52 protein-coding genes and 1 pseudogene (2 of these 53 running past the window's edge) are annotated in these 56102 nt (G+C 71.7%); 26 read left to right on the top strand and 27 right to left on the bottom strand.

Annotated elements, in window-relative coordinates; all coding sequences use genetic code 11:
* The 5 genes from B072_RS0138150 to B072_RS0138130 all read left to right on the top strand — a co-directional run.
* A protein-coding gene (locus B072_RS0138150; RefSeq protein ID WP_018535255.1) for a sugar phosphate nucleotidyltransferase crosses the window boundary here: on the top strand, positions 1–732 show its 3' portion. 609 nt of this gene lie to the left of the window's left edge; 732 of the gene's 1341 nt are visible here — the last part of the coding sequence; its start codon lies off the left edge, out of view; it ends in the stop codon at positions 730–732.
* A 34-nt stretch (positions 733–766) separates the two neighbouring features.
* Positions 767–1483 (top strand): SDR family oxidoreductase, encoded by a 717-nt coding sequence (locus tag B072_RS0138145; RefSeq protein ID WP_018535254.1) that lies wholly within the window; start codon positions 767–769, stop codon positions 1481–1483.
* 89 nt (positions 1484–1572) lie between these two features.
* The gene (glgX, locus tag B072_RS0138140) at positions 1573–3678 is read left to right on the top strand and encodes a glycogen debranching protein GlgX (protein WP_018535253.1); all 2106 of its coding nucleotides are present in this window, start codon (positions 1573–1575) and stop codon (positions 3676–3678) included.
* On the top strand, positions 3675–5837 hold the full coding sequence (locus B072_RS0138135) for an AGE family epimerase/isomerase (protein WP_018535252.1): 2163 nt from the start codon (positions 3675–3677) through the stop codon (positions 5835–5837). The genes glgX and B072_RS0138135 overlap by 4 nt, the downstream gene beginning before the upstream one ends.
* Before the next feature lie 43 nt (positions 5838–5880).
* On the top strand, positions 5881–7140 hold the full coding sequence (locus B072_RS0138130) for an IS701 family transposase (protein WP_051127388.1): 1260 nt from the start codon (positions 5881–5883) through the stop codon (positions 7138–7140).
* A 41-nt stretch (positions 7141–7181) separates the two neighbouring features.
* Here the strand turns inward: B072_RS0138130 and B072_RS0138125 are convergent, their stop codons facing one another.
* On the bottom strand, positions 7182–8873 hold the full coding sequence (locus tag B072_RS0138125) for an ABC transporter family substrate-binding protein (protein ID WP_043245480.1): 1692 nt from the start codon (positions 8871–8873) through the stop codon (positions 7182–7184).
* A 131-nt stretch (positions 8874–9004) separates the two neighbouring features.
* On the opposite strand from B072_RS0138125, the gene B072_RS0138120 reads away from it, so the two are divergent.
* The 3 genes from B072_RS0138120 to B072_RS0138110 are packed head-to-tail and all read left to right on the top strand — an operon-like array spanning position 9005 to position 12752.
* Positions 9005–9985: an ABC transporter permease gene (locus B072_RS0138120; RefSeq protein ID WP_018535249.1), complete on the top strand. Its 981-nt coding sequence runs from the start codon at positions 9005–9007 to the stop codon at positions 9983–9985.
* Positions 9982–10827 carry an ABC transporter permease gene (locus tag B072_RS0138115; RefSeq protein ID WP_018535248.1) on the top strand — a complete coding sequence of 282 codons (846 nt, stop codon included), beginning with the start codon at positions 9982–9984 and terminating at the stop codon, positions 10825–10827. The genes B072_RS0138120 and B072_RS0138115 overlap by 4 nt, the downstream gene beginning before the upstream one ends.
* Positions 10824–12752 carry a dipeptide ABC transporter ATP-binding protein gene (locus tag B072_RS0138110; protein ID WP_018535247.1) on the top strand — a complete coding sequence of 643 codons (1929 nt, stop codon included), beginning with the start codon at positions 10824–10826 and terminating at the stop codon, positions 12750–12752. The genes B072_RS0138115 and B072_RS0138110 overlap by 4 nt, the downstream gene beginning before the upstream one ends.
* Before the next feature lie 12 nt (positions 12753–12764).
* Here the strand turns inward: B072_RS0138110 and glgA are convergent, their stop codons facing one another.
* Positions 12765–13949: a glycogen synthase gene (gene glgA, locus B072_RS0138105; protein WP_199791138.1), complete on the bottom strand. Its 1185-nt coding sequence runs from the start codon at positions 13947–13949 to the stop codon at positions 12765–12767.
* A gap of 389 nt (positions 13950–14338) precedes the next feature.
* Here glgA and B072_RS0138095 point away from each other — a divergent pair, with 389 nt between their 5' ends.
* Positions 14339–15688 (top strand): helix-turn-helix domain-containing protein, encoded by a 1350-nt coding sequence (locus tag B072_RS0138095; RefSeq protein ID WP_018535244.1) that lies wholly within the window; start codon positions 14339–14341, stop codon positions 15686–15688.
* Here B072_RS0138095 and manB read toward each other — a convergent pair.
* The 7 genes from manB to B072_RS0138060 form a co-directional block, all read right to left on the bottom strand.
* On the bottom strand, positions 15672–17048 hold the full coding sequence (gene manB / locus B072_RS0138090) for a hypothetical protein (protein WP_018535243.1): 1377 nt from the start codon (positions 17046–17048) through the stop codon (positions 15672–15674). The genes B072_RS0138095 and manB overlap by 17 nt on opposite strands.
* The gene (gene glgB / locus B072_RS44980) at positions 17038–19263 is read right to left on the bottom strand and encodes a 1,4-alpha-glucan branching protein GlgB (protein ID WP_018535242.1); all 2226 of its coding nucleotides are present in this window, start codon (positions 19261–19263) and stop codon (positions 17038–17040) included. Before glgB ends, manB begins: the two co-directional genes overlap by 11 nt.
* An 86-nt stretch (positions 19264–19349) precedes the next feature.
* Positions 19350–20768 (bottom strand): maltokinase N-terminal cap-like domain-containing protein, encoded by a 1419-nt coding sequence (locus tag B072_RS0138080; RefSeq protein ID WP_018535241.1) that lies wholly within the window; start codon positions 20766–20768, stop codon positions 19350–19352.
* Complete coding sequence (locus tag B072_RS0138075; RefSeq protein ID WP_018535240.1) at positions 20765–22774, bottom strand: maltotransferase domain-containing protein; 2010 nt, start codon at positions 22772–22774, stop codon at positions 20765–20767. The genes B072_RS0138080 and B072_RS0138075 overlap by 4 nt, the downstream gene beginning before the upstream one ends.
* A complete protein-coding gene (locus tag B072_RS0138070; protein WP_018535239.1) occupies positions 22771–23379 on the bottom strand; it encodes a DJ-1/PfpI family protein in 609 nt (202 codons plus the stop codon). Before B072_RS0138070 ends, B072_RS0138075 begins: the two co-directional genes overlap by 4 nt.
* A 4-nt stretch (positions 23380–23383) precedes the next feature.
* Entirely contained in the window at positions 23384–25063 is a 1680-nt protein-coding gene (locus B072_RS0138065; protein WP_018535238.1) for a thiamine pyrophosphate-binding protein, read from the bottom strand.
* A gap of 41 nt (positions 25064–25104) precedes the next feature.
* Positions 25105–25944 carry a type 1 glutamine amidotransferase domain-containing protein gene (locus B072_RS0138060; protein WP_018535237.1) on the bottom strand — a complete coding sequence of 280 codons (840 nt, stop codon included), beginning with the start codon at positions 25942–25944 and terminating at the stop codon, positions 25105–25107.
* A gap of 312 nt (positions 25945–26256) precedes the next feature.
* Between B072_RS0138060 and B072_RS0138055 the strand changes: the two genes are divergently transcribed.
* The 6 genes from B072_RS0138055 to B072_RS0138030 all read left to right on the top strand — a co-directional run bounded on the left by B072_RS0138055 (position 26257) and on the right by B072_RS0138030 (position 30901).
* A complete protein-coding gene (locus tag B072_RS0138055) occupies positions 26257–26679 on the top strand; it encodes a nuclear transport factor 2 family protein (protein ID WP_018535236.1) in 423 nt (140 codons plus the stop codon).
* A gap of 22 nt (positions 26680–26701) precedes the next feature.
* Positions 26702–28303, top strand: a complete 1602-nt coding sequence (locus B072_RS0138050; RefSeq protein ID WP_106433017.1) for a GMC family oxidoreductase — start codon at positions 26702–26704, stop codon at positions 28301–28303.
* Positions 28290–29096: an ester cyclase gene (locus tag B072_RS0138045; protein WP_018535234.1), complete on the top strand. Its 807-nt coding sequence runs from the start codon at positions 28290–28292 to the stop codon at positions 29094–29096. Before B072_RS0138050 ends, B072_RS0138045 begins: the two co-directional genes overlap by 14 nt.
* Positions 29097–29127: 31 nt before the next feature.
* Complete coding sequence (locus B072_RS0138040) at positions 29128–29502, top strand: nuclear transport factor 2 family protein (protein WP_018535233.1); 375 nt, start codon at positions 29128–29130, stop codon at positions 29500–29502.
* A gap of 5 nt (positions 29503–29507) precedes the next feature.
* Entirely contained in the window at positions 29508–29951 is a 444-nt protein-coding gene (locus B072_RS0138035; RefSeq protein ID WP_018535232.1) for a VOC family protein, read from the top strand.
* Positions 29952–30070: 119 nt separating this feature from the next.
* Positions 30071–30901, top strand: a complete 831-nt coding sequence (locus tag B072_RS0138030) for an SDR family NAD(P)-dependent oxidoreductase (protein ID WP_018535231.1) — start codon at positions 30071–30073, stop codon at positions 30899–30901.
* Between the two features lie 59 nt (positions 30902–30960).
* Here the strand turns inward: B072_RS0138030 and B072_RS0138025 are convergent, their stop codons facing one another.
* The 4 genes from B072_RS0138025 to B072_RS0138010 form a co-directional block, all read right to left on the bottom strand.
* Positions 30961–32559 (bottom strand): FAD-binding oxidoreductase, encoded by a 1599-nt coding sequence (locus B072_RS0138025; protein ID WP_018535230.1) that lies wholly within the window; start codon positions 32557–32559, stop codon positions 30961–30963.
* 91 nt (positions 32560–32650) lie between these two features.
* Complete coding sequence (locus tag B072_RS0138020; RefSeq protein WP_018535229.1) at positions 32651–33025, bottom strand: nuclear transport factor 2 family protein; 375 nt, start codon at positions 33023–33025, stop codon at positions 32651–32653.
* 43 nt (positions 33026–33068) lie between these two features.
* Positions 33069–34262, bottom strand: coding sequence for an MFS transporter (locus tag B072_RS0138015; RefSeq protein WP_018535228.1), 1194 nt, complete (start codon positions 34260–34262; stop codon positions 33069–33071).
* A 157-nt stretch (positions 34263–34419) separates the two neighbouring features.
* Entirely contained in the window at positions 34420–35589 is a 1170-nt protein-coding gene (locus B072_RS0138010; RefSeq protein ID WP_018535227.1) for a low temperature requirement protein A, read from the bottom strand.
* 197 nt (positions 35590–35786) lie between these two features.
* Here B072_RS0138010 and B072_RS0138005 point away from each other — a divergent pair, with 197 nt between their 5' ends.
* Complete coding sequence (locus B072_RS0138005) at positions 35787–35969, top strand: DUF6104 family protein (protein WP_018535226.1); 183 nt, start codon at positions 35787–35789, stop codon at positions 35967–35969.
* A 21-nt stretch (positions 35970–35990) separates the two neighbouring features.
* Here the strand turns inward: B072_RS0138005 and B072_RS0138000 are convergent, their stop codons facing one another.
* The gene (locus B072_RS0138000) at positions 35991–36803 is read right to left on the bottom strand and encodes a hypothetical protein (RefSeq protein ID WP_018535225.1); all 813 of its coding nucleotides are present in this window, start codon (positions 36801–36803) and stop codon (positions 35991–35993) included.
* Between the two features lie 166 nt (positions 36804–36969).
* On the opposite strand from B072_RS0138000, the gene B072_RS0137995 reads away from it, so the two are divergent.
* Both B072_RS0137995 and B072_RS0137990 read left to right on the top strand, forming a co-directional pair.
* A complete protein-coding gene (locus B072_RS0137995) occupies positions 36970–37833 on the top strand; it encodes a DUF4097 family beta strand repeat-containing protein (RefSeq protein WP_018535224.1) in 864 nt (287 codons plus the stop codon).
* A gap of 1 nt (position 37834) precedes the next feature.
* Positions 37835–38896 carry a PadR family transcriptional regulator gene (locus B072_RS0137990; protein WP_018535223.1) on the top strand — a complete coding sequence of 354 codons (1062 nt, stop codon included), beginning with the start codon at positions 37835–37837 and terminating at the stop codon, positions 38894–38896.
* Between the two features lie 98 nt (positions 38897–38994).
* On the opposite strand, the gene B072_RS0137985 is transcribed toward B072_RS0137990, so the two are convergent.
* The 4 genes from B072_RS0137985 to B072_RS0137970 all read right to left on the bottom strand — a co-directional run bounded on the left by B072_RS0137985 (position 38995) and on the right by B072_RS0137970 (position 42284).
* Entirely contained in the window at positions 38995–39552 is a 558-nt protein-coding gene (locus B072_RS0137985) for a Clp protease N-terminal domain-containing protein (RefSeq protein WP_018535222.1), read from the bottom strand.
* Positions 39552–39761 (bottom strand): helix-turn-helix domain-containing protein, encoded by a 210-nt coding sequence (locus tag B072_RS0137980; RefSeq protein WP_026246734.1) that lies wholly within the window; start codon positions 39759–39761, stop codon positions 39552–39554. The genes B072_RS0137985 and B072_RS0137980 overlap by 1 nt, the downstream gene beginning before the upstream one ends.
* A 114-nt stretch (positions 39762–39875) precedes the next feature.
* A complete protein-coding gene (locus tag B072_RS0137975) occupies positions 39876–40838 on the bottom strand; it encodes a zinc-binding dehydrogenase (protein WP_018535220.1) in 963 nt (320 codons plus the stop codon).
* 222 nt (positions 40839–41060) lie between these two features.
* On the bottom strand, positions 41061–42284 hold the full coding sequence (locus B072_RS0137970) for an NAD(P)-dependent malic enzyme (RefSeq protein WP_018535219.1): 1224 nt from the start codon (positions 42282–42284) through the stop codon (positions 41061–41063).
* Positions 42285–42851: 567 nt separating this feature from the next.
* On the opposite strand from B072_RS0137970, the gene B072_RS0137965 reads away from it, so the two are divergent.
* From B072_RS0137965 to B072_RS0137955, 3 genes are read left to right on the top strand one after another with little or no spacing between them, the layout of a single operon-like run.
* Complete coding sequence (locus tag B072_RS0137965; protein WP_018535218.1) at positions 42852–43826, top strand: ABC transporter substrate-binding protein; 975 nt, start codon at positions 42852–42854, stop codon at positions 43824–43826.
* A gap of 42 nt (positions 43827–43868) precedes the next feature.
* Entirely contained in the window at positions 43869–44819 is a 951-nt protein-coding gene (locus B072_RS0137960) for an amino acid ABC transporter permease (protein ID WP_018535217.1), read from the top strand.
* A gap of 11 nt (positions 44820–44830) precedes the next feature.
* Entirely contained in the window at positions 44831–45583 is a 753-nt protein-coding gene (locus B072_RS0137955) for an amino acid ABC transporter ATP-binding protein (RefSeq protein ID WP_199791137.1), read from the top strand.
* A 214-nt stretch (positions 45584–45797) separates the two neighbouring features.
* On the opposite strand, the gene B072_RS0137950 is transcribed toward B072_RS0137955, so the two are convergent.
* The gene (locus B072_RS0137950) at positions 45798–46574 is read right to left on the bottom strand and encodes a class I SAM-dependent methyltransferase (protein ID WP_018535215.1); all 777 of its coding nucleotides are present in this window, start codon (positions 46572–46574) and stop codon (positions 45798–45800) included.
* 111 nt (positions 46575–46685) lie between these two features.
* Between B072_RS0137950 and B072_RS0137945 the strand changes: the two genes are divergently transcribed.
* Positions 46686–47333, top strand: a complete 648-nt coding sequence (locus B072_RS0137945; protein ID WP_018535214.1) for a CGNR zinc finger domain-containing protein — start codon at positions 46686–46688, stop codon at positions 47331–47333.
* Here B072_RS0137945 and sodX read toward each other — a convergent pair.
* Complete coding sequence (gene sodX / locus B072_RS47145) at positions 47219–47683, bottom strand: nickel-type superoxide dismutase maturation protease (protein ID WP_018535213.1); 465 nt, start codon at positions 47681–47683, stop codon at positions 47219–47221. The genes B072_RS0137945 and sodX overlap by 115 nt on opposite strands.
* A gap of 154 nt (positions 47684–47837) precedes the next feature.
* On the opposite strand from sodX, the gene sodN reads away from it, so the two are divergent.
* Positions 47838–48233 carry a superoxide dismutase, Ni gene (sodN, locus tag B072_RS0137935; protein WP_018535212.1) on the top strand — a complete coding sequence of 132 codons (396 nt, stop codon included), beginning with the start codon at positions 47838–47840 and terminating at the stop codon, positions 48231–48233.
* A 104-nt stretch (positions 48234–48337) separates the two neighbouring features.
* On the opposite strand, the gene B072_RS0137930 is transcribed toward sodN, so the two are convergent.
* On the bottom strand, positions 48338–49120 hold the full coding sequence (locus B072_RS0137930; protein WP_018535211.1) for an ATP-grasp domain-containing protein: 783 nt from the start codon (positions 49118–49120) through the stop codon (positions 48338–48340).
* 65 nt (positions 49121–49185) lie between these two features.
* Between B072_RS0137930 and B072_RS0137925 the strand changes: the two genes are divergently transcribed.
* Entirely contained in the window at positions 49186–50022 is an 837-nt protein-coding gene (locus tag B072_RS0137925) for a hypothetical protein (RefSeq protein ID WP_018535210.1), read from the top strand.
* Here B072_RS0137925 and B072_RS48900 read toward each other — a convergent pair.
* The 3 genes and pseudogenes from B072_RS48900 to B072_RS0137915 form a co-directional block, all read right to left on the bottom strand.
* Positions 50019–50561 carry a sugar O-acetyltransferase gene (locus B072_RS48900; protein ID WP_043245502.1) on the bottom strand — a complete coding sequence of 181 codons (543 nt, stop codon included), beginning with the start codon at positions 50559–50561 and terminating at the stop codon, positions 50019–50021. The two genes, B072_RS0137925 and B072_RS48900, sit on opposite strands and share 4 nt — an antisense overlap.
* Positions 50562–50615: 54 nt before the next feature.
* Positions 50616–50915, bottom strand: a pseudogene (locus B072_RS48895) (DUF952 domain-containing protein); the annotation flags it as partial.
* Positions 50916–50941: 26 nt separating this feature from the next.
* On the bottom strand, positions 50942–51529 hold the full coding sequence (locus B072_RS0137915; protein WP_018535208.1) for a dihydrofolate reductase family protein: 588 nt from the start codon (positions 51527–51529) through the stop codon (positions 50942–50944).
* A gap of 133 nt (positions 51530–51662) precedes the next feature.
* On the opposite strand from B072_RS0137915, the gene B072_RS0137910 reads away from it, so the two are divergent.
* The gene (locus tag B072_RS0137910) at positions 51663–52253 is read left to right on the top strand and encodes a TetR/AcrR family transcriptional regulator (protein ID WP_018535207.1); all 591 of its coding nucleotides are present in this window, start codon (positions 51663–51665) and stop codon (positions 52251–52253) included.
* Positions 52254–52257: 4 nt separating this feature from the next.
* On the opposite strand, the gene B072_RS0137905 is transcribed toward B072_RS0137910, so the two are convergent.
* From B072_RS0137905 to B072_RS0137895, 3 genes are all read right to left on the bottom strand, one after another.
* Positions 52258–52866, bottom strand: coding sequence for a GNAT family N-acetyltransferase (locus tag B072_RS0137905; protein WP_026246731.1), 609 nt, complete (start codon positions 52864–52866; stop codon positions 52258–52260).
* A gap of 219 nt (positions 52867–53085) precedes the next feature.
* The gene (locus B072_RS44975) at positions 53086–54165 is read right to left on the bottom strand and encodes a family 2 encapsulin nanocompartment cargo protein polyprenyl transferase (protein WP_018535205.1); all 1080 of its coding nucleotides are present in this window, start codon (positions 54163–54165) and stop codon (positions 53086–53088) included.
* A 100-nt stretch (positions 54166–54265) separates the two neighbouring features.
* The gene (locus tag B072_RS0137895; RefSeq protein ID WP_018535204.1) at positions 54266–55678 is read right to left on the bottom strand and encodes a family 2B encapsulin nanocompartment shell protein; all 1413 of its coding nucleotides are present in this window, start codon (positions 55676–55678) and stop codon (positions 54266–54268) included.
* A 231-nt stretch (positions 55679–55909) separates the two neighbouring features.
* On the opposite strand from B072_RS0137895, the gene B072_RS0137890 reads away from it, so the two are divergent.
* Positions 55910–56102 carry the 5' portion of a hypothetical protein gene (locus B072_RS0137890; protein ID WP_026246730.1) on the top strand. Its footprint extends 41 nt past the window's final position, so only the first 193 of its 234 coding nucleotides appear in the window; the start codon lies at positions 55910–55912; the stop codon falls past the right edge of the window.

The following is a 56102-nucleotide window of genomic DNA, read 5'->3' as shown; positions in this document are numbered from 1 at the left end:
GGGATGTACCTCATCGACTGCGCCCGCCTCCGGCTCGCCGCGCGCACCCCCGAACTGATCCGCCTCGCCCAGCAGCGCCTCGACTGGGGCAACGACCTGCTGCCCCGGCTCGTCGGGCTCGGCCACGCGGTGGCCGTCGAACCCATCGCGCGGCTGGGCGACCTCGGCAACATAGGCGACTACCTCGGCACGCTCGGCGACGCGCTCGGCGGCCTCTATCCGCAGCTGGACCGGGCGCTCGGCACACCGCTCAGCACCGACCCGCGGTACTGGATCCACGAGTCCAGCCTGCGCTCCAAGGACCACATCACCGGCACCACCCTCGCCCAGAAGATCGCCGAAGGCAGCGTCGTCATCGGCCCCGGGGTGCGCATCGGCCGGCACGTGGAGATCGGCACCGGCGTCCGGCTGCGCTCGACGGACGTCGGGGACGGCGTCGACCTGCACGAAGGCGTGCACGTCGAGGGCAGCGTGCTCGGCGACTCCGCCGTCATCGGCGCGTACGCGCACATCAGCGACTCCTACGTCGGCCCGATGGCGCAGGTGCGCTCCGACGCCCGGGCCCCGGTGCGCCTGGAGGCCCTGTCCGCCGTGGGGGACGGCGCCCAGCTGTGGTCCGGGACCCGGCTGTCCGGCGTCAGCGTCTATCCCCGGCTGCGCGTACCCGCCGTCTCCGGCGTGCCCAGCGGCACCCAACTCACCAGCTCCGACGACATCTTGCAGTGGGTGTGACCCGTCCGCCCCCGCGCCCCCTCTGGAGAGATCCGTGAACACTGCCATCGCCGTGATCGGCGGTACCGGCCGGGTCGGCCGGATCGTCACCCGCAAACTCCTGGACCGTGGGGAGACGGTCCGGGTCATCGGCCGCAGCGCCCAGCGCGCCCAGCGTCATCTGCCGCCCCGCGCCCAGTTCTTCCTCGGTGACGTCCGTGACGCCGACACCCTGCCCGTCCCACTGCACGGCTGCTCCGCCGTCGTGTACACGGTGGAGTCCGGCACCGACACCTCGGGGCCCGACAGCCCGCGGAGCACGCTGCACGCGGGCGTGCTCAACACCCTGGACGCGCTGCGCCGCCAGGAAGGCTTCGAGCCCGCCCAGTTCGTGCTGGTCAGCCAGCGGCACGTGACCCGCCCCGAGCACCCGATGAACGCGTACGGGCGGATGCTCGACTGGCGGCTCGCCGGGGAGAACGCGGTGCGCTCCTCGGGCCTCGCCTACACGATCGTCCGGCCCGGCTGGCTGACCGACCGCACGGTCTCCGCCGACGACGGCCGCATCCACCTCGAACAGGGCGACCGCAGGGACGGCTACGTCGCGCTGCAGGACGTGGCGGAGGCCTGCGTCCAGGCCCTGTACTGCCCGTCCGCGAAGGGGCTGACCTTCGAGATGCGCAACGGCGCGGGCAGCGCCCCCGGCGACTGGGAGGAACTGTTCGCCGGGCTCAGCACGGACGAGCCCGTACCGGTCCGCGCCGTCGCCTGAGGCGGCCCGCCACCCGACCGCACCCCGACCCGACCGCCGCTCGACGCGCCACCGCCCACCGCCCTTTCGCCGCGAGACCGGAGACCACCATGACCGAGGCGCCGCAGATCACGGCGGGACGCCCCCAGCCGCTGGGTTCCACCGTCGTCGACGGCGGAGTCAACTTCTCCGTCTTCTCGGAGCACGCCACCCACGTCGACCTGCTGCTCTTCGACCACTGCGACGATCCGCACCCCTCGCAGACCATCCACCTCCAGCGGGACAAGCACCGCAGTTTCCACTTCTGGCACTGCCATGTCGCCGGGATAGGCGCCGGGCAGGTCTACGCGTACCGGATGGACGGGCCGCGCGAGCCCAAGCGAGCCGGCACCCGCTTCGACCACCGCAAGGTGCTGCTCGACCCGTACGCCCGCGCCAACATCAACTCCCGCTGGAACCGCACCCTCGCGATCGGCGCGCAGGACAACGTCGAGACGTGCATGCGCAGCCTCGTCGTCGACCTGGGCGACTACGACTGGGAGGGCGACCAGCCGCTGCGCACGCCCATCGAGGACACGGTCATCTACGAGATGCACGTGCGCGGCATGACGGCCTCGCCGACCTCGCGGGCCGCGCACCCGGGCACCTTCTCCGCGGTCATCGAGAAGATCCCGCACCTGAAGCGGCTCGGCGTCACCGCCGTGGAGCTGCTGCCCGTCTTCGACTTCGACGAGACCCAGGTGCTGCGCGACAGCCCGGACGGCACCCCGCTGCACAACTACTGGGGCTACGACCCGTACGGCTTCTTCGCCCCGCACACCGGCTACTGCACCTCGCCCCATCTGAACACGCACATCGCGGAGTTCCGGGACATGGTGAAGGCGTTCCACCGGGCCGGTATCGAGGTGATCCTCGACGTCGTCTTCAACCACACCAGCGAGGGCAACGAGTTCGGGCCGACCATCAGCTTCCGCGGCCAGGCCAACGAGGCGTACTACCACCTGTGGCCGCAGGACCGCAGCCACTACATGGACTTCACCGGCTGCGGCAACGCGGTGAACGCCAACCACCCCTTCGTCGCCAAGTTCATCCAGGAGTCCCTGGAGTACTGGGTCACCGAGCACCACATCGACGGCTTCCGCTTCGACCTGGCCTCCGAGCTCGCGCGCGGCGACCAGGGCTACGAGATGGCGGTGCCGCCGGTGCTGTGGGCGATCGAGCTGTCCAAGGTGCTCGCCGAGACGAAGATCATCGCCGAGCCCTGGGACGGCGGCGGCCTCTATCAGGTGGGCCGTTTCCCGGGGAAACGCTGGGCGCAGTGGAACGGCCCGTTCCGCGACGAGGTGCGGCGCTTCGTGCGCGGTGACGCCGGCGTGGTCGGCGAGCTGGCCAAGCGGCTCGGCGGCTCCGAGGACCTGTTCGGGCCGCAGAACGAACCGCCCACCAACAGCGTCAACTTCATCACCTGCCACGACGGCTTCACCCTCAACGACCTGGTGAGCTACGACCACAAGCGCAACCACGCCAACGGCGAGGCCGACACCGACGGCGCGGGCGAGAACTTCAGCTGGAACTGCGGCGCCGAGGGCCCGAGCGACGACCCCGAGGTGGAACGCCTGCGGGTACGGCAGATCAAGAACCTGCTGAGCGTCCTGATGCTGAGCAGGGGCGTGCCGATGCTGCTCGCGGGCGACGAGTTCCGCAACTCCCAGAACGGCAACAACAACGCGTACTGCCAGGACAACCCGACGTCCTGGCTGGACTGGGACCAGGCCGCGAAGGAGGAGGAGACCTTCGAGTTCACCCGGCGCGTGATCGAGCTGCGCCGCCGCTACCGCACCTTCCGCGCACCCCACTTCTACAACGGACGCCTCAACTCCCGGCAGCTGCCGGACATCGTCTGGCACGGCACACGCCTGGAGCAGCCCGGCTGGGAGGACACCAACGCCCGGGTCCTGGCCTGCACGCTCGGCGGGTTCGACGGCGATCCCGACCTGCACCTGATCCTCAACATGTACCACCTGGGCCTCGACTTCGAGCTGCCGCACATCCGCGGCCACAGCTGGCACCGCGTCCTGGACACCTCGCGCGCGGGCCCGCACGACATCCTTCCGGCCGGTCAAGAGGAGCGCCACGACGACCACACCTTCCACGCCCCCGGCCGCAGCATCGTTGTGCTGGCGGCCCTGCCTGATGCGAAGGACAGCCCCCGATGAGTGCTTACGCCGCACGTCGCCGCACGTTCTCCGACACTCTCGCCGGTTACGTCACCTACTTCAGCCCCACCGGACGCCGGTTCGGTCTGCGCACCTCCGACGACCGTGAGTTCACGGTCCACCTGCCCCGCAACGTCTCCTCGCGCATCGTCCGCAACCTCGGCGACGGCTACCGCGACACCACCGACGCCACCATGGACATGCTCGCCGAGGGCCGCTACCTCTACGCGTACGGAGTCGCCTACGAGTGGGAGGACGGCGAGCGCTTCGAGGCGAAGGAGATCACCTTCCCCGAGGAGCACCGCGGCTCCTACGTCTTCGAGCACCCGGCGTGGTGGGTCCAGCAGGCGGCCGCCGTCGCCGACTTCTATCTGCGCGGCCACTTCCCCGACGGGAAGTACGACTGGCGCAACTTCCGCACCCAGCTGACCCTGCACGGCACGCACCTGCCCGACTTCGACGGCGAGGACGTGCGCCAGGAGACCGACACCATCTCCCGGCTCGTGTACGGCCTGTCGACCGCGTACCTGCTGACCGGCGAGGACCGGTTCCTGGACGCCGCCGAGTCGGGCACGGAGTATCTGCGCGAGCACATGCGGGTCGCGGACGACCAGGACGGGATCGTCTACTGGTACCACGGCATGGACGTCACCCCGACCGGCCAGCGCAAGGTCTACGCCTCGGTGTTCGGCGACGACGTCGACGCGATCCCGATGTACGAGCAGATCTACGCGCTCGCCGGGCCCACCCAGACCTACCGGGTCACCGGCGACCCGCGCATCCTCGACGACATCGACCGCACGGTGGCCCTGTTCGAGCAGTACTTCAGGGACCGTGAGCAGGGCGGGTTCTTCTCGCACATCGACCCGATCACGCTCGACCCGCACGCCGACTCGCTCGGCCCCAACCGGTCCCGCAAGAACTGGAACTCGATCGGTGACCACGCACCGGCCTATCTGATCAACGCGTATCTGGCCACGGGGCGCGAGGACTTCGCCGCGCTCCTCGAAGAGACCGCGGACACGATCGTCGAGCGGTTCCCCGACGAGCCGAACAGCCCCTTCGTGCAGGAGCGGTTCCACGCCGACTGGTCGCCCGACCGCACGTGGGGCTGGCAGCAGGACCGGGCCGTGGTCGGCCACAACCTGAAGATCGCCTGGAACCTGACCCGCATCAAGTCCCTGGTGGACAAGGACAGTTACGGCACGCTCGCCGAGCGGATCGCGGAGATCATGCCGGCCGTCGGCAGCGACCAGCTGCGCGGCGGCTGGTACGACGTGGTGGAGCGCAGGGCCGATCCGGACAGCGGCATGCACCGCATGGTGTGGCACGACCGCAAGGCGTGGTGGCAGCAGGAGCAGGCGATCCTCGCCTATCTGATCCTGGCGGGCACCACGAACGACCCGGAGCAGCTGCGGCTCGCGCGTGAGGCGGCCTCCTTCCACAACGCCTTCTTCCTCGACTACGACGACGGCGGCGTCTACTTCAACGTGCAGGCCAACGGCATCCCGTTCCTGCTGGGCACCGAGCGGCTCAAGGGCAGCCACTCCATGGCGGGCTACCACTCCCTCGAGCTGTGCTACCTGGCCGCGACCTACACCGGCCTGCTGATCAGCAACGACCCGCTCACCCTGCACTTCAGGCCGCGCCCCGGCGACCTGCCCGACCGCACGCTGCGGGTGGCGCCCGATCTGCTGCCGGCCGGCTCGGTGGAGCTGACCCGGGTGTGGGTGGACGGCCGGCCGCACCACCACTTCGACGCGAAGGAGCTCACGGTCCGGCTGCCCGTCGGCGACGAACCGCTGCGCGTACGCGTCGAGTTGGAGCCCGCGCAGATGCGGCTGCGGATGCGGACGGAGTTCGACGGCGGCACGGCGCACGTGCGCTGCGACGGCGTCATCGACACCACCGAGCTGGAGAAGTTCCGGCGGATCCTGAGCGAGGTGATGGCGGCCGAGCCGCTGCGCGTGGAGTTCCATCTGTGCGAGGTCACGTCGATGTGCCGCCCGGCCATCAACGAGCTCCTCTTCCAGCGGACCAAGGCCGGGCTCGACGTGGACTTCGTGATCGTCGGCTGCGCGCTGCCCGACGTCGCCGACGCGCTGCTGTCCACCGACGCCTTCCTGCTGGAGGGCGGGGACGCGTGCGCCCATGACTGAATCCCCGCTCCGCTCACCCGTTCCGCACCGTCCTGGGGGCCCTGTGTCTTCTCCGTCTCCTCCCTCCCGTCCCTCTCGTCCCTCTCGTCCCTCTCCTGTCTCTCCTCCCACTCGCCCGTCTTCACCGGCGCCCCTCTCCTTCCAGGCGTACTGCCGGGACCTGTTCCGGGAGCTCGCGCGGTCCGACCAGCGGCGCTGGGGCGAGGTCTATCTGCGCGGCCTGCTGTCCGTTCCGGGCCGCAAGACGCCCACCCGGATCTCCGAGCACGTGCTCGGGCGGCCCGCCGTGCAGCAGCTCCAGCAGTTCGTGCACCAGAGCCCGTGGGACTGCGGGCCCGTGCGCCGGCGTACGGCGCTGCGGCTCGCGGACGCCTTCGAGACCGAGGCCTGGTCGGTGGACGAGGTCGTCTTCGTCAAGAACGGCGACCGCTCGGTGGGCGTGGCCCGTCAGTACGCTCCCTCCCAGGAACGCACCGTCAACTGCCAACTCGCCTGCGCCGTCTCCCTGGTGGGCGCCGGCGGCGGCCTCCCGGTGAACTGGCGGCTGCTGCTGCCACCCCGCTGGGACCGCGACGAGCGGCTGCGGGAGGCCGCGCACGTGCCCGCGCACGAGCAGTCCAGACCGCGCTGGCAGTCCGTGCTCGAAGCCGTCGACGAGATGACCGAGGAGTGGCTGCTCGACCCGCGGCCCGTGCTCGCCGACTGGCGCCACGAGACCGAGACCGAGCCGCTCCTGCACGGCCTGGAGGCGCGCGGCCTCGGCTATCTCGTGCAGGTGTCGCCGCGCACCGCCGTCACCATGCCCCGGCCGCACTCGGCGCTGCCCGCGGTGCGCGGCACGGTCACCGACCTGGCCGCCCACGTGGCCCGGCGGTCCGAGCGCACCCCGGTCAGCTGGCAGGACCGGGTGACCGAGCGCCGGTACCGCTCGCAGTTCCTGTCCACGCCCGCGCTGCTGTGCGCGGCACCGACGGGCGGCCGGGCCGTGCCGGCCCACCGCCAGAGCCCGCGGCACCTGGTCACGGACTGGCCGTTCGGGCGGCCCGAGCCGCGGGCGTACTGGCTGACGAACCTGCCCGCGCGCAGGCTCGCCGAGGCGCTGCCCCTGGCCCAGCTGCGGTCCCTGGCGGACACGGGCCTGCGCCGGCTGCACGAGGACTTCGGGCTCGGTGACTTCGAGGGCCGTTCGTTCCGCGGCTGGCACCACCACGTCACGCTGGCGTCGGCGGCGCTCGGGTACGCGACGCTCCGCCAGGCCGCCGTGCGCAGGCCGGAGCGGGTGCTCAGCGGATCGGCGGTCTGAACCACCCGGCCGTGGCCGCCCCGCCCCGGGGGCGGCCACGGCTATGTCCCGGCCCAGCCGACCTTCGTCCAGTCGATGTCGCCGAGCCCCGGGATGCCGTAGTTGGCGAGCCCTGCGCGGACCGCCATCATCTGCGGTCGCTGGTACAGCTCGATGTCGTGACCCAGGCGCCAGATCTCCGCGTCCGCCCGGTTGTAGAGGGTGGTGGCTCGTTTCTTGTCGAGGGTGCTCGCGGCCCGGCGCAGCAGCTTGTCGACGGTGGCGTCGCCGACCCGCCCGTAGTTGAGGAACGACTGTGCGCCGTGCGGCCGTTCGTAGATCGAGACGGCTTGACCGGGGTAGCTGAGGCCGGTGAAGCGAAAGATGACGAGGTCGAAGTTGCCCTGGTTCAGATACTTCGCCGAGTAGTCGTTCGCGGGCACCTTCACGATGTCGACCTGGACACCGGCGCGGGCGAGCATCGACTGGATCAGCTGCGACAGGTCGAGCCCGAGCCGGTTGGTGTAGGTGCTGATGACGAACCGCAGCCGCAGTTCCTTGCCGTCCTTCGTGCGCGGCTCGCCCTCGCCCTGCTCCTTCCAGCCCGCCTTGTCGAGGAGGCGGCGCGCCTCGGCGAGGTCGTACGTGCCCCAGGGGTCGGAGTGATCGGCGTACCCGGGCTGGTTCGTCATGAAGATGTGGTTGCCGAGCAGCGGTACGCCGACGGGCAGCCCCTTGGCCGCGACGTCCGCCAGCGCCTGCCGGTCGACGGCCCGCTGGACGGCATGTCTGACATCGATGTCCTCCAGCGGGCCGCGCGCGCCGTTGAGGGCGACGTGCACCTCGTCCCAGGCGGAGCCGGTGCGTATCTCGCTCCGCTCCGCGTTCTTCAGCTGGGCGTAGTCCTCGGTGGTGGCGGCGTTCGTGGTGTCGATCTCGCCGTTCCGGTAGGCCTGGAGCGCGGCGTCGGGGAGCAGGGTGCGCAGCACGATCCGGTCGAGCCGGGGGCGGGTGCCCCACCAGTCGGGGTCGCGGACGACGGTGGCGGTCTCGGTGGTGCGGTCGAGCTTCCCTACCTTGAACGGGCCCGCGGTGACCGGGACTTGATCGATCCAGCCCTTGTTGAACCGCTCGGGGGTGGAGATCGCGGAGGCGGGATACAGCGGCGTGAACAGGCGCTGCCAGTCGGCGTACGGGGCGCGGAAGACGACCTTCACCTCGTGGGCGTCGCCGCCTTCGGTGACCGAGGCGATCTGGTCGTAGCCCGTCGGGTCGGCGATGTGAAAGCGGTCGTCGCCCCGTCCCAGGGCCTGCCACTGCGCGGCGAAGTCCGCGGCGCCGACGGGCTTCCCGTCGGACCAGCGGGCCTTGGGGTTGAGCCGGTAGATCACGGTCTGCGGCGCGGTGCCGGTGACCTTCGCCGAGACGAGGTAGTCGGGGTCGGGGCGCGGCACGCCCTTGGCGTCGCGCAGGAAGAGGCTGGGCTCGACCAGGCTCGCGAGTTCCGCCACGGTGTCGGTGCCGCCGTCGACCTGGTGGAAGTTGAACTGGGTGGCCCAGGCCGTGGTGGAGAGGGTGAGCGTGCCGCCGTCGCGGAGCCGGTCGACGGGCATCGCCCCCATGTCCTGGGCGCCGAACTCGGCGGCCGCGGTGGACCGTTGCGGTTCAGACGAGCCGCCGGAGCCGGTACATCCCGCGAGTGCCGTCGCCGCGGCCAGCCCGACGACGGCGCCGAGTCGACGTAACCGGCTCACGGAAGCCTCCAAGTGAATGCAAAGGATCACCAAATGCCCACAACTAACCAACAAATGGCCGCAGTTGAACGTAACATCATCATGTATCGCGCTCATGAACATCGCCTGCCGCACGACCGACAAGGAGGCGCATGGCCGGCCGCGTGCTCCGGCGCATCATCCGCAGCGTCGCCCTCCTTCTCGCCTCCGTCCTCGTCTCGTACGTCGTCGCGTCCGCGGCGCTGAGTCCGCGCGCCTACTTCGAGGACCGCACGCCCCGCCCGCCCGCGTCGGCGGTCGACCACGAGCTGTCCGCGCTCGGCCTCGACGACTCCGCCCCGGTGCTCGACCGGTTCGGCCACTGGTCGTGGCGGGCGCTCCACGGGGACCTCGGCCGCACGCTCGACGGGGCTTCGGTGAACGCCGAGTTCGGGCGGCGCGTCGGGGTGTCGGTGCGGCTGCTGCTCGTCGGCACCGTGGCGGGGGCGGGCATCGGGGTGCTCGCGGGCGTGTGGGCGGCGGTGCGCAGGGGCCGGCTGCCGGACCGCGCGATGACGGTCCTCTCCTTCCTGGTGCTGTCGGTCCCGACGTTCGTACTCGCCCTGCTGCTCAAGGACGGGGCGCTCTCCGTCAACGACGGCGTGGGGCACACGGTGATCCGCTACACGGGCGAGTCCACCCCGGGCGCCGCCCACGGCATTCTGCCCCAACTCCGGGACAGGGGCGCGCACTTGCTGCTCCCCGCCGCCACCGTCGCACTCGGCGCGATCGCCTCCTACAGCCGCTATCAGCGGGCCGCGACCCTGGACGTGCTGGCCGCCGACCATCTGCGCACGGCCCAGGCCAAGGGGCTGACCCCCGGCCGGGCGCTGTTGCGGCACGGTCTGCGGGTCTCGCTCATCCCCATGGCGACGTTCTTCTCCTTCGGCTTCCTCACCCTGTTCACCGGTTCCGTGTTCGCGGAGCAGATCTTCGGCTGGCCCGGCATGGGCAGCTGGTTCCTGGACGCGACACAGAAGGGTGACGTGAACTCGGTCGTCGCGGTCTGTCTGTTCGCGGCCGTGACGGTGCTGCTCGCGGGACTGCTCGCCGACGCGCTGCTGCTGGCCCTCGACCCGAGGGTGCGCCGGTGACGGGCGCCGCCCGGGTCCTGTCGCGCTCGCCGGGCGCGCTGACCGGCCTCGCGCTGATCGCGCTGCTGTTCCTGTACGCGTTCCTCGGCCCGTACGTGTCCCCGTACTCCCCCACGGACGTCGACTACGCGGCGCTGAGCGCACCGCCGGGCGGCGGGCACTGGTTCGGCACCAACCGGATCGGGCAGGACGTGTTCGCGCAGAGCGCGCGCGGGCTGCAGAAGTCGCTCCTGATCGGCCTGCTGGTCGCGCTCGCGGGCACGGCGTTCGCGGCGCTGGTCGGCACGTGCGCGGGCTGCTTCGGCGGCCGGCCGGACCGCGTGCTGACCTTCCTCACCGATCTGCTCCTGGTGGTGCCGGGGTTCCTGGTCCTGGTGGTCGTCGCGCCGTCGCTGCGGAACACGGGCTGGCTCGCGTACGCGGGGCTGCTGGCCGCGCTCGGCTGGATGCTCACGGCGCGGGCGGTGCGGGCGACGGCCCGGTCGCTGCGCGAGCGCCCGTACGTGGCGGCGGCCCGGTACATGGGTGTGCGTCCGCTGCGCATCGTGCGCCGGCACATCCTGCCGCACCTGGCCCCGTTCCTGATCACGCACGCGACGATCGCCACGGCCGGGGCGGTGATCAGCGAGGCGGGCCTGTCCTACCTCGGCTTCGGCATCCAGCCACCGGACGTGTCCCTCGGCACGCTCATCGCCGACAGCACGGAGGGGGCGCTCACGTACCCGTGGATGTTCTTCTTCCCGACCGGCCTGCTGCTCTGCTTCGTGCTCGCGGTCAACCTGGTCGGGGAGGCGCTGCGGTCGGCGCTCGATCCGACGGCGGCACGGGCGGTACCGGCATGAGCTCACCGGAGCCGGTCCTCGAACTGCGGGACGTGCACGTGGAGTTCGGCGCCGACCGGGCGGCCGTGCGGGGCGTCGACCTCACGCTGCACCGGGGTGAGGTGCTCGGCCTGGTCGGCGAGTCCGGCGCGGGCAAGACGCTCACCGCGCTCGCCGCGCTCGGTCTGCCGCCGCACGGCGCGACGGTACGCGGTTCGGTGCGGCTGCTCGGCACGGAGCTGGTCGGCCTGCCCGCACGCGACCTGGCCCGGCTGCGCGGCAGCCGCGTCGCCATGGTCTTCCAGGACCCGCTGGCCGCGTTCACGCCGGTGCACCGGATCGGGGACCAGATCGGCGAGGTGCTGCGCATCCACGAACGGCCGCGCCCCGGACGGCGGTCGGCGCGGCACCGGGCGGTCGAGCTGCTCGCGGAGCTCGGGGTGCCCGACCCTCTGCGGGTGTCCCGCGCCCACCCCCACGAGCTCTCGGGCGGACTTCGCCAGCGCGCGATGATCGCGATGGCGGTCGCCGGCCGCCCCGACGTCATCGTCGCCGACGAGCCGACGAGCGCGCTGGACGCCGGCGTGCGGGCCGGGGTGCTGGCCGCCCTGCGGGACGCGCGGGCGGCGACCGGGGCGGCGCTGCTCCTGGTCAGCCACGACCTGGGGGTGGTGGCGGACACCGCGGACCGGGTGGCGGTGATGTACGCGGGCCGGGTCGTGGAGAGCGCCCCGACGGACGCGCTCTTCACCCGCCCCCGGATGCCGTACACGGTGGGCCTGCTGGCCGCGACCCCGCGCCTCGACGAGGTCCACGCGCTGGCCCAGATGCCGGGGACGCCCCCGTCGCCGGGCGAGGCGAACGAGGGCTGCGCGTTCGCACCGAGGTGCCCGGTGGCAGGTCCGGAGTGCGCCACCACGATCCCCGAGCTGAGGGAGCGCCCCGCAGGGGCGCGGGGCAGTACCGATCAGCGGCTCCGCCGCAGGGCGCGCGCAACCACAACGACGCGCAAGCCGCCGACGATCGAGAAACCCCCCACGGCGACTGGGCGCATCCACCAAACAGCCTGCCACCACCCCGACCGCACCCCCCACTACCGCACCTCACCCCCGCCAAAACCGCGCCCCGCCAGCCCGGTTGAGGCCCTGAGAGTCACCGCCCTCACCGCCACCTACCGCACCCACCGAGCCGTCCACCACGCCGACCTCACCGTCCGGCGAAGCGAAACCGTTGCGCTGGTGGGCGAATCGGGCGCGGGCAAATCCACCACCCTGGCCCGGATCATCGCCCTGACCGCACCGGAGTCGGGCCGCGTCAAGATCCTCGGCCAGGACACGGCCACGCTCACCCGGGCGGAGCGGCACCGCCTGCGCGGCCGCGTCCAGATCCTGCTCCAGGACCCGGCGGCGAGCCTGGACCCTCGCATGACGATCGCCCGGATCCTGGCGGAACCGATGCAGGCCCAGCGCACACCGCGCCCCGAGATCGAGTCCCGTACAAGGCAGTTGCTGACCCAGGTGGACCTGGACCCGGAGACCGCCGGACGGCACCCGCACCAGCTCTCCGGCGGCCAGCGCCAGCGCGTCGCGCTCGCCCGCGCCCTCGCGGTCCGCCCGGACCTGCTCCTGCTCGACGAACCGGTCTCCGCGCTGGACGTCTCCGTGCAGGCGGGAATCATCGCTCTGCTGCGCGCGCTGAAGGCCCGGCCCGACGCGCCGGCCTGCCTGCTGGTCTCCCACGACCTCGCCGTCGTCCGGCAGCTCGCGGACCGGGTGGTGGTGATGTCCGAGGGGCGCACCGTGGAGTCCGGCACCGTCGACGAGGTGTTCACCCGCCCCCGGCACCCGTACACCCGCGCCCTGCTGGCCGCCGTCCCGGCGCCGCCACCACGGAGAATGCCCCTCGGGAGCCTTCCGGCTCCGAAGGGGCATCCCCGTGTGCACTGACCCCGGCGGCACTCAGCGTGCCGCCACGGCCTCCGCGTACACCTCCATGGTCCGCGCGGCGGCGCGGTCCCACGAGAAGTGCGTGACGGCCCGCTCGCGCCCGGCGGCGCCGAGTCGCCCGGCCCGTCCCGGGTCACCGAGCAACTCACCGATGGCCGCGGCGAGTTGTGCGGCGAACTTCTCCGGGTCGGACGGCTCGCCCGTGGCGTCGGGCGTCGCGTCGAACGGCACCAGCGTGCCCGTCTGCCCGTCGGCGACGACCTCGGGGATGCCCCCGACGGCCGACGCGACGACCGCCGTGCCGCACGCCATCGCCTCCAGGTTCACGATGCCCATCGGCTCGTACACCGAGGGACACACGAACACGCGCGCGTGGGTGAGCAGTTGACGTACGGACGTGGTGTCCAGCATTCCGTCGACGCGGAACACTCCGTCGCGTACGGCGCGCAGTTCCTCTACGAGCGCCGCCACCTCGGCGGCGATCTCCGGGGTGTCCGGCTGCCCGCAGCACAGCACGAGCTGCGCCTCGGGCGGCAGGGCGAACGCCGCGCGCAACAGGTGCGGCAACCCCTTCTGGCGGGTGACGCGGCCGACGAAGAGCGCGTACGGCCGGTCCGGGTCGATGCCGTACCGGTCGAGCGCGTCCGTGCCGTGGTCCGCCCGGTACGCGTCCGTGTCGATGCCGTTGTGGATCACCCGCACCCGTTCCGGCGGGACCTGCGGATAGACCCGCAGGACGTCCTCGCGCATCGCCGCGGAGACCGCGATGACACGGTCCGCCGCGCCGATGGCCGCGCGCTCCATCCAGCTCGACAGCGCATAGCCCCCTCCCAACTGCTCCGCCTTCCAGGGGCGGAGCGGTTCCAGGCTGTGCATCGTCATGACGTGGGCTGCGCCGTGCAGGGTGCGCGCGACGTGGCCGGCCATGTTCGCGTACCAGGTGTGACTGTGCACGACTCCCGCGCCGGCACAGTCGCGCGCCATGGCCAGGTCCGCTCCGAGGAACCCCAACGCGGCGTCCGCGTCGGTGAGTTCACGGTCGAGACCGTAGGCCGTGACGTTCTTCTCCTGCCTGGGCCCGCCCAGGCATCGCACTCGTACGTCCGTGAGCCGGCGCAGGCTGTGCGACAGCTCGGCCACGTGGACTCCCGCGCCGCCGTAGACCTCGGGCGGGTATTCACGGGTGAGGATGTCCACCCGGCGGCCCGCCGCCATGGTCAGCAGCACCCGCCGAATTCGGAGTTCTCCTTGCTCACCGGAACCGCTCTTCCCGCTCCGGCCGAATCGAGATGCCACGCGAACGTCGCGAATCCCCCCACCATCAGGACCATCAGGAACACGAGCACTCTTGCCTTCATTCTCCAGCCCCCAACTGTGCGAACAAGCAAGCGAGTTGACAGCAAGAGTCAATTCTTAATCACTCCGACAGTCAAGTAACGACTTGGCAAAGCACTCAAGTAGGCGGCGGGACATCCCAACTTGCCATAAAAGGCGGGCGATCCAGTCCGAGTCATTGGCCGCGCACAGTCATGCTGGTAACTTTGAGTTGTCAAACAGACTGTCATGAACTCCGGAAGGAGTCCTCCATGGATCACGCCAAGGCGGAGCAGGCAGAGGGCGTTGGAGGCCGCGTACGGACTCTTCGGACACAGCACGGCCTCAAGCAGCAGGACCTCGCCTCCCGGGACGCGTCGACCAGCTACATATCCCTCATCGAGTCGGGCAAGCGTCTGCCGTCCGCCCCGGTGCTGGCCACCCTCGCGGAGCGGCTCGGCACCACGCCCGAGTACCTGCTGACCGGGCGCGACGAGCACCGGGCCGAAGAGGCCCGGATGAAGCTGGCGTTCGCCGAGATGGCGCTGCGCAACGGGGACGACGGCGAGGCCATGCAGGCGTTCAGCGATCTCCTCGCGGACCGTTCGGCGCTGGACGAGTCGATGATCCGGCGTGCCCGCATCGGTCAGGCCACCGCGCTGGAGAAGACCGACCGCCTCGAAGCGGCCATCGCGCTCCTCGACGAGCTGCACCGTGATCCCGCGATCAGCGCGGGGTCCGACGACTGGTGCCGGATCACGGTGGCGCTGTGCCGCAGCTACCGCAACGCGGGGGACATCTCGCTCAGCATCGACGTCGGCGAGCGGGCGGTGGCGAAGCTGGACGCGCTCGGCCTCGACACGACCATGGACCACATTCAGGTCGGGTCCACGCTGATGAGCTCCTACCACATGCGGGGAGACCTGACGCGGGCCCAGCTGCTCGGCGAACGGCTGCTCCCCGCGGCCGAGGCCCAGGGGTCGTACGCCGCCCGGGGATCCGTCTACTGGAGCGCAGGACTGGTCGCCAGGTCGCAAGGGCGACTGCACGAGGCGATCTCCCTGACCGAGCGGGCGCTCGCCATGATGGCCGAGGGCGACAACGTACGCCACATCGCCATCCTCAGGATGAACTACGGCGTGATGCTGCTGCAGTCGGACCCGCCACGTCCCGAGCACGCCCTCGACCTCCTCCAGGCCGCCCAGGAGTCCCTGGCCGAGGTCGGCACCGCCAGCGAACTGATCCGCTGCGAGCTCAACCTCGCCGACACCCACAAGCGTCTCGGCCACCTGGACACGGCCGCCGCCCACGCGCAGCGCGCGCTCGGGCTGCTCGGCACGGACAACCGGATCCTGTCCGTCCGCGCACGCACCTACCTCGCGGAGATCTGCCTCCTGCGCGACGAGCGGGAGGACGCGGTGCAGCACCTGCACGCCGCCGACCGACAGCAGCAGCACTTCCCGGCGTCACGCGACTCCGCGCAGAACTGGCGGCGCATCGGCGATCTGTGGCAGCAGTACGGCGACACCACCGCGGCGCTCAAGGCGTACGACAAGGCCCTGTCGGCGGCCGGCCTGGCCAGGACCGGCGACGTGCAGGTCGCTCTCACCGACCAGCACTGACCACCACGTCCACCACCCGGTCCCGCAGCCGGCCCATCGCAGCGACCGTCCCCGCCTCCACGTTCACCCGGACGACGGGGCCGGTCCCGGGGACGCGTACGTTGAACCGAGCGCCGTCGGCCAACTCGCCGGTGACGCCGTCGAGATGGTCCAGGTCCGTGCCGTGCGCGGCGAAGTGGCGGACCACGCGCTGCAGCGCGGCCAGCGGGTCGGGCACCGGGACGTCGATCGCGCCGGAGCAGGCGTACCCGTCGTGCCGGGCGGCGAGTTCGGACAACTCGGCCCCCGATTCACCGAGTTCGGCCAGCAGGTGCAGCGCCGCCAGCATGCCCGTGTCGGCGTACCAGAGGTCGCGGAAGTAGTAGTGGCCGCAGTGCCCGCCGCCGAACGCCGCGTCCTGCTCGGCCATCAGCGCCTTGATGGCGGCCGGACCGACCCGGGAACGTACGGGAATGCCGCCGGCCTCCTTGATGGCCTCGACCGCGGAGGTGGCGGTGACCAGGTCGTGGACGACGGCGGCGCCGGGGCGGCGGGCCAGTTCGCGCCGGGCGACGAGGGCGATCACGGCGGCGGCCGGGACGGTCGCCCCGCGCTCGTCGACGGCCAGCAGCCGGTCGCCGTCCCCGTCGAAGGCGAGACCGAGGTCGGCCCCCGTCTCCCGCACGCGTTCCCGCAGCCCGCTCACGTCCTCCAGATCCGGGGCGCGGTGCGGGAACGTGCCGTCCAACTCGAAGTGCAGCGGCACCAGTTCGACCGCCGGATGGTCCAGGACGAGCGGCGCGGTCAGCCCGGCCACGCCGTTGCCCGCGTCGACGACGACCTTCAGGGGACGGATGTCCGCGAGGTCGACGAGGGCGCGCAGGTGCTCGGCGTAACCGGTCAGGTCGCGGCTGGGGACCACCGAGCCGGGGCACTCGGTGAGCGGCGGGCGCGGCTGGCGCAGCCGGCGCCTGAGCCGTTCCATGCCGGTGCTCTCGTCGACGGCGACGGCGCCCGCGTGGCACAGCCGGATCCCGTTGTACGGGGCCGGGGCGCGGCCCGCGGTGACCATGGCGCCCGGCACGTCGAGGCGGCCGGAGACGTAGTGCAGGTAGTCGGTGGAGCCGAGGCCCGCGTCGACGACGTCGGCGCCCTGGTCGAGGACGCCCTGGGCGAGGGCGTCGGCGAGGCAGGGCGAGGACTCCCGCGCGTCGTGCGCGACGGCGATCGCGCCCGCGCCGGTGAGCTCGGTGAACGCGGCGCCCACCCGGTAGGCGAGGCCGGGGTCGACCTCGGCGCGGAACAGGCCCCTGATGTCGTACGGGGTCACGATCAGGTCGTACAGGTCGTCGTCGTCCTGCGCCTGTGGGTCAGCGGTCATCGAGGGCGTCCTCCTCAGGGCGACCGGGGGCGGGTTCGAGCCACACCACCGCGAGCGGCGGCAGGGTGAGGGCGGCGCTCTCCGCGCGCCCGTGCCAGGGCGTCGGCTCGGGCCGTATCACCGCGTCGTTGCGTACATCGCTGCCGCCGTAACCGGCGGCGTCCGTGTTCAGCACCTCCCTCCAGGCGGGGGCGTCGGGCAGGCCGACGCGATAGCCGGCGCGCACGACGGGCGAGAGGTTGCAGACCACGACGAGGGGCCGGCCCGTCGCGTCGTACCGCACGAAGGACAGGACGTTGGCCTCGGCGTGCGAGGCGTCGATCCAGGAGAAGCCGGCCGGGTCCGCGTCCCGTTCCCACAGCGCCGGGGTGGCGGTGTAGCGGGTGTTGAGGTCGCGGACGAGCGCGCGGATGCCGTCGTGGTCGGCGTGCGCGGGCCAGGCCTCGTCGAGCACCCACCACTGCGGCCCGGCGTCGTGGTCGAACTCCGCCCCCTGGCCGAACTCCTGTCCCATGAAGAGGAGTTGCTTGCCCGGGTGGGCCCACATGAAGGCGAGCAGGGACCGCAGGTTCGCGCGCCGCTGCCACCAGTCGCCCGGCATCTTCGCGACCAGCGCGCCCTTGCCGTGCACGACTTCGTCGTGGGAGAGCGGCAGCAGGTAGCGCTCGCTGTACGCGTAGACCATGGAGAAGGTGATCTCGTCGTGGTGCCAGGAGCGGTGCACCGGGTCGCGGGCGAGGTGGCCGAGCGTGTCGTGCATCCAGCCCAGATTCCACTTGAGGTCGAAGCCGAGTCCGCCGAAGCCGTCGTCGCCGACCTCGTACGTGGGCCGGGTCACGCCGGGCCAGGCCGTGGACTCCTCGGCGATGGTGAGGGCGCCGGGCGCGGCGCGGCGGACGGTGTCGGTCAGCTCCTGGAGGAAGGCGACGGCGTCCAGGTTCTGGTGGCCGCCGTGCTCGTTGGGGCTCCACGCGCCGTCCGGGCGCGAGTAGTCGAGGTAGAGCATGGAGGCGACGGCATCGACGCGGAGCGCGTCCACGTGGAACTCCACGCACCAGTAAAGGGCGCTGGCGACAAGGAAGTTGCGGACCTCGCGGCGGCCGTGGTCGAACTCCAGCGTGCCCCAGTCCGGATGGTGGGCGCGGCGCGGGTCGGACGGCTCGTAGAGGGGTTCGCCGTCGAAGCGGGCGAGCGCGAAGTCGTCCTTCGGGAAGTGGGCCGGAACCCAGTCGAGGATGACGCCGATGCCGGCCGCGTGCAGGGAGTCGATCAGGTGGCGCAGGTCGTCGGGGTCGCCCATGCGGGACGTGGGGGCGAAGAACCCGGTCACCTGGTAGCCCCAGGAGCCGCCGAACGGGTGCTCCATGACCGGCATCAACTCGACGTGCGTGAAGCCGAGTCCGGTGACGTACTTGGGCAGTTCCTCGGCCAGTTCGCGGTAGGTGAGTCCGGGGCGCCAGGACGGCAGGTGCACCTCGTACACCGACATCGGGCGGGCGTGGCAGTCCGCGCCGCCGCGCGTCGCCATCCACGCGGCGTCGCTCCAGGCGTACGCGGAGGTGTGCACGACGGAGGCGGTGGCGGGCGGGACCTCGGTGGCGCGGGCCAGCGGATCGGCCTTGTGCAGGAGGCGGCCGTCGCGGGTGTGGATCTCGTACTTGTAGCGGGTGCCCGCGCCGACGCCCGGCACGAACAGTTCCCACACGCCGCTGGAGCCGAGCGAGCGCATGGGGTGGGCGACGCCGTTCCAGCCGTTGAAGTCGCCCATGACGCGTACGCCTTGGGCGTTCGGGGCCCAGACCGCGAAGGAGGTGCCGATGACGTCGTCGAGCGTGCGCGGGTGGGCGCCGAGGACCTGCCAGAGGAGTTCGTGGCGGCCTTCGGAGATCAGGTGCAGGTCGAGGTCGCCGAGGGTGGGCGGGAAGCGGTAGCCGTCGTGGTGGAGCTGCTCGGTGCCGTCGTCCCCGTAGCCGACCAGGAGGTGGTGGTCCCGCGTGTCCTCGCCCGGGAGGGTGCCGGTGAAGAGGCCGTCGCGCTGGTGGGTGAGTTCGGTCCGCTCGCCGGTGGTGCGTTGCGCCGCGACCGTGCGGGCCAGGGGTTTCAGTGCGCGCACGACAGTGTCCCCGGTGCCGGTGGGGTGGGCGCCGAGGTAGGAGTGGGGGTCGTGGTGGGCGCCGGCGAGGATTCTGTCCAGGTCGGCGTCCTGCGGGGTCACGGGCAAGGTGCGGGTCCTCTCGAATCAAGCCCCTCCGGCGATTGAGGAGCGGGGTCCGGGGCGGAGCCCCGGGGTGCGGGCGCCGGTCAAGCTCGCGCCAGCCGGTGCACCGCCCCCAGCGGAATCGGCAGCCACCCGGGACGGTGCCGAGCCTCGTACACCGCCTCGTAGACCGCCTTGTCCGCCTCGAAGGCGCGCAGCGGCAGCGGATGGCAGTGCGGGTCCGTGCCGCCCGCGTCGGCGTAGCCGGCGATGAAGGCGCGTCGATTGCGGGCCGCCCACGCGTGCGCGCGGCGGGCGCGGCGCAGGCGCGGGCCCGGGGCGTCCTCCGGGTGGCGCTCGTGGAGGGTGCGCAGGCCCGCCTGGGCCGCGTACTCGAAGGAGCGGAGCATGCCGGCCACGTCCCGGAGCACCGGTTGCGGCGCGGCGCGTTCGGCCGCGGGGCGGTCCGGTTCGCCCTCGAAGTCGATGAGGTGCCAGCCGTCGGGCGTGGGCAGCGCCTGGCCGAGGTGCAGATCACCGTGGACGCGCTGCGCGAAGACGGGGCAGCCGCGGGCGCCCGCCCGCGCGTAGTCGTCGTAGAGCCGGGCGATCCGGGAGCTGTGGCGGGCGAGCGCCGGCACCTCCTCGGCCGCGAGTTTCAGGCGCTCGGTCATCAGCGCGGCGTCCTGCGCGATGTCGTCGGGGGTGACGCGGACGCGCGGGAAGGCGTCGGCGAGCGCCGTGTGCACCTCGGCGACGGCGGTGCCGAGGGCGCGGGCGTGCGCGGTGAAGCCGCCGGTGGCGGGGACGGTGGGGCAGGTGCCGTCGACGCAGTCGGCGACCTGGCGCACGGCGTTCTGCCAGCCGTCGCCCTCCGCGGGGAGGAGGTCCTCCATGAGGCCGAGGACCAGGCCGGTGTCGCCGCTGAGCAGGGTGCCGTGCAGCCGCGGGGTGCGGGGGCAGCGGGCCTGCGTGAGGGCGTGCAGCGTCTCGACCTCCAGGTGCGGGCCAGGCTCGGGCCGCCGGTAGATCTTGAGCAGCAGTCGGTCGCCGTAGACGACGGCGCTGTTGCTCTGGTCGGCGTGCAGCGGCCGGGGCACGAGGCCGACCGGCAGCGGCAGCCGCGTGGCGCGCTCCATCCGGAGCCCGTGGGGTGCCGTCCTCTGGGCGAGGTGGCGCAGGAGCACGCCCATCAGCGCGGCGTCCTCCGTGGCCTCGTACAGCGTCCAGCCGTGCCACCTCCCCTCCGCCACCGCCCCGATGGCCGCGTCCGCGAGCCGCCGGGGCAGTTCGGGGCGCAGGCCGAGCAGGACCTGGTACAGCTGCCCGTCCCCGGTGCGCAGGACCGCGTGCAGCAGGGCCGGTGCCTCCTCGCGGACGACGCTCACCACGACGGGGGTGAGCCCCGGTCCCCGGCCCGCCCCGGCCGCGTACCAGCGGCGGGTGCGCAGCCAGGGTTCGAGCAGCGGCAGCAGGGGGGCGGTGAGGCGCCGCCGCTCGGCGTCCATCGGGGCGACGGTCATGCCCCCTCCCCCACCGGGACGAGGAGGTGGGCCGGGGCGTGGCCCGGCTCCAGGCGCACATATGTCTCGGCGTGCCAGGCGTGGATCTCGCCGGTCAGTTCGTCGCGCATCTTGAGGGAGCCGTCGTCGGGCAGGCCGAGCGCGGCCAGATCGAGGGTGACGGTGCCCTCGGCCGGGTGGTGCGGGTCGAGGTTGACGACGGCGAGGACGGTGTCGACGGAGCCGTCGGGCAGCGCCAACTGCTTGCTGTACACGAGGAGTTGCGGGTGCTCGACAGGATGGATCCGCAGGTTGCGCAGTTCCTGGAGGGCCGGGTGGGCGCGGCGCAGCTCGTTGAGGCGGGTGATCAGCGGGGCGATGGAGCGTCCCTCGGCCTCGGCGGCCGCCCAGTCGCGCGGTCGCAGTTCGTACTTCTCGGAGTTCTTGTAGTCCTCGGTGCCCGGCTCCAGGACCTCGTTCTCGCACAGCTCGTAGCCCGCGTACATCCCCCAGGTCGGGGCGAGCGTCGCGGCGAGCACGGCGCGGGACTCGAAGGCGGGGCGGCCGCCGTTCTGGAGGTGGGCGTGCAGGATGTCCGGGGTGTTCACGAAGAGGTTGGGGCGCAGGAAGTCGGCGCTCTCGTCGGCGAGTTCGGCCGCGTACTCGGTCAGCTCGGCCTTCTCGTTCTTCCAGGTGAAGTACGTGTACGACTGCTGGAAGCCGGCCTGCGCGAGGGCGTGCACCATGGCGCGCCGGGTGAACGCCTCGGCGAGGAAGACGACGTCCGGGTCGCGTTCGCCGATCTCGGCGATGACCCGCTGCCAGAAGCCGACGGGCTTGGTGTGCGGGTTGTCGACGCGGAAGATCCGCACCCCCTGCGCCATCCAGAAGCGCAGCAACCGCACGCTCTCGGCGACCAGGCCCTCGAAGTCCCGCTCGAAGGAGAGGGGGTGGATGTCCTCGTACTTCTTGGGCGGGTTCTCGGCGGGCGCGACGGAACCGTCGAGCCGCTGCGTGAACCACTCGGGGTGCTCGGTGAGCCAGGGATGGTCGGGCGAGCACTGCAGCGCGAAGTCCAGCGCCACCTCAAGTCCCAACTCCGCTGCCCTGGAGACGAATTGCCGGAAGTCGTCGAGGGTGCCGAGGTCCGGGTGGACGGCGTCGTGACCGCCCTCGGCGGACCCGATCGCCCACGGAGAGCCCACGTCGTGCTCGCCCGCCACGAGCGCGTTGTCCCTGCCCTTGCGGTGAGTGCGCCCGATGGGGTGGATCGGCGGCAGGTACACCACGTCGAAGCCCATCGCGGCGATGGCGGGCAGCCGCCGCGCCGCCGTCACGAACGTCCCGCCGGCCGGCGGGTCCAGTCGGGCGCCCTCCGAGCGCGGGAACATCTCGTACCAGGCGCCGACCAGGGCCCGGCGCCGCTCGACGAGCAGGGGCAGCGGCCAGGAGGCGGTGACCAGTTCGCGCAGCGGGTGCCGATGCAGCGCGGCGGCCACCTCAGGGGTGGTGGTCGCGGCGAGCCGCCGGGGGAACGGGCTCGCGTCGTCACGCAGGGCTCGCGCCACCGCGCTCACCGCCTCCTGGCGGTCCGGGTCCGGGATCCCGAAGGCGGCCCGCTCGTGGAGCAGCGCGCCCTCGGCGAGCGTCAGATCGACGTCGACCCCGGCGGGAATCTTCAGTTCGGCGTCGCGGCGCCAGGTGCCGACGGGGTCGGCCCACGCCTCGACGGTGTACGTCCACCGTCCGGGTTCCCCGGCCACGACGGTGGCCTCCCACCGGTCGGCGTCCGGGTCGACGAGCGTCATCGGGGTCCACGGCCCCGGCCGCCCCCGCGGATCGCGCAGGACGACATTGGCGCCGATCTCCCCCGCGCCCTCGCGGAACACGGTGGCGCTGACGGTGAGGGTCTCCCCGGTCACGGCCTTCACCGGTACGGCGCCGCCGCGCACCTGGGGCCGGATGTCGCGGATCGGTATGCGGTCGCCGAGGGGCACGCGGGCGCCCGGGTCCATGACGGCGGTCACCGGACGCCTCCCGCGGCCACCCGGCGCGTGCCCCGGTCGCGCTGTGCCATCTGCTCGATGAGGGTCCGCGCGAAGACGTGGCAGTGCGCGCCGGTGCGCGCGGTGACCAGGTCGCCGTCGACGACGACGTCCTCGTCGACGTACAGACCGCCCATGTTGCGCAGGTCGCCGAGCAGGTTGTTGTGGACGACGGCGCGCCGGCCGCGGATCAGGTGGGGCAGCGGCGCCGTCAGCCACATGCCGTGGCAGATGATGCCCTTGACGATCGCCGGGTCCTGGAAGGCGCGCCTCAAGAAGCGGGCGGCTGGCGGGAGTTCGGCCGGGTCCTCGGTGTAGCGCAGCCGGTCGGAGACCATCCCGGAGGGGACGATCACCGCGGAGAACTCCTTGAGCGCGAACTCGTCGACGTCCTCGAAGGACTCGGTGACAACGAACGGCATCCGGTGCTCGTGCCCCTGGAAGGTGATCTCGTCCTGCCCCCACATCCGGGACAGGAAGTGCACCTCGGCGCCCTCCTCGGGGAAGCGGTGCTGGTAGTAGAGGATCTCGGGTTCGTAGAAGTCGCTCTCCATCAGGATCGCGATCTTGTGGCCCGCGAGTCGCATGGCGTCAGTCCTCCCTTCCCCGGCCGGTGACCAGGTCGATCAGGAACGGGCCCGGGGTGCCCAGCGCCTGCTCGACGGCGGCCTTCGCCTGGTCGGGCTTCTCGACGCGGACGGCCGGCACGCCGAGCGAGCGGGACAGCGCCACGAAGTCGATGGCGGGGCGCGCGAGATCGAACATCTCCGGCTGCTCGTGCGCGGCGACGTCCACGCTCTTCCAGTACTCCTCGATGTTCAGCTCCAGGAGCTTGTAGCTGCTGTTGTTGCAGATGACGAACGTGGCGCCGATGTCGTAGCGGGCCGCCGTCCACAGCGCCTGGATGGTGTACAGGGAGCCGCCGTCGCCGGTGAACCCGACGACCGTCCGGTCGGGGTGGGCGAGCTGGGCGGCGATGGCGCCCGGGATGCCGACGCCGAGGGAGCCGCCGCGGGTCTGGTGCCAGTGCCCGGGGCGGGTCGGCGGCAGGTGCCGGGTCACGTCGGGGGAGGCGGTGAGCGCCTCGTCGAACACCACGGCGTCCTCGGGGAGTTGGCGGGCCAGCTCCTGGAGGAAGGCGGTGACGGGCAGGGCGTCCGGGGCGAGCGCGGCCTCGTCCTGCTCCCGGGCCGCCGCGATCTCGTACGAACGCTGCGCCGACCGGCCGGTGAACCACTCCCCCGCCCGCGCCCGGCTCTCGGGGCTCATCCGTCGTTCCAGGGCGCGGGCCAGGCCGTCGAGCGCGCGCCGCGGGTCCGCGGCGAGCCCCAGGTCCACGGGGAAGTTCTTGGCGATGGCGTCGGTGTCCAGGTCGATGTGGACGACCGGGGCGCCGTCGGCGAAGACACCGTCGAGGGCCGGGTAGACCTCGGGGAGCGCGTACGTGCCGACGAGCAGGACGGCGTCCGCGGCGCCGGTGACCCGGCGGCTGCTGTCGCCGAACATATGGCCCAACTGGCCCGCGTAGGCGGGGTGTTCGACCGAGAGGTTCACCTCGGCCCAGTCGGCTCCCCACACCTCGGCGCCCCAGGTCTGGGCGAGCCGCCCCAGCTCCTCCTGGGCGCCCGCGAAGTGCACGCCGTCGCCCGCGATCACGATCGGCCGCTCGGCGCCGGCGAGCAACTCGGCCGCCCGGTCCAGGACTTGGGGGTCGGGCGTGGCCGCGAAGTCCACGTACGAGGTGGGCACCGCGGCCTCCGAGGTGTCCCGGTCCATCACGTCGGCGGGCAGCACGACGAGCACCGGGCCGTACGGCGGGGTCGCCGCCACCTTCATGGCGCGGCGCAGCACCCGCAGCGTCGACTCCGGGTCGACGACGCGCGTCGCCCACTTGGTGACGGGTTCGGCCATGGCGACCAGGTCGACCGCCATCTGGGCCTCCATGGCGTCGTAGCGCAGGCCCGCCTCGCCGGCGATCGCCACCAGCGGGGCGTGGCCGCGCTTCGCCTGGTAGAGCATGCCGACCGCGTTGCCGACGCCGACGCCGGTGTGCAGCTGCAGGACGGCCGGGGTGCGCGTGGCCCGCGCGTAGCCGTCGGCGAGGCCGACGACACCGGCTTCCTGGAGCGCGAGGATGTACTCGATGTCCGGGAAGTTGCGCAATTCGTCGAGGAAGCCCTGCTCGACCGTGCCGGGGTTGCCGAACATGTACCGCACCCCGTCGGCTCGCAGCTGTTCGAGGATCGCGACCCGCGCGGGCCTGCTGACCATGATGCGTCCACCTCTCGTACGTAACCGCTGTGTCGGGCAAGTCAGTTGGCGGGGCTGAAGCCCCACTGCCGCAGGCCGTCCTCCAGGACCTCGACGAGCTTCTGGCCCGTCAGGTACGAGTCGGGGGTCGACCGGCCCGTGATGAAGGGGAAGTCGACGATGACCGACGTCTCCTTGCCGAAGTTGCCGTGGAAGGCGCCGCCGGGCGCGGTCGCGTCGCGCAGGATGTACTCCAGCGGGTACGGCGGCGGGCCGATCACGAAGTCGGTGCCCATGAAGCCGGTGCCGTCCTTGTAGTCGTACTCGATGCAGTGCCCGGTGACGTGCTTGCCCCGGATGATCGAGACGCGGTCCTCCTGGTCACGGGCGAAGGCGAGCGGCGCGACGCCGTAGCACTCGGCGGCGATCGGCCGGTCGAGGGCGTGGAAGGCGAGGATCAGGTCGTGCACCCGCCAGTTGTTGGCGAGGTCGACGATCGGGCCCGAGCCGCCGACGATCAGCAGCGCGTCGTAGCGGTCGGCGATCTGCTCGCGGATCTGCTCCAGGCGCGTGTTGTACGCCTCCCAGTCGCGCAGGAAGTACGGCTTCGAGCGGTAGGGGCGGTCGGGCAGCCACGACGACAGGTCGAGCGGGCCGTCCAGCCGCGGCGACTCGTCGACGGCCCGGACCTTGGCGGCCATCTCGGGCGTGGTGACGGAGCGGCCGAGCGGCGGGTCGACGTAGTCGGGGTCCATGCTCGGCGGCAGGGCGACGGGGCGCTTGCCGGTCGGGGTGGCGAAGGTGACCTGGTAGCCGGCCTTGTCGAAGGTCTCCAGCGGGCCGATCAACTCCTCGCCCCAGTAACCGTATTCGGACAGGACGACGAGGATGCGCTTGCTCATGGGGTGTCCTCTCGGGTCGACGCGGGTCGGACGTGCGACGCGGGCCGGACGGGTCTGATCCGGTCCGGCCCGACCGGTCGGGCTCATGTCTACGGTCCGGGGGCCGACGTCACCAGGAGTGACGGTCCCGGTCGTCCCACATCCCCAAGTGACCGGTCGTACTACGGCATTTCGCCCATCGACGTCGGCAAGCCCGCCGCCCGACCTCACGCAATGCGGCGACCGGGCCCCGCCGCCGCGCCACGGCCGTCGCGGTCGTGGCGGAATCGACCGGGAGAGAACGGACACCCCCGTCAGCGAGAGGGATCTGCCATGACGACCGCACAGAGCCCGCGGACCGAATCCGCACAGGACGCCGCCGAGTTCGTCCAGCACTGGTACGACATCCTCAGCAGCCACGAGCCCGTCGAGGAGCTGCTGCCGCACGTGATCGACGACGGCCTGGAGATGGCGTTCCCCGAGCGCACCCTGCACGGCCACGCGGACTTCCGCGACTGGTACGCGGCGGTGGGCGAGGCCTTCGGGCCGCAGAGCCACATCGTGGAGAAGCTCCGCACGAACGAGCACGACGGCCTCGTCGACATCGAGGTCACCGTCGTGTGGACCGCCAAGAACCTGTCCGACGGCAGCGTCTCGGCGCTGCGCATCGAGCAGACCTGGCAGCTGGTGCGGGACGCGGCGGACGGCTCCCTGCGCATCGGCACGTACCACGTCGGCGACCTGAACCCGGCCTGAGCCGACGATGCGGGAGGTGCCCATGTCGTACGACTACATCGTCGTCGGCGCCGGCAGCGCGGGCTGCGCCGTGGCGAGCCGGCTCAGCGAGGACCCGGACGCGAGCGTGCTGCTCCTGGAGGCGGGCGGCTGGGACGAGCGCCCGGAGATCCACCGCACCGACGCCGCCTCCGTGCTCGCCCTGCTGACCAGCGAGTGGAGCCCCACGATCGACTGGGGGTACGCGACCGAGCCCGAGCCCGCGCTCGACGGCCGCCGCGTCCCGGTGGCCCGCGGCAAGGTGGCGGGCGGGTGCAGTTCCGTGAACGCCCTGATGTGGGTGCGCGGCAGCCGCCACGACTACGACGGCTGGGCGGCGGCCGGCAACCCCGGCTGGTCGTACGCGGACGTGCTGCCCGCGTTCCGGCGCGCCGAGGACTACGACCGCGGCGGCGACGGCCTGCGCGGCAAGGGCGGCCCGGTGCGGGTGCGCGACCACACCGAACCCAGCCCGGTGGCACGGGCGTTCGTGGCCGCCACGGCCGAGCTCGGCTTCGACGCCCCGGGCGACGACTACAACGGCGAGCGGCAGAGCGGCTACGGCTTCCTCTACCAGACCACCCGCACCGACGAGGGCACCCGCGCCTCGACGGCGACGGCCTATCTGCGCCCGGCGCTCGACCGCCCGAACCTGACGGTGGCCACCGGCGCGCAGGCCACCCGGCTGCTGCTCTCGGGCACGCGCGTCACCGGCGTCGAGTACGTCCGGGACGGGCAGCGGCAGCGGGCGTGGGCGGACGCGGAGGTCGTCGTCTGCGCGGGCGCCTTCGAGACGCCGAAGCTGCTGATGCTGTCCGGGATCGGCCCGGCCGCGCACCTGCGCGCGCACGGCATCGGTGTCGTGGCGGACCTGCCCGGCGTCGGCGGCAATCTGCAGGACCACCTGTTCGTGCCGGTCTGCTACGCGTCCCGCGAGGAGCATCCCGAGGGGGCGCTGCTGTCCGAGGCGGGCCTGTTCACGCACACCGACTTCACGCACACCGGCGGCGGGGGCGAGGACCGGGCGCCCGATCTTCAGTTCACCTTCGGGCCCATCAAGTTCCTCGCCCCGGACGCGCCCGCCGAGCAGTACGCGGGGCCCGGCTTCACGTTCGCGCCGATCGCGCTGCTGCCCGAGAGCCGGGGCCGGGTACGGCTGCGCTCCACCGACCCGACCGCGGCCGCCGTCGTCCAGGCGGGCTATCTCACGGCGTCGGCCGACCTCGACGTCCTGGTCCACGGGGTGGTCCTGGCCCGGGAGCTGGCGCACACCGGCGCCTTCGCCCGGCTGCGCGGCGAGGAGCTGGGGCCCGGCGCCGACGTGTCCGACCCCGGCGAGCTGCGGGCGTACGTAGCCGCGCGCGCCACCACCCTGTGGCATCCGGCCGGCACCTGCCGCATGGGCACGGGCCGGGACGCGGTCACCGACCACGAACTGCGCGTGCACGGCGTCGAGGGGCTGCGCCTCGCCGACGCCTCCGTGATGCCGACGATCGTCGCGGGCAACACCAACGCGCCCAGCGTGATGATCGGCGAGCGCGCGGCCGAGCTGATCAGGAACTCACACCACCGAGGGATCGAGGGGACTCACCATGCCCACGCCTGAACCGACCGAGCTGTACCGCCGCTTCCTGGACGCGCTCAACGCCTCGGACTACGAGGAGATCGCCCGCGTCATCGGCCCGGACTTCACCGACCACCACCCCGGTTTCGACATCCAGGGCTTCGACTCGTACCTGGAGGCGCTGCGCGGCGCCCACCTCACGTTCGAACTCCGCGGCGAACTGGAGGAGTTGCTGCTCACGGAGGCGGCGGACACGTTCGTCACCCGGGTGAAGCTGACCGGCACCCACCTCGGCGAGGCGCTGGGCTTCCCCGCCACCGGCCGCAAGGTCGAGTGGTCCACCACCGAGATCTGGCGCGCCGAGAACGGGCAGCTCGTCGAGCGCTGGGCCCAGGACGACCTGCTCGGCCTGCGCGAGCAGGTCTCCACGGACGCCGCGAACCTGGCGACCGTGCAGGCGGTCAGCGACGCCGTGAACGAGCGCCGCTACGACGACCTGGACGCCCTGTTCGGCCCCACCTTCCGGGACAACAACCCGGCCTGGGACGTGTCGAGCCTCGACGAGCTGAAGGTCATCATCAAGGCCGCTCACGACGCCCTCGACTTCACCGTGGGCCTCGACGCCCTGTATCCGGCGTCCCCCGACAAGGTGATCATGCACATCACCTTCCGCGGCAAGCACGTCGCCCCGTTCTTCGGGCAGGAGCCGGACGGCCGCGAGGTCTCCTGGACCAGCCTGGAGGTGTACCGCCTGGAGGACGCCAAGGTCGTCGAGCGGTGGGTGCAGGCCGACACCGCGGGCCTGATGCGCCAGCTCGACGTGCCGCTCCCGTGACACCCCACGAACCCGATTCCAGGAGGCAGCGATGAACACCCGAGAGATCGTCGACGCGTACTACCGGCTCGCCAACTCCGGTGACTGGGACCCCTGGTGCGACCTGTTCGCCGTCGACCAGAGCATGGACGAGCAGCTCGCCGGGCACGTCGAGGGCCGCGAGACGCTGCGGGACATGATGAAGGGCTTCCCGCAGATGTACGCGTCCTTCGCCAACGTCCCGGTGCACGTCGTCGTCGACGGCGACCAGGCCGCCGTCGTCTCGCACATCTCCGCCCGCACCCCGAAGGGCGAGACGGTCGAGGCCGACGTGTGCAACTACTTCCGGATCGCCGGCGGCGAGATCGTCTACATGACGAACGTGCACGACACGGTCCCGTTCGCCCCCGTCACGGGCGGGGAGTGAGGCCCGTGTCCGCGACCGTGACCGCGCGTTGGGCGCACGTCGGCCTCAACTGCCGTGACCAGCAGGCCACGGAGGAGTTCTACCGCCGCTTCTTCGGCTTCGAGCGGGCCCGGGTCGTCGAGGCGGACGGGGCCCGGGTCGTGTTCCTGAAGAGCGGCCCCGTCTACCTCGAACTCTTCCCGACGCTGTCGGAACCCGCCTTCCCCACCGCCAAGGACGGTCCCGACCATCCCGGCACCGCCCGTCACCTCGCCTTCCAGGTCGAGGACGTGGACGCGTTCGTCGCGGCGGCCGACGGAGAACTCGACGTCACACTCGGCCCGTTGGCCTTCGACGAGTTCATCCCCGGCTGGAGGACGGTCTGGGTGTCCGACCCCGACGGCGTCGTCGTCGAGGTCAGCCAGGGCTTCACCGACCAGACCCCCGAGGAACTGCGGGCCTACGAGTGAGCAGGTGATCCCCGTACGCCCGCGCGGGCACGGCCGGTCGAACCGACCCGGCCGTGCCCTCACCCATGCCCCCGTACACATCGATCCCGTACACATCGGTAAAGAAGCAAAGGGAAGACATGACCCCTGTCAGCGAACAGACCATCCTCATCACCGGTGCGACCGACGGACTCGGCCGCGCCCTCGCCCATGAACTCGCCGCGCAGGGCGCCACGTTGATCCTGCACGGCCGCAGCCCCCGCAAGGGCGCCGAGCTCCTCGACGAGCTGCGTGCGGCGACCGGCGCGGACCGGTTCACGTACGAGCTGGCCGACTTCTCCTCCCTGGAGGACATCGGCAAGCTCGCCGAGCGGATCCTCGCCACGTACGACCGGCTCGACGTGCTCGTCAACAACGCCGGGATCGGTGTGGAACTGGCCCGTCAAGAGAGTCAGGACGGCCTGGAACTCACCTTCCAGGTCGACTACTTGGCGGCCTACGTGCTCAGCTGCCGCCTGGCCCCGCTGCTGGTGCGTTCGGCGCCGGCCCGGATCGTCAACGTCAGCTCGGCAGGGCAGGCCCCGATCGACTTCGACGACGTGATGCTGGAGCGCCGCTGGGACGGCGTACAGGCCTACTGCCAGGCCAAGTTGGCGCAGGTCAGCCTCACCGTGGACCTGGCCGAGCAGCTGGCGGGTACCGGGGTGACGGTCAACGCCCTGCACCCGGCCTCGTACATGCCGACGAAGATGGTGGTGAACCTCTTCACCCCGCAGAGCACGGTCGCCGACGGCATGCGCAACACCGCGCGGCTGGTCACCGATCCGGCGCTCGCCGAGGTCAGCGGCGAGTACTTCAACCAGCGCAACCGCGCGCGGGCCGGCGCTCAGGCGTACGACCCGGCGGCGCGGGCCCGGCTGCGGGAGCTGAGCGAGTCGCTGACCGGGGTGACGTTCCCGGCCCTCGGCTGAGCACGACGGGAGCCCCGCCCCTCGCGTCATGGGGGGGCGGGGCTCCGACGCGTCGGCGGCTACGCGGTGATCGACAGGGCGTGGTGGAAGACGTTCTTCGGGTCGTACGCGGCCTTGACCTGCTGAAGGCGCGCGTGGTTGCCCTTGTAGTAGAGCTTCTGCCAGGCGGTGCCCGAGGTGTTCAGGGCGGTGTCGGTCAGGTCGACGTCCGGATAGTTGATGTACGACCCGTCGTCGGCGCCGTCGAGCGTCGGGGCGCCGCCGTTGTCGGCGTACAGGTTCCGGTACAGCGCCCGCATCCACGCGATGTGCCGCTCGTCCTGTGCGGCGTCGGTCCAGTACGTCGTGAAGTTGGCCTTGAGGATCGAGTCGCGCTGCGGCATCGCGGTGTCGGCGGGGGCGACGGCGTTGACCCGGCCGCCGTAGGAGTAGAGCAGGATGCCGGCGTGGCCGTCGTAGGCGGGGTCGGAGAGCGCGTCGTACAGGACGGCGATCCGCGCGTCGGACCAACGCCTGCGCAGATAGGCACCCTTGGACTTGGTGCGGTTGAACAGACCCGTGTCGTAAGGGTCCTTGAGCGTCGCCTTCAGCCAGGGCCAGCTGGACGTGGAGGTGGCGTGGGCCGTACCGACGCCGTCGGTGACCGCGGCGACGTAACGGTCCATGAGGGCCGAGGCGTTGGAGAGCGTGCCGTCCAGCTGGACGTTGAGGACGATCGTGCCCTGCGCGTAGTTGTTGAGGATGAGCACGCTGTGCAGGCTCGCGAACTCCGTGCCCGGGGCGCTGTTGGCCTCGTGCCAGGCACCGTGGTTCTGCACGATCTTCGTGAACGCGGCCTCGGTCAGGTCCGCCCACTTCCAGCCGAGCGTGGTCTTGAGGAGGGTCGCGGGCGGCTTGGGCAGCAGGGCCGAGGGGGTGGTGCCGGTGGCGCCCGGGGTGCGGAACCAGTAGCGGGTGACGACACCGAAGTTGCCGCCGCCCCCGCCGGTGTGGGCCCACCACAGGTCGCGGTGCGCGTCGCCCGTGTCGCGGGTGGCCACGACGGACCGTACGGTGCCGTCGGCGTCGACCACGACGACCTCCACGGCGTACAGGTGGTCGACTATGGCCCCGTGCTGGCGGCACATCGCCCCGTAGCCGCCGCCGGTGACGTGCCCGCCGACGCCGACCGTGGGGCAGGTGCCGCCGGGCACGGAGACGCCCCACTCCAGGTAGAGGGTGCGGTAGACGTGGCCGAGCTGGGCGCCGGCCTCCACGCAGAAGGCGCCGCGCGCGGTGTCGTACGAGACGGCGTTCATCTCGGACATGTCGATGAGCACCTTGACGTCCGGGTCGTCGACGAGCCCGTCCAGGCAGTGCCCGCCGCCGCGCACGGCGATGCGCTTGCCGCCGCTCACGGCGTCCTTGACGGCGGCGATGACCTGCGCGGTGGTGTGGACGAGACGTATGGAGTCGGGTCTCGCGGCGAATCTCGCGTTGTAGCCGCGGGCCGTGAGGTCGACGTAGCGGGGGTCGCTCGACGTCACGGTGACGGTGGCCGTGTCGATGGACGCGGCGCTACGGGTGTCCGCGGCGCGGGCCGGGTCCGTGCCGACGACCGTGATGCCGGCGACGGCACCGGCGGCGCCGAGGAATCCTCGACGGGTTGCTCCGGGCATGGAAGCTCCTGTGCGGAAACGGGGTGGTGGCAAAAACGGCGCTGCCGCCCCGGCCGTTCGCCGGGGCGGCAGCAGGTGACGCGCGTACGGGTCAGACGACCTCGTGACCGCTCGCGGTGGACTCGGGGACGTCCTCCCGGACGTCCCAGTGCTCGACGATGCGGCCGTCGTCGATCCGGAAGACGTCGACGACGACGGTGCCGCGGGCGTCGGGCGTCGGCCGGAACCGGGAGTGCACGAAGACCAGGCCGTCGTCCGCGGCGACGCGGCGGATCTCGAAGCGGGCCTCGGGCAGCTGCTTGCGGAAGCCCTCGATGAAGTCGACGAGCGGGGTGCGTCCGTCGGGCAGGTGCGGGTTGTGCTGGATGAGGTTGGCGGCGAGGTACTCGTCGGCCCGGTCGGTCTGGCCCTCGTTCCAGACGTTCTCCAGGTAGTCGCGCACGAGCTGCACGTGATGCTGGGACATGGGTCTCTCCTGATCGTGAGGTGGTGCGTACGGATGCGGGGGGTCAGGTGGCTCGGACGGGCGCCGGGGCCTCTTCCACCGCGGCGACGCCGACCTTGCGGACCGACGCGGTGTGCGCGAGCGCGGCGAGCACGAGGACGCCGAGGGCGATGGCCGGGATGGGGCCCGAGCCCAGGCTCGGCAGGAAGGAGCTGCCGATGAAGCTGCCGAGGCTCATGCCGAGGTAGAGCGCGGCGGCGTTCATGGCGAGGATCATGCCCGGCTGGAGCGGCAACAGGTCGACGAGACGGGCCTGTTGGGGCGCCTGGTACATCTGGCTGAAGAACGCCCAGTACGCGAAGACGGCGAGTCCGGGCGTCGAGTGCGGCGCGACCAGCAGCAGCGCGAACCCGGACGCGAGACCGACCACCGCGACGGTGATGGTGCGCGGGCCGCCGATCTTCTCGGCGATGCGCGGCGACAGGGCGTTGCCCGCGACGCCGATGACGCCGAACGCGAGCAGGGTCGCGGAGATCAGCCCGGACGTCGCGTCGAAGCGGTCCTTCAGATAGGCGCTGGCGATGCCGTACACGGTGAACTGCGCGGACATGAACAGCAGCGTCGTGGTCACCGTGGACAGGGCGGCCGGGGTGCGCAGGGCGTCCCGGTAGGCCTGGACGGTCGGGGCCTGCCCCGCCGGGATCTCGGGGACGTAGACCGCGACGAGCACACAGGCGATCGCCGAGAGGACCGAGACGCCGAGCAGTGCGGGCCGCCAGCCGAGGCTGCCGCCGAGGAACGAGGCGAGCGGCACGCCGAGCACCGCCGCCGCGGTCATGCCGGCGAAGACGGTGGCGAGGGCGCGCTGCCTGCGCTCGGGCGGCACGATCAGTGAACCGGCGGCGGACGCGCCGGGTCCGAAGATCGCCGCGCCGATCGCCCCGACGACGCGGGTGGCGGTCAGGAAGCCGTAGTTGGGGGCCAGCGCGCCGAGCACCGAACCCACGGTGAGCAGGGCGATGCCGAGCAGCAGGACCTTCTTGCGGTCGAAGCGGCGCAGCAGGATCGGGGCGGCGGGCGCGAACACCGCGAACGTGAGGGCGAAGACGGTGACGAGGAGCCCCACGCGCGCCGGAGCGACGTTCAGGTCGTCGCCGATGGGGCCGTTGAGGCCGACGACCGCCAGCGAGATCGTCCCCAGGCTGAAGTACCCCAGGGACAAGGCGAGCAGAGCCGGCATCGTGCTGCGAGACGGCATGGCGGCACCTCCTAGATTCATGCCGAAGCGGATTCATGCCGAAGTGGTGGTTGTGCCGAAGCGGTGGTGACGCGAGAACGCTAGGTGCGCGGGGCACGCGGTGGCGGGCGGCGGGCGCGGGGCCGGCGCATTGCCCGAGGTCCCCTCCCGCACTACGTCAACTGGATGCCCGAGCAGGGGCGTTGGCGGTGCGGAAGATCAGCGGGACCTGCCGTCCCGAGGCGATGAGCCAGTACTCCAGGGCGTTGACGGACACGAGGATCAGCGCGGCCGCGGCGAGGGTGACGAGTCCGGGCAGGCGGGGCGCCGCGGCGACGAGTCCGAGCAGCGCGAGCCCACCGAGGAAGCGGGTCGCCGACGCGGCCCCGAACATCCGCCACCGGGTGTAGCAGAAGGTCAGGATGAACAGCGCGGCCCCGGTCGGCAGCAGCGCCGCGGCGAACGCGTGCGGCACCGCGACCGGCTCCGCCACGATCAGATCGGCGCCGACGGAGACCAGCAACAGGCCCGACACCAGCACGAGGTGGCCGTAGCTGAGGACGTCGCGCACCACGATCGACGGGGTCGGATGGGTGCGCAGCGCATGGGCCACGGCGGAGGCCACGAGATGGAAGTAGAGCCACCACAGGGCGCAGCCGATGAGGAAGGCGAGGGCCACGGCGAGCAGTCCGACGGGGCCCGGCGCGGTGCCGGCGAGCCGCGCCCCGACGGAGACGACGTTCTCGCCGAGCGCGATGATCACGAACAGGCCGAACCGTTCCGGGAGGTGGTTGACGCCGAAGGCGAGCTGTCGCAGATGCCCGCTGAGCACGAGCGGCGCGAGGATCTCCGCGCCGACGGCGACCGCCCAGCAGCCGGTCCGCCAGGCGTCGGGCAGCACGGCGCACCCGAAGAGCGCGAGCGCGAAGGCGAGCCCGGCCCGGTAGGGGTGGATGGTGTAGACGGCGCACTCCCTGCGGATGGCCTCGCCGATGACGAGGCGCAGCGCGAGATAGCACCCCGCGTAGAGGAGCGACTCCGAGCGCGTCTCCAGGGCGTGCGGAGCGGCGACGCCCATCCCGTAGGTGGCCAGTCCCGCGAGCAGCAGGAAGACGCGCTGCGCACTGGTCTCCCGTACGGCGTTCATCGCCATGACGACGTCGACCCAGGCCCACCACAGCGGGGTCAGGACGAGCAGACAGCCGCCCAGGGAGTGCCAGCCCGGATGCGCGGCGAGCGCGTGCGCGATCTGCCCGACGCCGAACGCCAGCACCAGGTCGTAGAACAGCTCCGTCCAGGTCGCCCGGTCACGTGCCTGTGCGCGCGCCGGAATCGTGAGTTCGGCCATCGCCGCACCCGCCTTCCCCTCGGTCCGTGGTCGCTGCCCGACTGTGGGCGGCGACGGACGCGCGACGGCACGGCGGGCCGACACATGGGGACATTCCAGGAAGTCGGAGGCGGCGCTGTACCAACTCGGCGCTGCGCTCGGGCGGCCTACCATGAGAGTCGGGCCCTACGCCCACGCCTACGCACCAGGAGCAAGAGTTGTACTTCACCGACCGCGGCATCGAAGAGCTGGAGAAGCGGCGCGGCGAGGAGGAGGTCACCTTCGAGTGGCTCGCCGAGCAGCTGCGGACGTTCGTCGACCTGAACCCGGACTTCGAGGTGCCGGTCGAGCGCCTGGCGACGTGGCTGGCGCGGCTCGACGACGAGGACGACGAGGACTGAGCCGAGGGGCCCGTACGGGGATCAGCCGCGGGCCCGGCGCATCCTGTCGTACGCGATTCCGAGCGCGCCGTGGGCGAGCAGCACCGCCCCGGCCGTGGCCCAGCCACCGCTGCGGCGGCGCAGCCCGTAGAGGGTGAGCGGGAGCCCGGCGGCGAGCTGGGCGACGGCCAGGCAGCGCGCCTTGGGGCCGCGCAGCCAGGGGCCGAGGCTGCCGCTCTCCACGACGTCGAGTTCGGCATGGACGGCGTCGCGCCAGCCGGACCATTCGATCCGCTCGACGTCCGGCTGGACGCGGGCGACCTCGCGCAGCCGGTCGGCGGGTTCGCCGGGAGTCAGACCGGCGGGGAGGGTGAGGCCGGTGCGGGTGAGGACCGCGAGCAGGCCGAGGAGGCGGGCCCGGGCGTCGGCCGCGGAGTCGGGTTCGGCCAGGGCTTCCAGGGACTGCATGTCGAGTACGGGGTCCAGGCCCAGGCGGGCGGCGAAGGTGCGCAGGGCCTCGTGCTCGCCGGCCGGGGTGCCGTTCGCGAGCCATACGTAGCCGACGGGGCGGCGGAAGCCGGAGGCGAGCGTGAAGCCGCAGCGGTCGGCGTCCCACCACAGCGCGAGCACCGGCCACGCCGAGCCGACGGCGAGGGCCCCGGCCCAGCCGCCGAGGACCCGGTCGACGGGCTCCCCCGCGGCCGCCCACGGCTTCTCCTCCGGCACGAGGACGCTCCACTCGCGTCCGGCCGAGGTGAGCAGCATGGGGCGGCGCAGCAGCTGCGCGGCGGGTCCGACGACGACGGGTTCGGCGCGGCACAGCAGCAGCGCACCGGCGGATTCGGGGGACGGCATGGGCCCACGCTAGGTCAATTCGTCCTACTTCCACCACACATGTCGCCCCATCCGGCCCACCGTCCGACAGGGGCCGAACGCGACAGTCTTGACTTTCCGCATCCGCGATATATCGTGTTTTACGGAAGACGCGTTATGGCGCGTTCGCTCCCGAGGAGGTCGCCCCATGCCCGAGTGGTCCGTCGCGCAGCCGCAGAAGCTCGTCTTCGACGAGCCGGTGACGGCCCTGCACGTACGCATCGTGAACGGAACGGTCAACGTGGTGGGCACGGACGAAGGTTCCGCCCGCCTGGAGGTCTCGGACCTGGAGGGGCCGCCGCTGCGCGTGACGCAGGAGGCCGGCACCCTCTCCGTCGTGTACGACGACCTGCCCTGGAAGGGCTTCCTCAAGTGGCTGGACCGCAAGGGCTGGCACCGCAGCGCAGTCGTCTCGCTGGCGGTGCCCGCCGGCACCCTGGTCGAGGTCGGCGTGGTCGGGGCGGGCGCGGTCGTCTCCGGCATAGAGGGGCGCACGGAGGTCAAGGGCGTCACCGGCGACACCACGCTGGTCGGCGTCACCGGGTCGGTGCGCACCAGCACGGTCTCCGGCAGCGTCGAGGCGCAGGCGGTCACCGGCGATCTCCGGTTCAACTCGGTCTCGGGGGACCTGACCGTCGTCGAGGGCTCGGGTTCGTTCGTGAAGGCGGACACCGTGAGCGGCTCGATGATCGTGGACCTGGACCCGGCGGGCCCCACGGACGTGGCGCTGACCAGCGTCTCCGGCGAGATCGCGATCCGTATCCCGCACCCGGCGGACACCGAGGTCGAGGCGAACACGGCGAGCGGAGCGGTGTCGAACGCCTTCGACGGGCTGCGCGTCTCCGGCCAGTGGGGCGCGCACAAGATCACGGGCCGGCTCGGCGCGGGCACCGGCAAGCTGCGGGCGACGACCGTCTCCGGCTCGATCGCGCTGCTGCGCAGGCCCCCGGCGGAGGACGACCCGTTCGACGAGCCCGCGCCGACCGCTCCCACCGACAAGAAGGTGCTGTGACATGCCTCCCGTCTTCGCTCACGGCCGCCTGCGCCTCTACCTCCTCAAGCTGCTCGACGAGGCCCCGCGCCACGGCTACGAGGTGATCCGCCTCCTGGAGGAGCGCTTCCAGGGCCTGTACGCGCCGTCGGCGGGCACCGTCTACCCGCGCCTGGCCAAGCTGGAGAGCGAGGGGCTCGTCACGCACACCACCGAGGGCGGCCGGAAGGTGTACGCGATCACCGACGCGGGCCGCGCCGAACTGGCCGACCGAAGCGGCGAGTTGGCCGATCTGGAGCTGGAGATCCGCGAGTCGGTGGCCGAGCTGGCCGCCGAGATCCGCGACGACGTACGGGGCGCGGCGGGCGATCTGCGCCGCGAGGTGCGGGCCGCGGCCTCACAGAGCCGCGCCGGGAGCGGGAGCGGCCGCTTCGGCGGCGGCAAGGGCGAGACCACCGACTTCACGGACTTCAAGGACTTCACGGACAAGGAGTCCTGGCGCGCCGCCAAGGAGGAGATGCGCCGCGCCAAGCAGGAGTGGAAGGAGCAGGCGCGGCGCGCGAAGGACGAGAGCCGCCGGGCCCGTGAGGAGGCCCAGCGGGCCCGCCGCCAGTCCAAGGAGGCGCAGGACCGGGTGCGGGAGCAGGCGCAGGAGGAGTTCCAGCGCATGGCCAAGCGGGTCCAGGACCAGGTGCAGGACCACTTCGCGCGCGGCGACTGGCCGACGGGGGTGCGCGAGGGGCTTTCCGAACTGGCCAAGGAGTTCGGTGAGTTCGGCCGGAGCTTCGGCAAGGACACCACCCGCACGGCCCCGGCGGCCGAGCCCCAGTACCGCGCGCCGTCGGACACGGTCCCTGCGGAGTACGTCCCGTCCTGGGCGACGGAGGACTCCACCGGCGACCCGGCCCGCGACCTGGACCGTCTCCTGGACCGCTTCCGCGACGACATCCGCGACGCGGCCCGCGACCACGGCGTCACGGTGGACCAACTCGCCTCGGCGCGCAGCCACTTGTCGGATGCGGCGGCACGCATCGGGGCGACGCTGAACACATCGAGCCCGCGCGAGTCGGGCCCGGACAAGTAGAGCCCTGACAAGTCACGCCCCTCCGGCGCTTGAGGAGCGGGGTCCGGGGCAGAGCCCCGTGACCTCGCCCCGGCGCAGGGCAACCAGACCCGGCGCGCTCAGCTCGCCGCCGCCTCCCCGCCCCCGTACAGCACCCGCTCGATCCCCTCCACCGTCACCCCGTGCCCGGCGAGCGCCTCCGACGCCATGCCCGGCCGGGAGGCGAGGGCGAGCAGCAGGTGCTGGTCGCCGATGGCGCGGTCCCCGTGCGCGAGGGCGACCTTGAGGGACGACTCCAGGACCTTCTTGGCCTCGCGCGTGAAGGTCCGGCGCCCGCCGAGCTTGCGCCCGCCGGTCAGCACCCCGACCCCGTGGGCCTGTTCGACCCGCGTGACGATCTCGTCCACGTCGATCCCGAACTCCGCTAGGGCCTCCGTGTCCGCCCGCGAGAGCCCCGCCCGCCGCCGGGCGACGCCGACGGCCTGTCCGATCGCCGCGCGCCGCCCCTCGTCACCCGCGCCCAGCGCGTCGAGGACGAAGGCGCCGCGACTGCCCCGCCGGTCCAGCAGAGCGAGCAGCAGATGCCCCTCGTCGACCCGCTCGGCCCGCTCGCGCTCCGCGTGCTCGACGGCGCCCTTGACCACGCTCCGGGCCGCCTCGGTGAACCGTTCGAACATCATCGCCTCCCGTACTTCTTGTGCACGGCCTGTCGACTGACTCCCAGCTCGGCCGCGATCTCCTGCCACGACCAGCCCTGATTGCGCGCGTTGCGCACCTGTACCGCTTCCAGCTGCTCAAGCAGCCGCCGCAGCGCGGTGACCGCCCGCAGCCCCACTCGGGGGTCGCGGGCGCCCGCCTGCTCGGCGAGATCCGTTGCCTCGGTCATGGCGTCAATGTAGGTTGACATCACTCGTGCGTCAACCGCGGTTGACGTTACCGGCGCGAAAAAGGGGCGCCCCCAAGGAATCGGGGACGCCCCTCACTCACGTACAGGCGCAGGTCAGACGGTCAGGACGACCTTCCCGAACAGGTCGCCGCCGGCCATCTTCTCGAAACCCTCGCAGGCCCGGTCCAGCGGCAGTGCCTCGTCGATGACGGGCCGCACGCCGGTGGCCGCGCAGAAGGCGAGCAGGTCCTCCAGCTCGTCCTTGGAGCCCATGGTCGAGCCGACGACCTTCAGCTCCAGGAAGAAGATGCGGTTGAGCTCGGCGGCGGGCGGGTTGGGCCCGCTCGTCGCGCCGGAGATCACCAGCGTCCCGCCCGGCTTGAGGGACTTGATCGAGTGCGACCAGGTGGCGGCGCCCACCGTCTCGATCACGGCGTCGACGCGCTGCGGCAGGCGCGCCCCGGTCTCGACGGCCTCGACGGCGCCCAGCTCCAGGGCCCGCTTGCGCTTGGCCTCGTCCCGGCTGGTGGCGAAGACCCGCAGGCCCGCGGCCTTGCCGAGCACGATCGCGGCGGTCGCGACACCGCCGCCCGCACCCTGCACGAGCACCGAGTCACCAGGCCGGACGTCGGCGTTGGTGAAGAGCATGCGGTACGCGGTCAGCCAGGCGGTGGGCAGGCAGGCGGCCTCCTCGAAGGAGAGCTCCTTGGGCTTGGGCAGCACGTTCCACTCGGGCACGGTGACCTGCTCGGCGAAGGTGCCCTGGTACTTCTCGGTGAGGATCGAGCGGCCCTCACGGGGCCCGACCCCGTACCCGGTCTGCCCGATGACGGAGTGCAGGACGACCTCGTTGCCCTCCCTGTCGATCCCGGCGGCGTCGCAGCCGAGGATCATCGGCAGCGCCTCCTCGCCGAGTCCGACCCCGCGCAGGGACCACAGGTCGTGATGGTTCAGGGAGGCGGCCTTGACGTTCACGGTGGTCCAGCCCGGACGGTTCTCGGGGGCGGGCCGCTCCCCCAACTCCAGTCCGTTCAGCGGCTGATCACGGTCGATGCGGGCTGCGTAGGCGGCGAACATGACCTTGACGATAGGCGTCCGACCAGGGCCGGGGAACCATCTCCGGCTGTGACACACGTCCCGTGGCGGACGAGTCCCGTAGCCGGAAGAGTTCCGCGGCCCGGCACCTGACGAGTCCCGTAGCCGGACGAGTTCCGCGGTCCGGCACCTGACGAGCCCCGTAGCCGGACAAGGGAAAGGCCCCGCCGAACGGCGGGGCCTTTCACCGGGAAGGAACTCGGCTCAGCGCCGGGCCACACCCTCCGCGCGCGCCGCGGCGGCGACGGCCGCGGTGACGGCCGGCGCGACCCGCTCGTCGAACGGCGACGGGATCACGTACTCCGCGGACAGCTCGTCGCCGACCACGGCGGCCAGCGCCTCGGCGGCGGCGATCTTCATCGTCTCGGTGATCCGGGAGGCCCGGACCTGGAGCGCGCCGGCGAAGATGCCGGGGAACGCGAGGACGTTGTTGATCTGGTTCGGGAAGTCCGAACGCCCGGTCGCGACCACGGCCGCGTACTTGTGCGCGATGTCGGGGTGCACCTCGGGGTTCGGGTTGGCCATCGCGAAGACGAAGGCACCCGGCGCCATGGAGGCGACCGCCGGCTCGGGGACCGTACCGCCGGAGACGCCGATGTAGACGTCGGCGCCCGCGAGCGCGTCCTCCAGCGAACCGGACAGACCGGCCTTGTTCGTGATCTCGGCCAGCTCGCGCTTGACCGGCGTGAGGTCCTCGCGGTCCCGGCTGACGATGCCCTTGCGGTCGGTGACCGCGACGTCGCCGAGACCCGCTTCGAGGAGGAACTTCGCGATGGCGACGCCCGCCGCACCGGCGCCGCTGATCACTCCGCGCAGCTCGCCGAGCGAGCGCCCGCTGAGCCGGGCCGCGTTCTTCAGCGCGGCCAGCGTGACGACGGCGGTGCCGTGCTGGTCGTCGTGGAAGACCGGGATGTCGAGCCGCTCCTGGAGCTTGCGCTCGATCTCGAAGCACCGGGGCGCCGCGATGTCCTCCAGGTTGACGCCGCCGAAGGAGGGCGCGAGGCGCACCACGGTGTCGACGATCTCGTCGACGTCGGTGGTCGCGAGCGCGATCGGCACGGCGTCCACGCCGCCGAACTGCTTGAAGAGAATGGCCTTGCCCTCCATCACCGGGAGGGAGGCCTCGGGGCCGATGTCCCCGAGTCCGAGCACGGCCGTGCCGTCCGTCACGACGGCGACGACGCTCGACTTCCACGTGTAGTCGTGGACGAGCTCCGGCTGCTCGGCGATCGCGCTGCACACCTTCGCGACGCCGGGCGTGTACGCCAGGGACAGGTCGTCCTTGTCGCGGACCGGCACGGTGGCCTGCACGGCCATCTTGCCGCCACGGTGCAGTGCGAAGGCCGGATCGAAGAAATCGACGGGATCGGCGTCGCCTTCGTTGCCGGTATTCGCGTCGCTGCGAGGATTGACGATCTCCGCTGCCACTTGTCTTACCCCTTAAGTCTTATTGCTTCGTTGAGGGTGGGTCCGCCCCTGGTTGAGGAGCGGGCGGGCACCGTGCACGACCCAGCCGCGCCCGTTTGTGGCCGGCTGTGCGGGTACGTACACGACGGGCGCGCCGCACGCGCGCCCTGAGCCCCGGATGAGGGGTGTAAAGAACCTTCTTACCTGACGGACCGTGTCAGGGACGAGCCCATTCGTGATCGATCACGCGGCGGTGACATGACTCATAGCCAAATTTCTGGACACGTCATGGAGCCGCGCCCGGAGCTCGCCCAGGCTCCGCCCGAATCGTGAGACAGCGGATGGTTCGCAGGAGATTATCCGGCCCGTGGGCGATACGTCCGTAGATGATGTGGGCCCCATGCACCGTGATGTACGGGCCTGTTGGGCATCTTCAGTCACCTGTTATCCGATTTTGACATCAGCGGGCCCCTGAACGACCCAGTCCGAATGGCAAGATGCCGTCATCACGCGAGGTCGCGACACCCGAAGGTGTGTGCCAAGGCGACCTGTACGGCTACTCCCACATCCATGCCGGAGGACCTCACCATGACCGCAAGCACCACCCGTCGCTCGACCGCGAAGGCCGGGAAGACTGCGAAGTCCCGTATAGCCGCGGTCGGCGCGATCGCGGTCGCCGGCACCCTGCTGCTGACCGGCTGCGGCGACCAGACGAAGAGCGACGACACGAGCTCCGACTCGGCGTCCTCGAAGGCCGCCCCGCTCGCGGACAAGCTGCCCAAGGAGATCCGCGACAAGGGCGTCATCCGCGTCGGTTCGGACATCGCGTACGCGCCGGTCGAGTTCAAGGACAAGTCGGGCAAGGCCATCGGCATCGACCCCGACCTGGCGGACGCGCTCGGCAAGCAGCTCGGCGTGAAGTTCGAGTTCCAGAACGGCACCTTCGACACCCTGATCACGGGTCTGCGCTCGAACCGCTACGACATCGCCATGTCGGCCATGACCGACACCAAGGACCGCCAGGAGGGTGTCGACTCCGACACCGGCAAGAAGGTCGGCGAGGGCGTCGACTTCGTCGACTACTTCAACGCGGGCGTCTCGATCTACACCCCGAAGGGCAAGACCGAGGGGATCAAGACCTGGGACGACCTGTGCGGCAAGAAGATCGTCGTCCAGCGCGGCACGGTCTCGCACGACCTCGCCAAGGCCCAGGCCAAGAAGTGCAAGTCGGGCAAGAAGCTCGGCATCCAGGCCTTCGACGACGACCAGCAGGCGCAGACCCGGCTGCGTTCGGGCGGCGCGGACGCCGGCTCCTCCGACTTCCCGGTCGCCGCGTACGCGGTCAAGACCTCGGGCGGCGGCAAGGACTTCGAGATCGTCGGTGACCAGGTCGAGGCCGCCCCGTACGGCATCGCGGTCGCCAAGGACCAGACGCAGCTGCGCGACGCGATCAAGGCCGCGCTCGACGCCGTCATCAAGAACGGCGAGTACGACAAGGTCATCTCGAAGTGGGGCGTCGAGGCCGGCTCCGTCAAGGAAGCCACCGTCAACGGCGGCAAGTGACCGCACAACGCGCTCAGTTGACGTCGTTGAAAGGCAAGATCCGTGTCTGTTGACATAGAGAAGACGGGCGGCGGCCCCGAGGACACGCCGCCGCCCGCGTCCGTACCGGAAGCCATCAAGGCCGTCCCGGTCCGGCACTACGGGCGTTACGTGGCCGCCGTCGTCGCCATCGGGATCCTCGGCTCGATCATCTACGCGTTCGGCCAGGGCAAGATCCGTTGGGGCACGGTCCCGGAGTACTTCTTCGACGACCGCATCCTGACGGGTGTCGGCAAGACCCTGCTCCTGACGGTCCTGTCGATGCTGATCGGTGTCGTCGGCGGTATCACCCTCGCCGTGATGCGCCTGTCGAAGAACCCGGTGACCAGCTCGATCGCCTGGTTCTACATCTGGTTCTTCCGCGGCACCCCGGTCCTGGTCCAGCTGTTCATCTGGTTCAACCTGGGCCTGGTCTTCGAGTACATCAACCTCGGGCCGATCTACAAGGACTACTGGTCGTCCTTCATGACGCCGCTGCTCACGGCCCTGCTGGGCCTGGGGCTCAACGAGGCGGCGTACATGGCGGAGATCTGCCGCGCGGGCCTCATGTCCGTCGACGAGGGCCAGACCGAGGCGTCCCACGCACTCGGCATGAGCCACTCCAAGACGCTGCGCCGCATCGTGATCCCGCAGGCGATGCGGGTCATCGTGCCGCCGACCGGCAACGAGTTCATCAACATGCTGAAGACCACCTCGCTCGTCGCGGCGGTCCAGTTCAACGAACTCTTCCGGTACGCCCAGGACATCGGCCAGCAGTCCGGCGCCCCGGTGGAGATGTACTTCACCGCTGCCGCCTGGTACCTGGTCATGACGTCGATCCTGAGCGTGGGCCAGTACTACATCGAGCGCTACTACGCGCGCGGCACGTCGCGTCAGCTGCCGAACACTCCGTGGCAGAAGGTGAAGGCCAACATGCTCTCCTTCTCGAACCGATCCGGGGCGGTGAGCGCATGACCGGGAACGCGATGGTCAAGGCCGAGGGCGTGCACAAGTCCTTCGGCAACGTCGAGGTCCTCAAGGGCATCGACCTGGAGGTCAAGCAGGGCGAGGTCTTCTGCCTCATCGGCCCGTCGGGCTCCGGCAAGTCGACGTTCCTGCGCTGCATCAACCACCTGGAGAAGGTCAACGCCGGTCGGCTCTACGTCGACGGGGAGCTGGTCGGCTACCGGCAGCAGGGCGACAAGCTCTACGAACTCCGGGACAGGGAAGTCGCGTTGAAGCGGCGGGACATCGGCATGGTGTTCCAGCGCTTCAACCTGTTCCCGCACATGACGGCCCTGGAGAACGTCATGGAGGCGCCGGTCCAGGTCAAGGGCCAGTCCAAGGCGCAGGCCCGGACCCGCGCCGAGGAACTCCTGGAGCGCGTGGGCCTCGCCGACAAGGCGGGCAACTACCCCTCGCAGCTCTCCGGCGGCCAGCAGCAGCGCGTGGCGATCGCCCGCGCGCTCGCGATGGACCCGAAGCTGATGCTGTTCGACGAGCCGACGTCGGCGCTCGACCCGGAGCTGGTCGGTGACGTCCTCGACGTCATGCGCGACCTCGCCGAGTCCGGCATGACGATGGTCGTCGTCACGCACGAGATGGGCTTCGCCCGCGAGGTCGGCGACAGCCTGGTCTTCATGGACGAGGGCGTGGTGGTGGAATCAGGCCATCCTCGCGATGTCCTGACCAACCCTCGGCAGGAGCGGACGCAATCGTTCCTGTCCAAGGTGCTTTAGCCCTCCGGGGTGCGGGTGACTGGGGGCGGCGGGGCCATTTCGGCCCCGCCGCCCCCTTTCGCCTTCGCATCTGCCGAGTGCCCTTGATTCGCGTCTGCGGGTGCGTCGTGGCTGGTCGCGCAGTTCCCCGCGCCCCTGAAGGCATGCGCTTCGCGCAGCCTTCCCCTGAAGCGGCGCGGGGAACTGCGCGAGACGCCCCACCGGGCCGGCACCCTCACTTCAAGGCCAGCACCAGCGCATCCGAAGGCGACCGCCACACGGCACGGGCCTCCCCGAACCCGGCATCGCGGAGCGCGCCCACGTGCCAGGAAACCGACGGAGTCTCCCCGTCGGCGTGCTCCCCGTAGATCTCGAACCGCCGGGCCGTCGGCTCCGCGAGCACCGGGTCCTCGGCGGCCAGCGCCCACCAGTCGGCCCAGTCCACGGCCCCGGACGCCTTCGCGTCGTCCATGCGGGCGTGCCGCAGAGCGCGCTCGGCGGCATTGATCCGCGGCGTCGACTGGTCGATCATGTGGTCCGCGTTCATGAACACACCCCCGTCCCGCACCAGCGGGGCGAGTCGGCCATAGAGAGCGGCGAGAGGCTCGGCGTGCAGCCAGTGCAGCGCGGTCGCGGTGAGCACGGCGTCGTACGTGTCGTACGGCAGCGCCCGCGTCCACTCCGGGTCCTTGAGGTCGGCGGTGACGAAGGTGACCCGGTCGTCCCCCTCGAACGTGCCGCGCGCGATGGCGAGCAGCGCCGGGTCGAGGTCGACGCCCACACTCGTCGCCCGCGGGAACCGCCGCAGCAGCCGGTCCGTGATACTCCCCGTACCGCACGCGAGGTCGAGCACCCGGGGCTCGGACCCGACACAGGCCTCCACCATGTCGAGCATCACCCGGAACCGCTCCTCGCGGTCGGGCATGTACCACTCCTGCTGCCGGTCCCAGCTCTCCTGCCAGGAGCGCCAATCAGTGGCCGGCGCAGCACCGGCGGTGGTCTCGGTCGTCATGAAAGGCCTCCCGTACGGGCACCGCTCCCCGCGGTGCGTAATACCCTGAAAGCGTGAGTGAGCATTACACTCACCACGGACGACGATAGCCCGCACCGGTAAGGACTACAAGTGGAACTGGCCTATTACTCGGACTACGCAGTGCGCCTCGTGAACACCGAGGAGCCGGTCCGTGGCAAGGACTCCCTGACGACGGTCGACGCGGTGCGCGAGCTGTTCGGCCCGAGCCAGGACGCGGCCCGCCGCGCCACGGACGCCGACCTGACCCGTTTCAGGAGCGTACGAGGCCGTCTGCGCGCGGTGTTCGAGGCGGCGGACGGCGGCGACGAGGAGCTCGCCGTGAACCTGCTGAACTCACTGCTCCTCGAATTCCCGGTGAGCCCGCAGATCTCCGGCCACAACCACCGGGACGACGACGACCGCCCCCTGTGGCACATGCACCTGGCGGACCACCCGTCGAACGCGACAGCGGGCTACGCGGCGATCGCCGCGATGGGCCTCGCCTTCCACCTCACCGAGTACGGCGTGGACCGCCTCGGCCTGTGCGAGGCGGCCCCGTGCCGCAACGCCTACCTGGACACGTCCACCAACCGCTCGCGCCGCTACTGCTCGGACCGCTGCGCGACCCGCGCCAACGTCGCCGCCTACCGCGCCCGCAAGCGCCTGGAGGCCGAGCGCCCCGACCGGCCCGACCGGTCCGAGAGCACGGGCCGCACGGCGGAGAACGCCCAGGACAGGACGGCCCCCACGGACCGCTGACCCTCGCCCTCCACCCACGGCTTGCGGCGCCGCAGCCGCCCGCGCACCTTGGCGAGCACCAGGTCGTCCGGTACGACGCCGTAGACGGTGCTGTCGCCGCCGGCCGGGGCGTTGTCCCCGAGCACCCACCAGCCGCCCTCGCGCCGCTCCGCGATCCGCTTCACGACCAGCAGATCCTGCTGGAACGGATGGCGCAGGATGATGACGTCCCCCGGCCGCACCCGGGCGCCGTGCTGCACCAGCATCCAGTCGCCGGGATACAGGGTGGGCACCATGGACGGGCCCTCCACCTCGATGAGCTGGAACGGCACCCTGCCCTCCCGCGCTTCCTCCGCCGCCGTCTCGGGCATCAGACAACCTCCCCGGTCGCTCCCGGTCCCATCCTCCACCAGTCCCAGTCTCACCCTGGACTTTTGTCCTAAGCCCCCGGGGGCACCCGAGAAAAGCCGTGCTGCACGGAGTAATGTCGCATCCGAGAAGACGATCACGAGGAAGGACAGCTACATGCTTTCCCGCCTGTTCGCCCCCAAGGTGAAGGCCAGCGCTCACTGCGACCTCCCCTGCGGCGTGTACGACCCGGCCCAGGCCCGCATCGAGGCCGAGTCGGTCAAGGCCGTCCAGGACAAGATGGCCGCCAACGACGACGTGCACTTCCAGGCGCGCGCCACGGTCATCAAGGAGCAGCGAGCCGAGCTCGCCAAGCACCACGTCTCGGTGCTGTGGAGCGACTACTTCAAGCCTCCGCACTTCGAGAAGTACCCGGAGCTGCACCAGCTGGTCAACGACACCCTGAAGGCCCTCTCGGCCGCCAAGGGTTCGACCGACCCGGCCACGGGCCAGAAGGCTCTGGACTACATCGCCCAGATCGACAAGATCTTCTGGGAGACCAAGAAGGCCTGAGCCAGGGTCACTTGATCACTGGCTCGCACTGACCCGCGGGCGGTGCACCCCCGCAGGTCGGCGAGTGTTTCGAAGGGGCTCGGCGGTACTCCCGCCGGGCCCCTTCAGCATGCCCGCCAGAACCTCCGGTCCCGGTCCCGCAGGGCGGCCACCGGCCCCGCCGCCCGCAGCACGACGTCGAGGGCGCGGCCCGGATCGGCCGCGTAGACCGTGCTGAACCACGGCATGTTGGCCTCCACGACCGCCCACCCCCGGCCGCCTCCGAGCAGCCCAACGTCGAGGACGACCCCGCTCGGCAGCGTGTCACCGCCGGCCGCGAGGAAGCGCCCGGCGAAGTCGAGGACGGCGGACCGGCGCGGGTGCCCCGCCAGGGGGACGGCGTCGAGCCGTCCGTACGTGGCGTACTGGGAGCCCGTGAGCACGCACCCGTCGAGGACGAAGAGCCGGAACTCCGCGACCCACTCCACGACGTCGGAGATCTGCACGGGACTGTCCGGGTGCGGGCCGTCGGGGAGCGCGCCTCCGTCGGCGTAGACGGCGGCGGGGAAGGACTTGTCCGTCGGCGGCTTCACGAAGGCCGGACCGGTCAGCCGGCGGGCCTGCGCGAAGGTGCCGGCCGTGACCGTGCGCCCGGTGAACTCCCGGGGCAGCCCGGTCAGCCAGGAATCGGCCGGTTCCAGGAGCGCGACGCCCAGGTCCTCGACGACGGACGCGGCGAGGGCCGGGCCGCCGTAGTAGTGGCCGCCCGCGCGCCCCCGCAGCGCCGCCGCGCCCTCCCCCGCCGACAGCTCCACCACGTCCAGGCCCCGGCGGGCGGCGGCGTCCGCGAGCAGCTCGCGGGTCGGGGTGGGGTGCGGGGTCACGGCCAGGAAGGTCATGTCGTCCATTGCACCAGCGGGGTGCGGGAGACTGGGAGGCCGCACGCACCACATCCGCCCCGGGAGTCCCGTCCATGCCGCGCCGCCACCGCACCCGCGTCCTCTATGTCACGGACCTCGCGTACGAGGCCCGCGGCCGCCGCTACTGCGACGAGGACATCTTCCTGACCTCGCGGCTCCGCGCCTCCTTCGAGCTGGCGCTCTGCCACCCGCTCGACGCGGCCGGGCTCATGGACGCCTTCGACGCGGTGGTGGTCCGCAACAGCGGCCCGGTCCTGGGCCACCAGGAGGCGTACGAGGCGTTCCGCGCCCGCGCCCTCGATCAGGGCACGAACGTCTACAACCCGCTGAACGGCCGGGCCGACATGGCGGGCAAGGGCTACCTCCTCGACCTGACGGAGGCCGGTTACCCGGTCATCCCGACCGTCGACCGCCCCGAGGACCTGGGCCGCCTCCCGGTGGCGCCCCGGTACGTGGCGAAGCCGAAGCTGGGCGCGGACTCGATGGGCCTGCGCCACGTGGCTCCGCCGGACCTCACCGAACTCCCTTACTCCGAGGGTTTGTTGGTCCAGCCGCACATCGACTTCCGCTACGAGGTCTCGTTCTACTTCGTCGACCACGAGCTGCGGTACGCCCTGTACGCACCGGACCCGTCCCGCCGCTGGGAGCTGCGCCCCTACGAAGTCACCGGGGCCGACCGGGAGTTCGCGCGCTCCTTCATCGACTGGAACACCCTCCCGCACGGCATCCAGCGCGTCGACGCCTGCCGCACCCCCGAGGGCGACCTCCTCCTGGTGGAGCTGGAGGACCTCAACCCGTACCTCTCCCTCGACCTGGTCGACGAGACGACGCGGGACGCCTTCGTGGCGGCGATGACGGACTCGATCCGGGCCACGGTCCCCTCCGCCTAGCTCCGCGGCACGTCGCGCACGACCCGCGCCGGGTTGCCGACCGCCACCACGTCGGCCGGCAGGTCGCGGGTCACGACGGACCCCGCGCCGACGACCGTGTTCGCGCCGATCGTGACGCCGGGGCAGACGATGACACCGCCGCCCAGCCAGACGTTGTCGCCGATGGTGATGGGTTTCGCCGCCTCCCACTTGGCCCGCCGGGGCTCGGGGGCGAGGGGGTGCGTGGGGGTCAGCAGCTGGACGTTCGGGCCGATCTGGACGTCCTCGCCGATCCGGATGGGGGCCACGTCCAGCAGTACGGCACCGCAGTTGACGAACGTCCGCGCACCGATGCTGACGTACTGCCCGTAGTCGACGGAGAGGGGCGGGCGCACCACGACGTCCTCGCCGACCTCGCCGAGCAGTTCGCGCAGCAGCGCCTGACGGGCGGGCTGGTCGGTGACGCTGCTCGCGTTGTAGCGCTCCGCCAGTTCACCGGCGCGCAGGGCGTCCGCCGCCAGCTCGGGGTCGTCGGCGAGGTAGAGGTCGCCGGCGAGCATGCGTTCCTTCTGGCTCCGTTCCTCGGGGCGCGGCCAGGCGCGCACCTCGGTCACCGCCGACACCGGCAACGGCCCGTAGAGGTGCGGGAACCGCTCGCCTCCCGGCACGGCCTCCTCGACCCGCACGGGCACGCCGTCGAGGCGCCGCGGGTCGATGACGAGGAGCACCAGCTCGCCGGGGGCGGGGTCGGTGCCGTAGAGCAGTTCGGCGACCGCGCGGACCTGGTGCGGGAACGAGCAGTGGACGAAGCCGACCTCCTGGAGCGTCTTGCCGCGGGTCGACATCGCGTACGTCCCCGCGGCCTCGGCGCTCTCCCACAGGCTCCGCTCGGTGATGTGCAGCAGTTCGATCATGCCCCCAACGTACGGGGGTCCGGAGTTCACCGCGTCCTGGTGTAGCGGCGCACCACCACGCCGTTGCCGAACGTGCGGTTCTCCGTGAGGTCGAACCGGTCGAGGGAGTAGGAACGGCCGCCGAACATCGGCATGCCGCCGCCGAACAGCACCGGGTACGTCTTGAGGACGAGCTCGTCGATCTCGTCCGCGAGCACCCCGGCGAGCTGCGCGCCGCCGCACAGCCAGATGTCCAGATCACCGTCCTCGGCCTTGAGTTCACGGATCGCGCCGACGACGTCGTCGTGGATCAGCCGGACGTTCGGGTCCGGGGACTTGTCGAGGCCGCGCGTGGCGACGTACTCGCGCAGATGCCCGTACGGGCTGGTGAGTCCCGCGTCCAGGCCGACCTGGTAGCTGCGGCGGCCCTGGATCACGGTGTCGAAGGTCTTGTTCGGGACGCCCTCGATGCCGAGCATCTCGCGGCCGGGCTTCGAGATGGTGTCGGGGTACTCGCTCGTGAGGTAGGCGAGGAACTCTTCGTCGACGAACGGCATGAACATCTCGCCGTCGCCGGATTCGTCTCCGATGAAGCCGTCGATGGACACGGCCACGAAGTACGTGAGCTTGCGCAAGCTGGTCTCTTTCCGCAGGGGGCAGGGGAGTTGGGGCGACCTCCGCCCCGAACCACTTCAGTTATAGTGCTTCAGGTGTAGTGGTTGCAAGGGTCTTTCTGGAACCCTTGGAGAGCCCTCCGGAGGAGACGGCATGGTGAGGAATCCTGAGCGCAGGGCGGCCCTGGTCGACGCGGCCGTCGAGGTGCTGGCGGCGGAGGGCGCGCGCGGGCTGACCTTTCGCGCGGTGGACGCGGCGGCGGGGGTGCCGACGGGCACGTCGTCCAACTACTTCGCCAACCGCGACGACCTGATCCAGCAGATCGACACCTGGCTGCACCAGCGGCTCGCACCCGACCCCGCGGTCGTCGAGAAACTGCTGACGCGGCCCAGGGACCGGGCGCTGCTCACCGCCTTCATGCACGACCTGATGGGACGCGCCCAGCGTGACCGGACCGGGTTCCTCGCGATGATGGAGATGCGCCTGGAGGCCGGGCGCCGGCCGGAGCTGCGCGCGTCCCTGATGACGTCGCTGCGCGGCGATCTCGACGAGGGCATCGCGTTCAACGCGCAGGCCGGACTGCCCGGCGGCGCGGAGGAGATCACCCTGCTCTACCTGGGCATGCTCGGGCTCATCCTGGAGCAGCTGACGATGCCGGGGATGCTGGACGGCGCGATCCCCGGTGTGAGCGTGCCGGACGGTGTGGTGGAGCGGCTCGTGGAGCGCATCGCCCCGGAGGCGTAGCGGGTCAACTCCCCTGCGGCTCACGCCACATGGGCCACAGCACCGGCCCGTCGGGGAGCTGGATGACGCTGCCGGTGGCGACGAACCCGAGCCGCTCGTACAGGGCGCGGCTGCGGGCGCTGCTGGCCTCCAGATAAGCGGGCCGCCCCGCGCGGTCGCAGCGTTCCAGGACCGGTGTCATCAGCGCCGTACCGAGACCCTCGCCCTGCCGCTCCGGCACGACACCGATCATCCAGAGGTACGTGTGCGCCCGCCCCACCGGGTGGGCCTCCTCCATCAGCCGGGCGATCCGCTCGATCCGTTCGTTGTCCGGATCGACGGCGGCCCGCACCTGGGCGGGGCCGTCGTCCTCGCCCGCGTCGTGCGGCTCGTCCGGCAGGTCCATCCACAGCGCGACGGCCGACTCGTCCTCCAGGACATCGACGTATCCCCCGGCCCCCTCGGCGAGCGTCGCATCGGTGAACGCCGCCATCAGCCCCGCGTGCCGGGCCCGCCGGTACTCGGCGCCCGGGAACACCCAGCCGCTGACCGGGTCGTCCATGAACGCGCTGTCGAGCAGCCGCACGACCAGGTCCCGGTCGCCGTCCCCCGCCCGCCGTATTCGCACTCCCATGAACGCCCACCCTCTGCTCAACTCGCCTGCTCCGAAAGGCCGTTGGCAGCCTAGACGATCACCCGGAAGCCCGGGAACCCGCGCCCCGTCAGGGGAGGGCGGGGAACCGCGCGACCGGCCACGACGCACCCGAGGCCGCCACACAACACACACCGGCGCCCCCGAGGGCGCCCCGCGATCACCGCAGCCCCCACACCCCCGCCCGCCCCCAGCGGAGCGCTACCGCTCGCGCCGAGTGACGAACTCGGCCAGCGACAACAGCCCGCCCGCCGCCTCCGGCACCGGCACCGCCCGCTGCAACTCGGCCACCGCGCGCGCCATATGGTCCGCCGCCTGCGCCTGCGCCCAGTCGCGCCCACCGGCCCGCTCGACGGCGAGCGCGATCGCCTCCAGCTCCGCGGGATCCTCCTTTCCCGGACCCGGCGGCCCGTACCGCGCGGCCAGTTCGTCCGCCGCGGGCCCACCGGAGGCCAGCGCCGCGACGACCGGCAGGGACTTCTTGCGTACGGCCAGATCGGCACCGGCCGGCTTGCCGGTGCGGGCCGGATCGCCCCAGATCCCGATCACGTCGTCGATCAGCTGGAAGGCAAGGCCCGCCGCCCGCCCGAACGCGTCGAGCGCCGCGACCTCCTCGTCCCCCGCTCCCGCGTACAGCCCGCCGAGCGCGCACGCGCAGCCGAGCAGCGCCCCGGTCTTGGCCTCCGCCATGGCCAGGGTCTCCTCCAGGGTCGTGTCCGTCGGAGCGCGCCGCTCCAGGGCCACGTCGGCGGACTGTCCCGCGCACAACTCCACGACGCAGGAGGCGAGTCGGGCCGCCGCCGCGGACGCAGCCGGGTGCGCGTCCTCGGCGAGCAGCCACTGCGCCTGGGCCTGCACCGCGTCACCCGCGAGGATCGCGTCCGCGTCGCCGAACACCGTCCACGCGGTGGGCCGGTGCCTGCGGGTGGCGTCCCGGTCCATCACGTCGTCGTGCAGCAGCGTGAAGTTGTGCGTCAGCTCCACGGCGGCCGCGGCCCGCACCGCCCGCTCGGGCCGGCCGCCGAGAGCCCGCGCCGCGGCGAGCACGAGGGCCGGCCGCACCGCCTTGCCCGCGTTGCCGGACGCCGGTGTGCCGTCCGCGTGCTCCCATCCGAAGTGGTACAGGGCGACGCGGCGTATGGACCCCGGCAGGGCCTCGACGGCCCGCCGCAGCTCGGGGTCGACCGATGCCCTGGCCTGCGCCAGGACGACCGACGCCTCCTGCGTCTCGTTCGGCTGCGCCGCGTGCGCCGACAGTTGGGGCTCCGTCGTCTGTGTCATGGGCTCACCCCGGAGCGCCGGCGGGAGCGGACTCCGGGCACGTACCCCGTCGGTGTACCCGCCCTGGTGGGCGGGGACACGACGTGCGGGGTGCGGCTCGTCACCGCCACCGGCCGATCTCCACGTTCTCCAGCACACCCAGCGCGTCGGGCACCAGGACCGCCGCCGAGTAGTACGTCGTCACGAGGTACGAGATGATCGCCTGCTCGCTGATCCCCATGAACCGCACCGACAGGCTCGGCTCGATCTCGTCCGGGATGCCGGACTGCCGCAGGCCGATGACGCCCTGCTCCTGCTCCCCCGTACGCATGCAGATGATGGACGTGGTGCGCGCCTCGGAGATCGGGATCTTGGCGCACGGGTAGATCGGCACCCCGCGCCAGGTCGGGATGCGGTGGCCGCCGATGTCGATGGTCTCCGGGACGAGGCCCCGCTTGTTGCACTCACGGCCGAACGCGGAGATCGCCTTCGGGTGGGCCAGGAACAGCTTGGAACCGCGCCGCCTGCTGAGCAGCTCGTCCATGTCGTCGGGGCCGGGGGCGCCGTCGTGCGGCTGCAGCCGCTGGTCGTACTCGCAGTTGTTGAGCAGGCCGAACTCCCGGTTGTTGATCAGCTCGTGCTCCTGGCGCTCCTTCAACGCCTCGACGGTCAGCCGGAGTTGGTGCTCCGTCTGGTTCATCGGCTGGTTGTAGAGGTCGGCCACGCGCGTGTGGATGCGCAGCACGGTCTGCGCGACGCTCAGTTCGTACTCGCGCGGCGCCGACTCGTAGTCGACGAACGTCCCCGGCAGGAGCGCCTCGCCGATGTGCCCGGCCGAGAGGTCGATCTCCTTCTCGCCGTACTTGTTGGCCCGCTGCTCCGGCAGCGAGCGCAGCTGCTCCAGATGCTCGCGCAGTGCCTCGGAGCGCTCGGCGATCTGCTCCAGGTCACGGCGCGGCAGCACGAGCACGGTGCACGCGGTGGCCGCGCGTGCCGTGTACTCCCAGATGCTCTCCGCGTCGAGCAGGGCCTGGTCGCCGAAGTACGCGCCGTCGGCGAGGGTGCCGAGCACCGCGTCGTCCCCGTACGGGCCCGTGCCGACCTTCTCCACCCGGCCGTGCGCGAGCAGGAACACCTCGTCGGCCTGGCTGCCGAACGAGGCGAGCACCTCGCCGGCCGCGAACTCGCGCTGCGTGCACCGCCCGGCCAGCTCCCCGAGGACGTCGGGGTCCTCGAAGTCGCGCAGCGCGGGCAGCTCCCCCAGCTCGGCGGGGATGACCCGGACGGCGTCCCCGGTCTTCACGAACGTGATGCGTCCGTCCCCTACCGAGTAGCTCAGCCTCCGGTTCACCCGGTACGTGCCGCCCTGAACGTCCACCCACGGCAGGGACCGCAGCAGCCAGCGGGAGCTGATCTCCTGCATCTGCGGGGCGGACTTGGTGGTGGTGGCCAGATTCCGTGCGGCGGATGTGCCGAGGCTCTTCTGCGACCCCTGACCCGACTGCTCCGCACGGACCTCTTCGCCTACCGACATGGATGTGCCTCCCGATCATGAACCGACCTGCGAGGGGAAGCCTCCCAGCACGGATCGTGGCCGCGCCATTACACAAACGAGCGGGAATGGATCTCTCCGCGGCGGGGCATTGGCGGCACGTTCCGCACATACCGTCGCTCCGCGCCACCGTTCGCGGAACTCAAAGATCCCGGTACGCGTTGATCGGGAAACGGCTTCGCACTGAACGACCTACAGAAACGGGTGACCACCATGGCGGGCTTCCTGGACAAGGCCAAGGAGCAGGCGCAGCGGGGGCTGACGCAGGGCAAGCAGAAGCTGGACGACGTGCAGGCCCAGCGCGCGGGCGGCGATCTGCTCAAGCGCCTCGGCGCCGCGTACTACGCGGAGCGCTCGGGCAGCGGCAGCCCCCAGGCCACGCAGGACGCGCTGCGCGCCCTCGAGG

This window comes from Streptomyces sp. HmicA12 (assembly GCF_000373565.1).
Taxonomy (GTDB): Bacteria; Actinomycetota; Actinomycetes; order Streptomycetales; family Streptomycetaceae; genus Streptomyces.
This window is presented reverse-complemented; position numbering and strand designations above follow the sequence as displayed.

Bases quoted from the DNA above. Each gene is read 5' to 3' on its own strand.
- sodN (WP_018535212.1), top strand. From the start codon at position 47,838: ATGCTTTCCCGCCTGTTCGCCCCCAAGGTGAAGGCCAGCGCTCACTGC.
- B072_RS0138010 (WP_018535227.1), bottom strand. From the start codon at position 35,589: ATGGCCGAACTCACGATTCCGGCGCGCGCACAGGCACGTGACCGGGCG.
- B072_RS0137995 (WP_018535224.1), top strand. From the start codon at position 36,970: ATGCCCGAGTGGTCCGTCGCGCAGCCGCAGAAGCTCGTCTTCGACGAG.
- B072_RS0138000 (WP_018535225.1), bottom strand. From the start codon at position 36,803: ATGCCGTCCCCCGAATCCGCCGGTGCGCTGCTGCTGTGCCGCGCCGAA.
- B072_RS0138015 (WP_018535228.1), bottom strand. From the start codon at position 34,262: ATGCCGTCTCGCAGCACGATGCCGGCTCTGCTCGCCTTGTCCCTGGGG.
- B072_RS0138050 (WP_106433017.1), top strand. From the start codon at position 26,702: ATGTCGTACGACTACATCGTCGTCGGCGCCGGCAGCGCGGGCTGCGCC.
- B072_RS0138070 (WP_018535239.1), bottom strand. From the start codon at position 23,379: ATGCGACTCGCGGGCCACAAGATCGCGATCCTGATGGAGAGCGACTTC.
- B072_RS0137925 (WP_018535210.1), top strand. From the start codon at position 49,186: ATGCCGCGCCGCCACCGCACCCGCGTCCTCTATGTCACGGACCTCGCG.
- B072_RS0138120 (WP_018535249.1), top strand. From the start codon at position 9,005: ATGGCCGGCCGCGTGCTCCGGCGCATCATCCGCAGCGTCGCCCTCCTT.
- B072_RS0138025 (WP_018535230.1), bottom strand. From the start codon at position 32,559: ATGCCCGGAGCAACCCGTCGAGGATTCCTCGGCGCCGCCGGTGCCGTC.
- B072_RS0138135 (WP_018535252.1), top strand. From the start codon at position 3,675: ATGAGTGCTTACGCCGCACGTCGCCGCACGTTCTCCGACACTCTCGCC.
- B072_RS0137905 (WP_026246731.1), bottom strand. From the start codon at position 52,866: ATGGGAGTGCGAATACGGCGGGCGGGGGACGGCGACCGGGACCTGGTC.
- manB (WP_018535243.1), bottom strand. From the start codon at position 17,048: ATGACCGCTGACCCACAGGCGCAGGACGACGACGACCTGTACGACCTG.
- B072_RS0138030 (WP_018535231.1), top strand. From the start codon at position 30,071: ATGACCCCTGTCAGCGAACAGACCATCCTCATCACCGGTGCGACCGAC.
- B072_RS0138055 (WP_018535236.1), top strand. From the start codon at position 26,257: ATGACGACCGCACAGAGCCCGCGGACCGAATCCGCACAGGACGCCGCC.
- B072_RS0137910 (WP_018535207.1), top strand. From the start codon at position 51,663: ATGGTGAGGAATCCTGAGCGCAGGGCGGCCCTGGTCGACGCGGCCGTC.
- B072_RS0137985 (WP_018535222.1), bottom strand. From the start codon at position 39,552: ATGTTCGAACGGTTCACCGAGGCGGCCCGGAGCGTGGTCAAGGGCGCC.
- B072_RS48900 (WP_043245502.1), bottom strand. From the start codon at position 50,561: ATGCTCGCCGGCGACCTCTACCTCGCCGACGACCCCGAGCTGGCGGCG.
- B072_RS0138040 (WP_018535233.1), top strand. From the start codon at position 29,128: ATGAACACCCGAGAGATCGTCGACGCGTACTACCGGCTCGCCAACTCC.
- B072_RS0137980 (WP_026246734.1), bottom strand. From the start codon at position 39,761: ATGACCGAGGCAACGGATCTCGCCGAGCAGGCGGGCGCCCGCGACCCC.
- B072_RS0138110 (WP_018535247.1), top strand. From the start codon at position 10,824: ATGAGCTCACCGGAGCCGGTCCTCGAACTGCGGGACGTGCACGTGGAG.
- B072_RS0138060 (WP_018535237.1), bottom strand. From the start codon at position 25,944: ATGAGCAAGCGCATCCTCGTCGTCCTGTCCGAATACGGTTACTGGGGC.
- B072_RS0138065 (WP_018535238.1), bottom strand. From the start codon at position 25,063: ATGGTCAGCAGGCCCGCGCGGGTCGCGATCCTCGAACAGCTGCGAGCC.
- B072_RS0137930 (WP_018535211.1), bottom strand. From the start codon at position 49,120: ATGGACGACATGACCTTCCTGGCCGTGACCCCGCACCCCACCCCGACC.
- B072_RS0138095 (WP_018535244.1), top strand. From the start codon at position 14,339: ATGGATCACGCCAAGGCGGAGCAGGCAGAGGGCGTTGGAGGCCGCGTA.
- B072_RS0138045 (WP_018535234.1), top strand. From the start codon at position 28,290: ATGCCCACGCCTGAACCGACCGAGCTGTACCGCCGCTTCCTGGACGCG.
- B072_RS0138020 (WP_018535229.1), bottom strand. From the start codon at position 33,025: ATGTCCCAGCATCACGTGCAGCTCGTGCGCGACTACCTGGAGAACGTC.
- B072_RS0137950 (WP_018535215.1), bottom strand. From the start codon at position 46,574: ATGACGACCGAGACCACCGCCGGTGCTGCGCCGGCCACTGATTGGCGC.
- sodX (WP_018535213.1), bottom strand. From the start codon at position 47,683: ATGCCCGAGACGGCGGCGGAGGAAGCGCGGGAGGGCAGGGTGCCGTTC.
- B072_RS44975 (WP_018535205.1), bottom strand. From the start codon at position 54,165: ATGACACAGACGACGGAGCCCCAACTGTCGGCGCACGCGGCGCAGCCG.
- B072_RS0137990 (WP_018535223.1), top strand. From the start codon at position 37,835: ATGCCTCCCGTCTTCGCTCACGGCCGCCTGCGCCTCTACCTCCTCAAG.
- glgX (WP_018535253.1), top strand. From the start codon at position 1,573: ATGACCGAGGCGCCGCAGATCACGGCGGGACGCCCCCAGCCGCTGGGT.
- B072_RS0137975 (WP_018535220.1), bottom strand. From the start codon at position 40,838: ATGTTCGCCGCCTACGCAGCCCGCATCGACCGTGATCAGCCGCTGAAC.
- B072_RS0138080 (WP_018535241.1), bottom strand. From the start codon at position 20,768: ATGACCGTCGCCCCGATGGACGCCGAGCGGCGGCGCCTCACCGCCCCC.
- B072_RS0137955 (WP_199791137.1), top strand. From the start codon at position 44,831: ATGGTCAAGGCCGAGGGCGTGCACAAGTCCTTCGGCAACGTCGAGGTC.
- B072_RS0137965 (WP_018535218.1), top strand. From the start codon at position 42,852: ATGACCGCAAGCACCACCCGTCGCTCGACCGCGAAGGCCGGGAAGACT.
- B072_RS0137895 (WP_018535204.1), bottom strand. From the start codon at position 55,678: ATGTCGGTAGGCGAAGAGGTCCGTGCGGAGCAGTCGGGTCAGGGGTCG.